This window comes from Catenulispora yoronensis (assembly GCF_039531695.1).
Lineage (GTDB): Bacteria > Actinomycetota > Actinomycetes > Streptomycetales > Catenulisporaceae > Catenulispora > Catenulispora yoronensis.
On the sequence record NZ_BAAAQN010000059.1, the window covers coordinates 1 to 57,671 of the forward strand.

Annotated in this window: 49 protein-coding genes; 16 read left to right on the top strand and 33 right to left on the bottom strand. The window is 71.5% G+C overall.

Annotated elements, in window-relative coordinates; all coding sequences use genetic code 11:
- Window positions 1–53 precede the first annotated feature (53 nt).
- The 3 genes from ABD481_RS35860 to dtd form a co-directional block, all read right to left on the bottom strand.
- On the bottom strand, window positions 54–1,751 hold the full coding sequence (locus tag ABD481_RS35860; RefSeq protein ID WP_344670298.1) for a DUF885 domain-containing protein: 1,698 nt from the start codon (window positions 1,749–1,751) through the stop codon (window positions 54–56).
- A gap of 199 nt (window positions 1,752–1,950) precedes the next feature.
- Complete coding sequence (locus tag ABD481_RS35865; RefSeq protein WP_344670299.1) at window positions 1,951–3,309, bottom strand: S8 family serine peptidase; 1,359 nt, start codon at window positions 3,307–3,309, stop codon at window positions 1,951–1,953.
- Between the two features lie 255 nt (window positions 3,310–3,564).
- The gene (gene dtd, locus ABD481_RS35870) at window positions 3,565–4,008 is read right to left on the bottom strand and encodes a D-aminoacyl-tRNA deacylase (RefSeq protein ID WP_344670300.1); all 444 of its coding nucleotides are present in this window, start codon (window positions 4,006–4,008) and stop codon (window positions 3,565–3,567) included.
- Window positions 4,009–4,052: 44 nt separating this feature from the next.
- Here dtd and ABD481_RS35875 point away from each other — a divergent pair, with 44 nt between their 5' ends.
- Window positions 4,053–4,919 (top strand): alanyl-tRNA editing protein, encoded by an 867-nt coding sequence (locus ABD481_RS35875; protein WP_344670301.1) that lies wholly within the window; start codon window positions 4,053–4,055, stop codon window positions 4,917–4,919.
- A 16-nt stretch (window positions 4,920–4,935) separates the two neighbouring features.
- Here ABD481_RS35875 and ABD481_RS35880 read toward each other — a convergent pair whose 3' ends face one another.
- Window positions 4,936–6,372: an MFS transporter gene (locus ABD481_RS35880; RefSeq protein WP_344670302.1), complete on the bottom strand. Its 1,437-nt coding sequence runs from the start codon at window positions 6,370–6,372 to the stop codon at window positions 4,936–4,938.
- An 84-nt stretch (window positions 6,373–6,456) separates the two neighbouring features.
- On the opposite strand from ABD481_RS35880, the gene ABD481_RS35885 reads away from it, so the two are divergent.
- The gene (locus ABD481_RS35885) at window positions 6,457–7,350 is read left to right on the top strand and encodes an ADP-ribosylglycohydrolase family protein (protein ID WP_344670303.1); all 894 of its coding nucleotides are present in this window, start codon (window positions 6,457–6,459) and stop codon (window positions 7,348–7,350) included.
- A 9-nt stretch (window positions 7,351–7,359) separates the two neighbouring features.
- Window positions 7,360–8,619, top strand: coding sequence for a serpin family protein (locus tag ABD481_RS35890; protein ID WP_344670304.1), 1,260 nt, complete (start codon window positions 7,360–7,362; stop codon window positions 8,617–8,619).
- Here ABD481_RS35890 and ABD481_RS35895 read toward each other — a convergent pair.
- A complete protein-coding gene (locus ABD481_RS35895) occupies window positions 8,592–9,179 on the bottom strand; it encodes a hypothetical protein (RefSeq protein WP_344670305.1) in 588 nt (195 codons plus the stop codon). The two genes, ABD481_RS35890 and ABD481_RS35895, sit on opposite strands and share 28 nt — an antisense overlap.
- Window positions 9,180–9,210: 31 nt before the next feature.
- On the opposite strand from ABD481_RS35895, the gene ABD481_RS35900 reads away from it, so the two are divergent.
- Window positions 9,211–9,624: a hypothetical protein gene (locus ABD481_RS35900; protein WP_344670306.1), complete on the top strand. Its 414-nt coding sequence runs from the start codon at window positions 9,211–9,213 to the stop codon at window positions 9,622–9,624.
- Window positions 9,625–9,634: 10 nt separating this feature from the next.
- Here the strand turns inward: ABD481_RS35900 and ABD481_RS35905 are convergent, their stop codons facing one another.
- Window positions 9,635–12,334 (bottom strand): DUF6493 family protein, encoded by a 2,700-nt coding sequence (locus tag ABD481_RS35905; RefSeq protein WP_344670307.1) that lies wholly within the window; start codon window positions 12,332–12,334, stop codon window positions 9,635–9,637.
- Window positions 12,331–13,719 (bottom strand): DprA-like winged helix domain-containing protein, encoded by a 1,389-nt coding sequence (locus ABD481_RS35910; RefSeq protein ID WP_344670308.1) that lies wholly within the window; start codon window positions 13,717–13,719, stop codon window positions 12,331–12,333. Before ABD481_RS35910 ends, ABD481_RS35905 begins: the two co-directional genes overlap by 4 nt.
- A gap of 242 nt (window positions 13,720–13,961) precedes the next feature.
- Between ABD481_RS35910 and ABD481_RS35915 the strand changes: the two genes are divergently transcribed.
- Together ABD481_RS35915 and ABD481_RS35920 are read left to right on the top strand one after the other, a co-directional pair.
- Window positions 13,962–15,257: an ROK family transcriptional regulator gene (locus tag ABD481_RS35915; RefSeq protein ID WP_344670309.1), complete on the top strand. Its 1,296-nt coding sequence runs from the start codon at window positions 13,962–13,964 to the stop codon at window positions 15,255–15,257.
- A 68-nt stretch (window positions 15,258–15,325) separates the two neighbouring features.
- Window positions 15,326–15,601: a hypothetical protein gene (locus ABD481_RS35920; protein WP_344670310.1), complete on the top strand. Its 276-nt coding sequence runs from the start codon at window positions 15,326–15,328 to the stop codon at window positions 15,599–15,601.
- Window positions 15,602–15,727: 126 nt separating this feature from the next.
- Here the strand turns inward: ABD481_RS35920 and ABD481_RS35925 are convergent, their stop codons facing one another.
- The 6 genes from ABD481_RS35925 to ABD481_RS35950 form a co-directional block, all read right to left on the bottom strand.
- Complete coding sequence (locus ABD481_RS35925; protein WP_344670311.1) at window positions 15,728–16,735, bottom strand: ABC transporter ATP-binding protein; 1,008 nt, start codon at window positions 16,733–16,735, stop codon at window positions 15,728–15,730.
- Window positions 16,732–17,736: an ABC transporter ATP-binding protein gene (locus tag ABD481_RS35930; RefSeq protein ID WP_344670312.1), complete on the bottom strand. Its 1,005-nt coding sequence runs from the start codon at window positions 17,734–17,736 to the stop codon at window positions 16,732–16,734. Before ABD481_RS35930 ends, ABD481_RS35925 begins: the two co-directional genes overlap by 4 nt.
- Window positions 17,737–17,740: 4 nt before the next feature.
- The gene (locus ABD481_RS35935; RefSeq protein WP_344670313.1) at window positions 17,741–18,736 is read right to left on the bottom strand and encodes an ABC transporter permease; all 996 of its coding nucleotides are present in this window, start codon (window positions 18,734–18,736) and stop codon (window positions 17,741–17,743) included.
- 7 nt (window positions 18,737–18,743) lie between these two features.
- Window positions 18,744–19,733: an ABC transporter permease gene (locus ABD481_RS35940; RefSeq protein ID WP_344670314.1), complete on the bottom strand. Its 990-nt coding sequence runs from the start codon at window positions 19,731–19,733 to the stop codon at window positions 18,744–18,746.
- Between the two features lie 195 nt (window positions 19,734–19,928).
- Entirely contained in the window at window positions 19,929–21,668 is a 1,740-nt protein-coding gene (locus tag ABD481_RS35945; RefSeq protein ID WP_344670315.1) for an ABC transporter substrate-binding protein, read from the bottom strand.
- 131 nt (window positions 21,669–21,799) lie between these two features.
- Window positions 21,800–22,726: an ROK family protein gene (locus ABD481_RS35950; protein WP_344670316.1), complete on the bottom strand. Its 927-nt coding sequence runs from the start codon at window positions 22,724–22,726 to the stop codon at window positions 21,800–21,802.
- Between the two features lie 418 nt (window positions 22,727–23,144).
- On the opposite strand from ABD481_RS35950, the gene ABD481_RS35955 reads away from it, so the two are divergent.
- Together ABD481_RS35955 and ABD481_RS35960 are read left to right on the top strand one after the other, a co-directional pair.
- The gene (locus ABD481_RS35955; protein WP_344670317.1) at window positions 23,145–23,489 is read left to right on the top strand and encodes a hypothetical protein; all 345 of its coding nucleotides are present in this window, start codon (window positions 23,145–23,147) and stop codon (window positions 23,487–23,489) included.
- A complete protein-coding gene (locus tag ABD481_RS35960) occupies window positions 23,489–24,688 on the top strand; it encodes a DUF6745 domain-containing protein (RefSeq protein WP_344670318.1) in 1,200 nt (399 codons plus the stop codon). The genes ABD481_RS35955 and ABD481_RS35960 overlap by 1 nt, the downstream gene beginning before the upstream one ends.
- Here ABD481_RS35960 and ABD481_RS35965 read toward each other — a convergent pair.
- From ABD481_RS35965 to ABD481_RS36025, 13 genes are all read right to left on the bottom strand, one after another.
- A complete protein-coding gene (locus tag ABD481_RS35965) occupies window positions 24,651–25,580 on the bottom strand; it encodes an STM4011 family radical SAM protein (protein WP_344670319.1) in 930 nt (309 codons plus the stop codon). The two genes, ABD481_RS35960 and ABD481_RS35965, sit on opposite strands and share 38 nt — an antisense overlap.
- A 7-nt stretch (window positions 25,581–25,587) precedes the next feature.
- Window positions 25,588–26,907: an STM4012 family radical SAM protein gene (locus ABD481_RS35970; RefSeq protein WP_344670320.1), complete on the bottom strand. Its 1,320-nt coding sequence runs from the start codon at window positions 26,905–26,907 to the stop codon at window positions 25,588–25,590.
- Window positions 26,907–27,716 carry an STM4013/SEN3800 family hydrolase gene (locus tag ABD481_RS35975; protein WP_344670363.1) on the bottom strand — a complete coding sequence of 270 codons (810 nt, stop codon included), beginning with the start codon at window positions 27,714–27,716 and terminating at the stop codon, window positions 26,907–26,909. Before ABD481_RS35975 ends, ABD481_RS35970 begins: the two co-directional genes overlap by 1 nt.
- Window positions 27,717–27,766: 50 nt before the next feature.
- Complete coding sequence (locus ABD481_RS35980) at window positions 27,767–28,840, bottom strand: STM4014 family protein (RefSeq protein ID WP_344670321.1); 1,074 nt, start codon at window positions 28,838–28,840, stop codon at window positions 27,767–27,769.
- A gap of 16 nt (window positions 28,841–28,856) precedes the next feature.
- Window positions 28,857–29,852 (bottom strand): STM4015 family protein, encoded by a 996-nt coding sequence (locus tag ABD481_RS35985; RefSeq protein WP_344670322.1) that lies wholly within the window; start codon window positions 29,850–29,852, stop codon window positions 28,857–28,859.
- An 11-nt stretch (window positions 29,853–29,863) separates the two neighbouring features.
- Entirely contained in the window at window positions 29,864–30,850 is a 987-nt protein-coding gene (locus ABD481_RS35990) for an STM4015 family protein (RefSeq protein WP_344670323.1), read from the bottom strand.
- 7 nt (window positions 30,851–30,857) lie between these two features.
- The gene (locus ABD481_RS35995; RefSeq protein WP_344670324.1) at window positions 30,858–31,838 is read right to left on the bottom strand and encodes an STM4015 family protein; all 981 of its coding nucleotides are present in this window, start codon (window positions 31,836–31,838) and stop codon (window positions 30,858–30,860) included.
- Between the two features lie 117 nt (window positions 31,839–31,955).
- Window positions 31,956–34,994, bottom strand: a complete 3,039-nt coding sequence (locus ABD481_RS36000) for a hypothetical protein (RefSeq protein ID WP_344670325.1) — start codon at window positions 34,992–34,994, stop codon at window positions 31,956–31,958.
- Window positions 34,991–38,518: an FtsX-like permease family protein gene (locus tag ABD481_RS36005; protein WP_344670326.1), complete on the bottom strand. Its 3,528-nt coding sequence runs from the start codon at window positions 38,516–38,518 to the stop codon at window positions 34,991–34,993. Before ABD481_RS36005 ends, ABD481_RS36000 begins: the two co-directional genes overlap by 4 nt.
- A gap of 223 nt (window positions 38,519–38,741) precedes the next feature.
- The gene (locus ABD481_RS36010) at window positions 38,742–40,730 is read right to left on the bottom strand and encodes a serine/threonine-protein kinase (RefSeq protein WP_344670327.1); all 1,989 of its coding nucleotides are present in this window, start codon (window positions 40,728–40,730) and stop codon (window positions 38,742–38,744) included.
- A gap of 490 nt (window positions 40,731–41,220) precedes the next feature.
- Entirely contained in the window at window positions 41,221–41,811 is a 591-nt protein-coding gene (gene pth, locus ABD481_RS36015; RefSeq protein WP_344670328.1) for an aminoacyl-tRNA hydrolase, read from the bottom strand.
- 21 nt (window positions 41,812–41,832) lie between these two features.
- Entirely contained in the window at window positions 41,833–42,462 is a 630-nt protein-coding gene (locus ABD481_RS36020; protein WP_344670329.1) for a response regulator, read from the bottom strand.
- Window positions 42,459–43,712: a sensor histidine kinase gene (locus ABD481_RS36025; protein ID WP_344670330.1), complete on the bottom strand. Its 1,254-nt coding sequence runs from the start codon at window positions 43,710–43,712 to the stop codon at window positions 42,459–42,461. The genes ABD481_RS36020 and ABD481_RS36025 overlap by 4 nt, the downstream gene beginning before the upstream one ends.
- 218 nt (window positions 43,713–43,930) lie before the next feature.
- Here ABD481_RS36025 and ABD481_RS36030 point away from each other — a divergent pair, with 218 nt between their 5' ends.
- Window positions 43,931–44,476, top strand: a complete 546-nt coding sequence (locus tag ABD481_RS36030; RefSeq protein ID WP_344670331.1) for a GlcG/HbpS family heme-binding protein — start codon at window positions 43,931–43,933, stop codon at window positions 44,474–44,476.
- A gap of 47 nt (window positions 44,477–44,523) precedes the next feature.
- Window positions 44,524–45,744, top strand: a complete 1,221-nt coding sequence (locus tag ABD481_RS36035; RefSeq protein WP_344670332.1) for an amidohydrolase — start codon at window positions 44,524–44,526, stop codon at window positions 45,742–45,744.
- On the opposite strand, the gene ABD481_RS36040 is transcribed toward ABD481_RS36035, so the two are convergent.
- The 6 genes from ABD481_RS36040 to ABD481_RS36065 all read right to left on the bottom strand — a co-directional run bounded on the left by ABD481_RS36040 (window position 45,722) and on the right by ABD481_RS36065 (window position 50,766).
- Complete coding sequence (locus ABD481_RS36040; RefSeq protein WP_344670333.1) at window positions 45,722–46,276, bottom strand: potassium channel family protein; 555 nt, start codon at window positions 46,274–46,276, stop codon at window positions 45,722–45,724. The two genes, ABD481_RS36035 and ABD481_RS36040, sit on opposite strands and share 23 nt — an antisense overlap.
- 54 nt (window positions 46,277–46,330) lie before the next feature.
- Window positions 46,331–47,236 carry a Gfo/Idh/MocA family protein gene (locus tag ABD481_RS36045; RefSeq protein WP_344670334.1) on the bottom strand — a complete coding sequence of 302 codons (906 nt, stop codon included), beginning with the start codon at window positions 47,234–47,236 and terminating at the stop codon, window positions 46,331–46,333.
- A gap of 106 nt (window positions 47,237–47,342) precedes the next feature.
- On the bottom strand, window positions 47,343–48,173 hold the full coding sequence (locus ABD481_RS36050) for an aldo/keto reductase (RefSeq protein WP_344670335.1): 831 nt from the start codon (window positions 48,171–48,173) through the stop codon (window positions 47,343–47,345).
- Between the two features lie 3 nt (window positions 48,174–48,176).
- Window positions 48,177–48,836: an SDR family oxidoreductase gene (locus ABD481_RS36055; RefSeq protein ID WP_344670336.1), complete on the bottom strand. Its 660-nt coding sequence runs from the start codon at window positions 48,834–48,836 to the stop codon at window positions 48,177–48,179.
- Window positions 48,837–48,901: 65 nt separating this feature from the next.
- Window positions 48,902–49,918, bottom strand: coding sequence for an NADP-dependent oxidoreductase (locus ABD481_RS36060; protein ID WP_344670337.1), 1,017 nt, complete (start codon window positions 49,916–49,918; stop codon window positions 48,902–48,904).
- A gap of 134 nt (window positions 49,919–50,052) precedes the next feature.
- Window positions 50,053–50,766, bottom strand: a complete 714-nt coding sequence (locus tag ABD481_RS36065) for a type 1 glutamine amidotransferase domain-containing protein (protein WP_344670338.1) — start codon at window positions 50,764–50,766, stop codon at window positions 50,053–50,055.
- Between the two features lie 92 nt (window positions 50,767–50,858).
- Here ABD481_RS36065 and ABD481_RS36070 point away from each other — a divergent pair, with 92 nt between their 5' ends.
- From ABD481_RS36070 to ABD481_RS36085, 4 genes are all read left to right on the top strand, one after another.
- Complete coding sequence (locus ABD481_RS36070) at window positions 50,859–51,767, top strand: LysR family transcriptional regulator (RefSeq protein WP_344670339.1); 909 nt, start codon at window positions 50,859–50,861, stop codon at window positions 51,765–51,767.
- Between the two features lie 17 nt (window positions 51,768–51,784).
- A complete protein-coding gene (locus tag ABD481_RS36075; protein WP_344670340.1) occupies window positions 51,785–52,402 on the top strand; it encodes a YbhB/YbcL family Raf kinase inhibitor-like protein in 618 nt (205 codons plus the stop codon).
- Window positions 52,403–52,502: 100 nt separating this feature from the next.
- A complete protein-coding gene (locus ABD481_RS36080) occupies window positions 52,503–53,693 on the top strand; it encodes an acyl-CoA dehydrogenase family protein (protein ID WP_425559376.1) in 1,191 nt (396 codons plus the stop codon).
- Window positions 53,690–54,787, top strand: coding sequence for an acyl-CoA dehydrogenase family protein (locus ABD481_RS36085; RefSeq protein WP_344670342.1), 1,098 nt, complete (start codon window positions 53,690–53,692; stop codon window positions 54,785–54,787). Before ABD481_RS36080 ends, ABD481_RS36085 begins: the two co-directional genes overlap by 4 nt.
- A 68-nt stretch (window positions 54,788–54,855) precedes the next feature.
- Here the strand turns inward: ABD481_RS36085 and ABD481_RS36090 are convergent, their stop codons facing one another.
- A complete protein-coding gene (locus ABD481_RS36090; protein ID WP_344670343.1) occupies window positions 54,856–55,467 on the bottom strand; it encodes a TetR/AcrR family transcriptional regulator in 612 nt (203 codons plus the stop codon).
- A gap of 56 nt (window positions 55,468–55,523) precedes the next feature.
- Between ABD481_RS36090 and ABD481_RS36095 the strand changes: the two genes are divergently transcribed.
- Window positions 55,524–56,729, top strand: coding sequence for an acyl-CoA dehydrogenase family protein (locus ABD481_RS36095; protein ID WP_344670344.1), 1,206 nt, complete (start codon window positions 55,524–55,526; stop codon window positions 56,727–56,729).
- Window positions 56,730–56,860: 131 nt separating this feature from the next.
- Window positions 56,861–57,631, top strand: coding sequence for an SDR family oxidoreductase (locus ABD481_RS36100; RefSeq protein ID WP_344670345.1), 771 nt, complete (start codon window positions 56,861–56,863; stop codon window positions 57,629–57,631).
- Window positions 57,632–57,671: the final 40 nt, after the last annotated feature.

A 57,671-nucleotide genomic window follows, 5' to 3' on the forward strand; every position in this document is an offset into this window, starting at 1 on the left:
GCGCATTGTCTTCCTAAGACCGCTTGGCCTCCGACTTCCACCACCCACCAGCCCTACAACCGCCCAAGCGCCTCCCGCAGCGGCTTCAACCCAATCGACCCAAGGTCCAGCGCCTGCCTGTGGAACGTCTTCAAATCAAACTCAGCCCCCTTACGGGCCTTCGCGTCATCCCGTGCCTGGAGCCAGATCCGCTCGCCGACCTTGTACGCCGGGGCCTGGCCCGGCCAGCCCAGGTAGCGGTCCAGCTCGAAAGCGAGCTGTGCTTCCTCGGTGTTCACGTTCGCGGTCATGAACTGCCAGCCCAGCTCCGGCGTCCAGCGCTCGCCCGCATGGTCGACACCGCCACCGCCCCCGCCCCCGCCCCCGAAGTCGAAGCCGGCGGGGATCTCCAACTCCAGGTGCATGCCCAGGTCGACGACCACGCGGACGGCACGCATCATCTGGCCGTCGAGCATGCCGAGTTTGTCGCCGGGGTCGGAGAGGTAGCCCAGGTCGTCCATCAGGCGCTCGGCGTAGAGGGCCCAGCCCTCTCCGTGGCCGGAGACCCAGCACATTGAGCGCTGCCAGCGGTTCAGCAGGTCCTTGCGGTAGGCGGTCTGTGCGCATTGGAGGTGGTGGCCGGGCACACCCTCGTGGTAGACCGTCGTGGTCTCGCGCCAGGTGGCGAACTCGGTCTGGCCCTCGGGCACTGACCACCACATGCGGCCCGGGCGGGTGAAGTCCTCGGAGGGCGGGGTGTAGTACATGACGCCGTCGTGGGTCGGGGCGATCATGCACTCCAGGCGGCGTACCGGGTCGGGGATGTCGAAGTGGACGTCGGCCAGCTCGGCGACGGCGGCGTCGGACTTGTCCTGCATCCAGGCGCGGAAGTTGTCGGCGCCGGAGATCTTGCGCGCCGGGTCGGAGTCCAGCTCGGCCAGGGCGTCCTTCAGGCCGCCGCCGGGCACGATGCGGGACGCGGTCAGGGCCATCTCGGCGCGGAGGCGAGCCACCTCCTCCAGGCCCCAGGCGTAGGTCTCCTCCAGGTCGACGGTGTCGCCGAGGAACTCCCGCGACGCCCGCTGGTAGCGCTCACGCCCCACGGCGTCCTTCTCCGGCGCGGAGGGCAGTAGCTCCTCGGTGAGGAAGCGGCCGAAGTCGGCGGTGGCGGCGCCGGCGGCCGCGGCGCCGCGGTCCAGGTCCTCGCGCACCGCGCCGGTGGCGCCGGTCCGGGTCACCAGGCCGGCCCAGAAGCTCTCGCCGCCGCGCTCGCCGTTCCAGTCCTGCGTCTGCTTCGCGCACGCCAGCACCTGCCGCCGCGCGGAGGTCCGGCCCTGGGCCGCCGAGTCCAGCAGCGTCGCCTTGAGCTGCTCCAGCGCGGCCGGGACCGCCGCCAGGCGCGCGGCGATGTTGGCGTGGTTCTCCTCGCCCTCGGTGCTCATCTGGTCGAAGACCGCGCGCACGCTCTGGAGCGGACTGGCGATGACGTTCAGGGACGACGTGTCGTCCCCGGCCTCGTAGCACTCCACGGCCAGCGCCAGCCGCTCCTCCATGGCCTCCTTGGCCACCCGCTCGTGCTCGTCCGCCGGCTCCAGGGCCCGGATCGCCGCCAGGGTGGACGCGGTCAGCGTGTTGCGCGCCGCGAAGCCCTCCAGGGAGATGTCGGTCAACTCGTGGTCGTGACCGGGGACGCCCAGATCGGTGGCGAACTGCGGGTCCAGTTCGACGTAGCGGGCGACATAGTCTTCAGCGATCTCATTGATGGACGTCACGCGCTCGACCCTATGCCGGTGATCCTCGGACGTCCAACGATCCGACTTTGGAAAACTGTTCTAAGACGCTGCTCGCGAGGTTGGCGTAACCAGCGCGCACAGCGCCCGGCGGTCACCAGGACGGACGCGTCTACACCAGTGCGACGAAGCACAGCGCACAGCGGCGCACCGCGCGCCGGTGCGCGCCCCATTCACATCCTCACGCGCCCGCGCGCGGACCCCGAATCCGCCCACGCCGAAGCGCCGCCGCGAGCACCGGCACGCCCAGCACCAGCACCACGCCGAGCGTCATCTGCCCGGCCGTCCGACCGTGCCCCGGCATCGCTTCACCGGCCGGCACCACGTTGCCGGGCGCGGAGGACGGATCCGGCCGGCTCTCGTCCGCCAGCACCGTCGACACCGCGCGGTACGGGTTGACCACGCCCCACCCCACAGCTCCGTTCAGGCCCCCGGCGGCCGGATGGTCGGCCGTCACCTCCAGGCGCTGCGCCACCTGCCAGTTGTGCAACGTCGGACGGTGGGACAGCACCAGAGCGGCGGTGCCAGCAACGAACGCCGACGCGAACCCGACCCCGTGCTCGGCGGTCAGCCGCCCGGGGTACCCGGCCGCCGGGACCGCCATAAGGCCGCCGGGGGCCGAGATGTTCACGCCGCTCGTCTGCTGCTCGAATCCGGACGGGTCCCCGTTCCGGTCGACCGCGCCGACGGCCAGCACCCCGGGGAGCGAGGCCGGGTAGTACTTGAGGTCTTTGCGCGCCCCGGAACCGTTGGCCCGGGCACCGCCGGCAGCCACTCCGTTAGCGGCTGCTCCCGTAATAGCCGTTCCTGAAATGGCGGCTCCTGGAATGGCCACTCCGGTACCGGCCGCCGCGACGATCACGACGTCACTGGCCAATGCCTCCTGAACCGCGGACTTCAGCTCCGGCGGGTCTTCGGTCACCGCGATAGAGATGTTGATGACGCGCGCGCCAGCGGCAGTAGCCGTACGAATGGCATCAGCGAGCCGAACCGCGCTGCCCGGCTGTGCGGGATCGGACGTCTGCCGGATCGGAAGGATGGTGGCGTCCGGGGCGACCCCCATAAAACCCGGTATCCCGTTCTCACGCCCGGCAATAAGAGCGGCGACAGCCGTGCCGTGACCGTCACAGTCATAGTCGCCACTGCCGCCCATGTCCTCGACGCTGGCCCCGGGCAGCACGGTGTCGGAGCCGAGAACCTGGCCGGCCTTGACCATCCCGGTGTCGATCCCGGTGTCTATGACCGCCACAGTGACGCCGCTACCCCGGCTGAGATAGAAAACTCCGGCCGAGCCGAGCTCCATCTTGGACACCGGCCACAGCAAGTCCTTGGGCTCCTCGCCAGAAGCGAGGTTCGGCTCGGGCAGCGGATGGGTGCAGGCGGGACCGCCGACGATCGGAGCGAACGCGACCGCCGGGGCGCGGACAGCGGCCGAAAGACGAACCGCCGCCGCGGCCGATGCAACAGCCGAGAAAGAGGACAGGAAGCAGCCCGCGGCGAGGGTCGCCACTGCCAGGTTCCGCAATGTACGTCGAGCCATGACCTCTGCCTCGGAGGACGCCAGGTGCACCAACAGGGTCGGCCGGGTTCGCACCGGTCCGGGTCCCCCGCGCGGTGCGGCCGCCAGGCGTCCGCAGGCTTGGGTTGGCGGTGATGATATAGACGCGGCGGGCGGTCCACCAGGGGTGATGAGGGTTAGCCCGCGCCCGGGTCGGCGCTTGCGCCAGCCCCGTCATGGCCTCCACATGTCCGAACGTTCATGCACCAAGGCATTCACGCACCCGGGCAGCGCGCCTCACACCTCCAACGTCACCGTGAACGGGCCGTCGTTGACCAGCGCCACCTTCATGTCCGCGCCGAAGCGACCGGTCTCCACCTTCGCGCCGAGCGCGCGCAGCTCCGCGACCACCGCGTCCACCAACGGCTCGGCCACCGGCCCGGGCGCGGCGGCGATCCACGTGGGGCGGCGGCCCTTGCGGGCGTCGCCGTAGAGCGTGAACTGGCTGATCACCAGCAGCGGACCGCCGAAGTCGGAGCAGGAGCGCTCGGTGCCGGGGGTGCCGTCGCCCTCGAACAGGCGGAGCGTCCACAGTTTGCGGGCCAGTTGCGCGGCCTGCGCGAGGGTGTCGTCGTGCGTGACGCCCACCAGCACGCAAAGCCCCGGCCCCTCGATCGCGCCGACCACCTCGCCGGCCACCGTCACCGACGCCTCGCTGACCCTCTGCACCACCGCTCGCATGCGCCCATTCTCCACGCCGCCGGGCCCGATGAGACGATGGCGCCATGGCAGATCCGCACACGACCCACGTCACTTTCCCGGCCGGAGGGACCTCCGGCACCGCCACCGTGCTGGCCGTCCGCCCGCTGGCCGACGGCACCGGCGTGGTCGTGGACACCACCCCGTTCCACCCGCTCGACCACAGCTGGCCGGACCAGCCCGGCGACACCGGCACGCTGCGCGCCGACGGCGCCGAGCACCCGGTGACGGACTGCGTGACCGGCGGCGTCGGCCCCGACGGCGCGTTCGCGGTCGGCACCGACATCCCGGTCCGGCGCGGCGACGAGACCTGGCAGTGGCTGGCGGTCCACGTCCTGGACGGCGCCCCCGCCCTCGAACCCGGCCAACAGGTCGAACTGCGCGTCGACGAAGCCCGCCGCGCGGCCCTGTCCGCGGCGCACACCGGCTGCCACCTGATGGCCCTCGCCCTCAACGAGGCGCTCGCCGACCGCTGGCGCAAGGAGGCCCGCGCCGACGGCCTCGGCCACCCCGACTTCGACAGCCTCGCGATGGACACCTCCCGCATCGGCCTCGACGCCAGCACCGACCGCTACCGCCTGGGCAAGTCGCTGCGGAAGAAGGGCTTCGACCCCGAGGGCCTGCGCGAGGCGCTGCCCGAACTGACCGAGAAGATCAACGCCCGCCTGGCCGACTGGCTCGCGCAGGATGCCCCGGTCCGCATCGACACCCCCGGTCCGGAGCTGACCGCCCGCCGCCAGTGGGTGTGCGAGCTGCCGGAGAAGACCGTCGAGATCGCCTGCGGCGGCACGCACCTCACCCACCTCGGCGAACTCGCCTCGCTGACGGCCGAACTGACGCTGTCGGAGGACGGCGCCGAGCTGGTCGTGGTGACCACGCCGAAGCGCGGCTGACGGCGACCGCGCCGAGTCAGCCGACGGCCGGCTCGGCGCACGCCACGGCGGGCTCCGGCAACGACGGCGCTCCCACCGTCACCGGATGGCCCGCCGCTGACGTCACCGGCTGGCTCGCCGCCAGCGCTGTCATGCCCGCCAACGCCGCCTCCGGCTCCCACTCCGGCACCGCGCTCTCCGGCACTGCGCCCTTCGGCATCGCGCCCTCCGGTACCGAAATCTCCGGTACCGCGCTCTCCGGCGCCGCCGTCTCCAGAACTCCGGCCCCCGCGAACCGCTGATACGCCAGCATCGCGGCGGCGAGCAGCACGCCGATCCCGCCGGTCGCCGCGAAGGCCCACGGCGGGGACGAGCGGTCGACCACCGCGCCGGCCAGCGGCGCGCCGATCGCGGCGCCGAGGGTCATCGCGGAGCCCTGGAGCCCCATGGCCTGGCCCCGGGCCGAGGCCGGGACCGCCGACGCGATCGCCTCGGCGGTGGAGGACAGCGTCGGCGCGCACATGAAGCCGGCCGGGAGCAGCGCCAGGGCCAGCCACCACCAGCCGAAGTGGCCGATGAAGCCGACCGGGATGGTGCCGGCACCGAGCAGCAGCATCAGCAGCGGGAGCCGCCAGGGCCGGGCCGTCGAGCCGTGCCAGAAGCCGCCGATCAGCGAGAGCAGGCACCAGGCGATGATGCAGACCCCGGCCCACTTCACCGCGTTCTGCTGGCGCAGCAGCGCGGTGATGGAGATGTCGGTGCCGGACAGCACCAGGTTCGCCGCCGCGCCGGTGGCCAGCACCAGCAGGAAGCTGGGCCGCAGCCAGGTGGACAGCGGCAGCTTCGGCGGCGGGAGGGCGTCCGGACCGGCGGTCGCCGCGTTGTGGCCGATCGGCGGGTTCAGCACCCACAGCGTCACCACCGCGCCGACGGTCAGCACGCCGATCGCGGCCAGCGTCGCCTTCGCCGACTGCATCGAGGTGATGGCCGCGATCGCCAGCGCCGGGCCGACCATGAAGACCAGCTCGACGATCATCGAGTCGAGCGCGAACGCCTGCCGGCGCATGCTCTCCGGCACCCGCGCCGCCACCGCCTGCCGGATCACCGAGAACACCGGCACTCCGAGCAGCCCACCGAGCACGAAGGTGGTGACCAGCAACACCGAATACGACAGGAAGGGCGTCGTGATCCAGTACACACTCTCGGCCACCCCGGTCACCAGCAGCACCGGCTTGAGCCCGCGCCGGTCGACCATCCGGCCCAGCAGCGGCGCCCCCACGCCCATCCCGGCGGTCATCACCATGCTCGCCACGCCGGCGGCCGCGTAACTTCCGCCCTCGTCCAGCACGACGTGCAGGGTCAGCGCCATCGACTTGGCGGTCAGCGGCAGCCGGGCCAGGAAGGCCACGACGAACAGCGCCCGGGTCCCGGGCATGGCCAGAATCGGCTTGTAAGGGGCGATTAGCTTGATCACGTGTTTCCTTCCCAGGGGATCATCCCAGACGCCGCCGAGGAAGACGAGTGAGTTCCGGGGGAAGCCTGTAGTAAGAGTGGAGACATGACCGACGACCAATCGCACCTTCGTGCCGTCGCGTCGCTCTGTGGCCTGGCCGTGGGGGACGCGGTGGGCGCCTGCTACTTCATCCCGCTGAACCAGCCCTTGCTCACCGACCGCCGGCTGCCGCCGGACCCCTGGTACTGGACCGACGACACCGAGATGGCCTGCTCCGTCTTCGCGGTGCTGCGCGCCAAGGGCCACATCGACCAGGACGCACTCGCCCGCTCCTTCGCCGACCACCACGACTTCGACCGCGGCTACGGCGCCGGCGTCAACCGCATGCTCCGCCTGATCCGCCAGGAAGGCGCCGACTGGCGCGAACAGGCCGCCGGCATGTTCGAGGGCCGCGGCTCCTGGGGCAACGGCGCCGCGATGCGCGTCGCGCCGCTCGGCGCCTGGTTCGGCGCCGACGACCTGGACCGGGTCGCCGCCGAGGCGGCGGCGTCGGCCGCGGTGACGCACACGCACCCGGAGGGCGTCGCGGGCGCGGTGGCGGTGGCCGTCGCGGCGGCGCTGGCGGCCGGCACCGACCTGGCCGGGTACGAGTTCCTGGACGAGATCGCCGAACGCACTCCCCCGGGCCTGGTGCGCGACGGCATCGGCACGGCGATGACCCTGCTGCCGCTCACCGATCCCCGCAGCGCCGCGGCGTCGCTGGGCAACGGACGCTACATCTCCGCCCCCGACACCGTCCCGTTCTGCCTGTGGGTCGCGGCGAAACGGATCAACGACTACGAGGCGGCGTTCTGGGACACCGCACTCGTCGGCGGCGACATCGACACCACCTGCGCGATCGTCGGTGGCGTGGTGGCCGCGCGGGTCGGGACCCCGGGCATCCCCGAAGAATGGCGCAAGCGCTGCGAGCCGTTGCCGGATTGGGCCGGCGTCGGGTAGGCCTGAGCCATGACGGCTACGGCGGTGGAGAAAGTCAATGCTCTGACCAAGCGATGGTTGGAGACCTGGGCCCAACCGGGCCCAGGCTCGGGCCCGGACGCGAGAGCCAGCTCGGAAACCGGCTCAGGCGCGACAGTGCTCTCCGGCGCCGGAGTCTGGCCCCTGCTGGCCTTCCTCGCCGACGGCGCCGACGACACCGGACGCGCCGAACTCGCGTCCGCGCTCGGCGTCCCGGCCGACGAGGCGGCGCGCGCCGCCCGCGACATCCTGGCCACGATCGAAAGCTCCGCCGCCGCCCGGATCGCACTGGGCCTGTGGACGCGCCGCGAAGTGCGCGTCCACACCGCGTGGCTCGCCAACATCGCACCCGGCGTCCACGGCGAGCTGACCGGCGACGCCGCGACGGACCAGAAGCGGCTGGACGCCTGGACCTCGGAACACACCGGCGGCCTGGTCCCGCGCCTGCCGGTCACGCTCACCGCCGACATCATGCTCGTGCTCGCGAGCGCCCTCACCGTCGAGGTGACCTGGCAAGAGCCGTTCCGCCCGAGCATCACGGAGACCACCGGCGAGTGGGCCGACGAGAACGGCCAGTTGTCGGTCCTGCGGCGGCACACCACCGAACTGCGCGCGCTGCGCGTCGCGGACACCCCAGCGGGCCGTATGAGTGCTCTGACAGTCGACGGTGACGGCGACGTCGACGTGGTGCTGGTCCTCGGCCCCGAGGACTGCGCGCCCGCGAAAGTGATCGCGGCCGGCACGGACTTGGCAGCCTCAACCGGCCACGACCGCTCCGATCCGTCCATCACCCACGGCCCGAACCTCCCGGTCGGAACGCCCGCACCCGGCGTCACCGTCTCCACGGTCGAGTCGATGACGCCGATGGACAGCCTCTCCGTCACCACCGTCCCGTTCCGCGTCTCCGCCCACCACGATCTGCTGGAGCACGCGGCCCTGTTCGGGCTCCGGCACGTCTCCGGCCCGGGCCGCGGCCACTTCCCCGGGCTCAGCGACTTCCCGCTCACCGTCGATCAGGCCGCACAGGACGCCGTGGCGGTCTTCACCGCGAAGGGCTTCACGGCAGCGGCGGTGATGGCGTTCGCCATGATGGCCGGCAGCGCGATGCGGCCAAGCAGCATGGTGCGCCAGATATCAGTGACCTTCGACCGACCGTTCGCCTACTACGCGGTGCACCGAGCCAGTGGCCTGATTCTCGTCGCCGGCTGGGTCGGTGCACCGGATCACGAGGTCTCGTCCGGCAACGCGTAGCGCCACGTGCAGGTGCGCACGCCCTTGGCCGACTGGTACGGCACCGGGGTCTTCATCGCGTCGCCGGACTGCGGCATGAAGGGCACGCACGCCGTGCGCACCGCCGTGGCCGCCGCGCCGCCGGCCACGTGGAACTCGACGCAGCTCGCACCCGCGCTGTTGGCCGGCTGTGGCAGCCCGACCGGCCACGGCTGCGCGCCGGTGGCGGTCGCCGGGCACTGGAGCTGGTAGCGCACGTTCGCTCCGATGTAGGCAGTGCTCGGCGTGGTAGTAAGGGCATTGAGTTTAGTGAAGGCGTCGTAGAGCGGCGCGGGATAGCCGCCCTCCTGGCCGAGCTGTTGCAGCCCGCTGGCCCGCACGATCTGGTACGTGCCATCGGCCTGGAGAATCCCGAGCACGGTGATGGGGATGTCGGGGATCGTCCGGCCGTCGGAGGGCTTCACCGTCGCGGGCATGCCGCCGAGGTCCTTGCGGACGGTGGACACCAGGCCGTTGAGCACCGGCAGGTTCAGCGTGGAGCGCTTGCCGGCGTCCACCACCACGGTGCCGTCGGAGTACACGACGACCTTGGGCGGCGTCAGCTGGAGCTGGTTGCCCGCGAAACCGCCTTCGAAGCGGATCTCGGCGACGCGCTGGAGCGATCCGGACGGCGCCGGCGGCGACGAGGAACCGCCCGACGGGGCGGACCGCGACCCGGCCGATGTGCCGCCGGCCGACGCGGACGCCCCGGACGACCCGGCCGACCCCGCCGACCCGTCCGACGGCGCGGCCGAGGACGACGCCGACGAACCGCCCGCCGAGCTCGTGGCACTGCTGTCGGAAGAAGTGCCACTGCTCGCCGCCGATGACGACGCCCCGGCAGCGGACGGCTTCGAGGAGGTTCCCGAACACGCCGCGGCCCCGAAGATCAGGGTCAAGACGCAGATCCATCTCGTCAGCTTCATGAGGGTTGGACGCGCTCCGCGACGGTCCGGTTCCCTTCCGCGAGCCAAGGGTTTGTACTGAATCGCTCAGCTCATCCCGCCCCCAGCGCCCCCACCAGCCGCCGCGCCGCGTTCGCCACCGCGCTCCCGCCCTTCTTCTCGGCGGCCGCCGTGACCGCGTCGATCGACGTCCGCACCTTGAGCGCGCCGGCCAGCTCCGTGCCGAGCACCAACAGTTCGGCGGTTCCGCTCAGCGCTTTCGTCCGAACGGGCGGCAGTGCTTGTGGCAGCAGCGCGGCGACGGTGTCCCATGCCTGTCCGGCCGCTCCCCCGTTCGCCAGGTCGCGCAGGCACGGCACCACACGGCGCAGACCGGCCGGTTCCGCGGTGAGGCGGACGGTCAGGGCCTCGGCGACGCGAACGCCGTCGAACAACCCCCGCGCGGCCAGCACCAGCGCCGCGTCGACGCCGGAGGCACGCAACCCAGCCTCGGCATGGATCATGCGGGAGGCGATCACATAGTGCGTCCCGGCGTGGACCGGGTCGTCCTGCTCGGCCAGCGCCAAGGCGGACTCCGGCGACGGCTCCACGCTGCTCCAGTCCGCAGCACCGGCCAGGGCGATGGCGGGCAGGTCCGGGTGGGACGGGAGGATCGCGGGCCAGCAGATGTCCCAGTCCGACTCGTCCCACTGCTGCTCCGCCTCGAACCAGACGCCGGGAAGCAGATCCAGCAGCGTCGCGGGATGTGAGGCGTGCTTGCGCTCCATCCGCTTCAGGTAGGCATCGGCCTCGGCGTCGCTGCGGATCCGCACGCCGTCGCGCATCCGCGGATCCGGCATCGTCGCGTCCGGAAACGCGACGCGCTCGCCCGCGACCCAGGCCGCGAAGCGCTTGCCCGCCTCCGAGGCGAAGCCGGAGGTGTCGACGTCGCCGCAGTCGACCGGCAGCCGCAGCAGCGCCTGGTGCAGGTCCGCCTCCAGGGGGACCAAGGCCTCTGATTCGGCGGCGCGCAGTCGTTCCGCCAGCACCTCCGGGTCCAGGCTGCCGTTCGCGGCGGTCGGTATGGCGAGCGGCGCCGGCAGGTCCGGCAGGCCCAGCGCGGCCGTGTACTCGGCGGCACGCAGGACCAGGAAGTCGGCCGGGGACGTGCGGTCCCGCCGCCGGGAGTAGCTCGGCTTCTGCTTGCGCACCACCGGCCACAGCTCGTGCACCGAGGCCCGGTGCGGCTTGCGCTTCTTCGCGTCGAACCGGACCGCGGCCTCGGCGAGTCGGTACACCGCCGTGGAGGGCGTGTCCGGGTAGTTCTCCAGCGACCACTCCCAGCGGTCGTGGGCCCGCTCGACCACCGGAGCGAGCGCTTCGCTCAGGCCCGGGGCGTCGGCGCGGGAGAACGTGACCACGGCTTCCAGCACCCGCTCGAACAGCATCGCCTCGGACGGCGCGGTGTGCATCAGCGAGGAGACCTGCTCGGCCAGTTCGGCCGGCGATCCGATCGGGGGCAGCAGCGGACGCGGTTCGTACGGCGCGACGTCGAGGTAACCGGCCTCGGGCATCGCAGCGTCCTGCTCCAGGCCCAGCAGCCCGGCGAGGGTGGCGGCCAGGTCCGAGGGAAGGTACACCTCCCCCTCGGCCGCGAGGCGCACGCGGTCCGCCTCCGCCAGGGCCTTGGCCCGCTTGCCGATCAGCTTCACGGCGCGTTCCTGGATGTCAGCACCCTGAGCGCCAAAGGCGACGGCCGTGTACCCGGCGATCTCCGCGACCCGGTCGGGATGCGCGGTGGCCAACGCGTCGAGCCAGCCGAGCGCCGTCTTCACGATGTTCTTCTCCGAGCGCGTCACCGCGATCGACGCCGCCTCCAGGGCGAGTTCGAGGTCGACGTGCCCGGCGTCGGAGGCCTTCTTGACCGAGGCCAGGAACACCTTCGCGACCGTGCCGTTCTGCGAGGACAGAAGGCTGATACAGCTGGAGATCCGCGCGGCGATCTCCTCGTCGGTCGCCGCCATCGCGGTCCAGAACGCCAGATGGCCCTGCATCGCGCTGAGGCGCCCGCCGCGCAGCAGGCGCCGGAGGCTGCCGTCGAGCATGTCCGCGCGCGGCACCAGGCCCTGGGAGACGGCCAGGTGCGCGAACTTCCCGAAGTTCGCCCACTCGGTGTAGAGGTCGTCGTTGTCGTCGTCGTCGAAGGTCAGCGGCAGCAGCGCGGCCAGCGCCGGATCGGCGAGGAAGGCGGCCTTGCCGCGGTCGCGGTGGTCGTGCCACCGGAAGCGCACCGCCCAGGCGCGGACGAGCCCCGGGGTCAGCGTCGGCGGCACGCCGGCCGCGGCGGCGACCGCCTGGACCACCGGGAGCGCGCCCTCGGGACTGAGCGTCGCCGACAGCTCGTCGGCGAGCTCGGACAGCCAGTCCGGATTCCGGTCGGCGAGGACTTGGCGGATGGCGTCCGGAACGATCTCCAGGGTGCTCTGGCGCTGAACCGTACGCAGGTACTTCGCGACGGCCGAGGCGGTGGACAGCACCGCCATCGAGGCCGGGATCTGCGCGCGGGACGTGCGGCGCTGAACGGCTTTGAAGTCGTTCCAGTCCCAGGACGACGACTGCTCGCTGTAGACGCGCCAGCTGACCGACTTCAGCTGCGCGCGCAGCGGCTTCACGAAAGTGCGCCGCTCCTTCTCGGACATGCCATGGAAGAAGGCTGCTATCGCCGTCGCGTTCCCGGCCGCCAGCAGGGAGGTCAGGTGTTCGGCCGATCCGGGCTGGACGGATATGGAGCCTGCCGCGCTGTCCGTGCTCATCGGGTCCCCGCCAGTTCCTCGTCGTCCGCCGACTCCGCCAAGCCGCGCTCGCCACGACGATAGGCGTCCGCCGCGAGTATGTGTTTGCACGGCCCGCGTCCTCCCTGGTACTTCGCATACCACTGACATGTGCAGGACAGCGCCCCGTCGGCCGCCGCCCGGACCCGCTGCACGTGGTCCTCAACAACGATGGTGGCGATCGCGCTGTCCCAGCTGACGGCGTTCGCGTCCAGCAGGTCGCGGGCGGCGCGCAGCCGCGGGTTCTGCTTGGCGGCACGCTCGGCGTCGTAGGGCAGCTCGCGGTGGAAGTACGCGGCGTCGGCGTGGTCGTAGCCGACGCGGCCGGCGGTGCCGAGCTGGGTCAGCGCGGCGCGCACGCGGGCCACCGGCAGGCCGGACTCCTCGGCCAGCCGGTCCGGCTCCACCCGCGCGTCGAAGGCGAGCAGGGCGGCGACGGTCTCGGCGTCGTCGATCACCTCGTCCCCGGCCAGCGCGGACAACACCGCACCCTCGCCGGAGAAGCCGCGGGTGATCTCCGGGGACAGGGTCAGCACCAGGCGCATGCCCGGCAGGTCCAGCTGCCAGACCGAGGCGACCGGGCCCGAGCCGCGAGTGAGGTTCGGACCGTAGACACGGAGCGCGCCGCCGAAGCGCAGCAGCGGCAGCAGCTCCTTGAGGCGCTGCGGGCCGGCAAGGCAGACCGCGCCGGGGCCGGCGGTGGCCGCCAGGCGCAGGGTGCGGCCGGCCGGGACCAGCCACTGCACGCCGCGCGGCGCGTTGGGCAGGGAGCGCAGGAACCGCGCGGCGTCCGCGGCCCGCAGCTCGGCGCGCAGGTCATAGCCGGAGGTGACGGCCTGCACCTCGGCGAAGCCGCGCAGCCAGCGGGGCGGCAGCGGCACCTTACGCTCCACCACGGTGCCGTCGAAAGTGGTGGCCTCCAGTCCCTCAGGTCCCACCTCAAGTCGCAGCGGGTCCCCGCCCCGCACCCTGGTCAGGGCCAGGCGCAGGTCGTTGTTGACGTCGACGTTGGTGGTGCCGCGGTCCAGGGCGGTGCCGTCCAGGCCGGACTCCAGGACGTCGAGGCGGGCGTAGACGCCGCAGCACCCGGAGAAGGACTCGAAGCGCAGGCGGTCGCCGTTGCAGGTCACGACCGGATCGCGCAGCGCCGCCAGGTTCGGCCGCCAGTACCGGGCCTGGGCCACGTTCGCGACGCCGAGCAGCGCCGCCGCGGCCGGCTCGGCCTCCCCGAGGAAGCCGGAGAAGAAGCGCGGATGCGCGGCCGGGCCGGCGACGGTGGTGCCGCCGGAGGTCTGGAGATCCAGCAGACCGTCCGGGCCGAGGCTGGACGCCCGGACATACCCGTACATTTGGGCGGTGGAAGTCATGTTCCGAAGGTAGCGTCGGACACCGACAAGGGCGGGAAGGGGCTAATCTCGACCTTCGAGACCTGTGCGTCCACGCTCGGGTGCGGGCTGATCAGCGCGGTGGTCGAGCATTCTCGAACAGCGGGCCGGCCGCGGACGGCGATCGAGGACCGAAGACGGCTGAACGACGAGTGAAGCAGACTGAAGACGGCTGAAGACCGGAACAGACCGAAGACGCGACTGACGAAGGAGCCCGCGAGACCGTGGAGTCCGCCTGGAACCGCAGTGTCCTGCGTACCAACAACGAGCGGCTCCTGCTCGACCGGCTGCGCGCCGACGGCGCCACGTCCCGTGCGGAGCTGGCCCGCCTCACCGGCCTGTCCAAGCCGACGGTGTCCACCGCGCTGGGCCGGCTGGAGCACGGCGGCCTGGTCCGCGAGATCGGCAAGCAGGCGGTGGCCGGGCGCGGGCGCTCGCCGGTCCTGTACGAGGCCGACCCGACGGCGGGCTACGCCTTCGGCGTCGACGTGGGGCGCAGCTGGATCCGCGTGGGCCTGGCGGATCTGGACGGCACCGTGGTGGGCCGCGCCGACGAGCCGAACACTGCCGGGGACGCCGACGGCATCGTCGACGCGATCGTGGCGCAGGCCCGGCGGGCGTGCGCCGAGGCCGGGGTGGAGTGGTCGCGGGTGCTGCACGCGGTGGTCGGCAGCCCCGGGGTGATCGACGCCGCGACCAACGAGCTCCGGTACGCGGTGAACCTGCCGGGGTGGGGCCGGCGCGAGGTCACCGACCGGCTGGCGGCGTCGCTGGACACCCGGTTGGAGCTGCTGAACGACGCGAACCTGGCGGCGCTCGGGGAGCACGCGGCGGGAGCCGGACGCGGACGGCGGCTGTTCGTGTACTTGCTGGTGGGGACGGGGCTGGGCGCCGGGATCGTGGTCGACGGGCGGCTGTTTCCGGGCTCGCGCGGCGCGGCCGGGGAGATCGGGTACTTGCCCTACGGACCGTATGGCGCGGGCGGTGTGGGTGGCGCGAGCGGCCCCGGCGGTCTGGACGGCGCGAGCGGCACGGACGGCGCGAGCAGCACAGGCGGCGCGGAAACGCAGCACCTGAACCTGGCGGTGAGCAGCCGAGGACTGCTGGAGGACGCGGCGGCGGCCGACTCCGTGGTGGCGGCGGCGCGAGAGCTCGGGCTGGCGGACACCGACTCGGCGAAGCAGGTGTTCCTGTCGGCGCGGGCCGGCAGTGAGACGGCGTTGGAGGTCGTGCGGCGGGAGGCGGAACGACTGGCGCTCGCCGTCGCGGCCATCTCGGCGGTCATCGACCCGGAGCTCGTGGTGCTGGGCGGCGGGATCGGGGACAGTGCCGACCTGTTGTTGGAGCCGCTGCGGACGGCACTGCACCGGATGACACCGTTGGTGCCGGAGTTGGCAGCCTCGGAGCTGGGCGCGAACGCGGTGCTGCAAGGGGCGTTGGCTTCGGGGGTGGGGACGGTGCGGCGGCTGGTTTTCGAGGCCTGGCAGGGGGCTCAGGAGCCCACGGGGGTGGAGGGGTAGGGCCGCAAAAGCAGTGCCCTGCTCGGCTCAGCAGCGGCAGCGCACGCCTCGATGCCTATGATCAGGACATGGCTGGCGATACACGACCGGATCTCGGGGAGATCGAGGCTTGCTTCGTCGCGGTGATCGAAGGCCGACTGAGCCGGGACGACGCCGACCGCTGGGCCACACGCTGGCTCCTTGACGACTCCCTCGACTGGGACGATTCGGAGCTCTGGGCCCTGGACAAGCTGTCCGGCATCGATCTGCCGAACGGCCCGGCCGGCGGCTACCTGCACGACGACAGCCAGGTGCGGTCGTGGCTCCTGGAACTGCGGCAACGCAGCGAGCACCGACACGGCTGACTCCGCCGCCCCGACGCCGCCCCGACGCCGCCCCGACCACGCCCCGACACCGCAGCGGGGCCCGGGCCGAAGACCCGGACCCCGCCTCACAAGACCCGTACCGCAGTGGACGACAGCGTGCCGGCGTCAGCCGGCAACCCCCGCTGCCGCCCGCTGCGCCACATGGCACGCGGTCTCGTGTCCGGGTGCCAGTTCGGTGAGCTTGGGGGTCACCTCGTGGCAGATCGGTTCGGCGAGGGGGCAGCGGTCGCGGAAGCGGCAGCCGGCCGGGGGGTTGACGACCTTCGGAGGTTCGGCCTTCACCGTGTCGACGTCGACGGTCAGCGGCGCGCGCGGGTCCGGGACGGCCGACAGCAGCAGCTGGGTGTACGGGTGCTTCGGCTCCTGGAGCACGTCCTCGGTCGGGCCGGCCTCGACGATGTGGCCGCCGTACATCACCATCACGCGGTCGCAGACGTAGCGGGCGCTGGCGATGTCGTGGGTGATGTAGAGGAACGACACCCCCTCGCTCTCCCGCAGGTCGGCCATCACGTTCAGCAGGCCGATGCGGATCGACACGTCGAGCATCGACACCGGCTCGTCGGCCAGGATCAGCTTCGGCCGGTAGGCCAGGGCCTGGGCGAAGCCGATGCGCTGGCGCTGGCCGCCGGACAGCTCGTACGGGTAGCGCTGGAGGATCTCCGCCGCCGGGTTCAGGCCGACGGCCTCCACCACGCGCGCCGCCTCGGCCCGGCGCTCGGCCGGCGACAGCTCGGTGCGGTGCAGCTTCAGGCCGCGCATGATGCCGTGGTCGACGCGGTAGGCCGGGTTCAGCGAGGCGAACGGGTCCTGGAAGACCATCGGCACCTCGCCGCGGTAGGCCAGCTGCTGCTTGCGGCCGCGCAGCGCGCCCAGGCTCTTGCCCTCGAACCGGATCTCCCCGGAGGTGGGCTTGTAGACCTGGGCCAGCAGGCGGGCGATCGTCGACTTGCCGCTGCCGGACTCCCCGACCAGCGCCACGATCTCGCGCCGGTTGATGGTCAGGTTCACCTCGTCGACGGCGTGCAGGTTGTGGCGCGAGAAGCCGCCGCCGATCTTGAAGTGCCGAGTCAGGTCCACGGTGCGCAGCAGTTCGCTGCCGGTCGGCTCGTTCACGACTCGATCTCCACTTTCTGCGCCGCCGGCTCGTGCAGCAGGCACCGGGCCTGCACCGCGCCGACCTGGTACAGCTCCGGCTCGTCGACGATGCAGCGGTCCATCGCGACCGGGCACCGGGGGTGGAAGCGGCAGCCGGTCGGCGGCCGGCCCAGGTTCGGCGGCGCGCCGGGGATGCCGGTCAGCCGCTTCTTCTCGCCGCGGATGGACGGGAACGCGTCCAGCAGCCCCTTGCTGTAGGGGTGCGCGGGCGCGTCGAACACCGCCCGCGTGGTGCCCAGCTCGACCACCTGGCCGGCGTACATCACCATCAGCCGGTCGGAGAAGTGGCTGACCAGCGACATGTCGTGGGTCACGAAGATCACCGCGAAGCCCAGCTGCTTCTGCAGCTCCTTGATCTGCGCCATCAGCGAGCGCTGCGCCACCACGTCCAGGGCCGAGGTGGGCTCGTCCATCACGATCAGGTCCGGCGTGAACAGCAGCGCCATCGCGATCATCGCGCGCTGGCGCATGCCGCCGGAGAGCTGGTGCGGGTAGGACTTCAGGTGCACCGGGTCGATACCGACCAGTTCCAGCACCTCGGCCGAACGCACCCGGATCTCGGTCTCGGACCACTTGGCGTGCGCCTTGATCGCGTCCTTGAACTGGTGCCCGATGGTGTGCACCGGGTTCAGGGCGTTCATCGCGCTCTGCATCACCACCGAGAAGTCCCGCCAGCGCAGGTGGTTCAGGCTCTTGGCGCTCAGCGCGACCAGGTTCTGGCCCTTGAACCACACCTCCCCGGCGGTCACCGAGGCCGGTGGGTTCAGCAGCTGCGCGATGCCGAACAGCATCGTGGACTTGCCGCAGCCGGACTCCCCGACCACGCCCAGGAACTCGCCCTTGGCCAGCGTCAGGTCCACGCCGGCGACCGCCGGCACCGACCCGGTCGGGGTGTTGTACTCCACCCAGAGGTTGCGGACCTCCAGCAGCGCGTTCGGATCCGTCGTCGTCTCCAGCATCGGCTCACTCACCTCCCAGGGCGTCGGCGGGACCGGCCTGGGCCGGGACGGACGGCCGGAGCCGTGCCGCGAGCTGCTTGCCACGCTGCCTCCTCACCGGCCGCAGAGCCGGGTTGCTGATCTCGTCGAAGGCGTAGTTCATCAGGGCGAAGGCGACCCCCAGGGCCGCGATGCCCAGGGCCGGGGCGATGGCCCACCACTCGGCGCCGTTCTCCAGCGCCGACTGCGAGTCGGCCCAGTACAGCATCGTGCCCCAGCTGTCCGAGTTCGGGTCGCCCAGGCCGAGGAACTGCAGGCCGGCGGCGTTCAGCACCGAGAACAGCGCGGCGCCCAGGAAGTTGGCGATGATCAGCGAGATCATCGTCGGCAGCATCTCGAAGACGATGATGTAGGACCGGCGCTCGCCGCGGACCCGGGCGGACTCCAGGAAGTCGCGGTTGCGCAGCGACAGGGCCTGGGCCCGCAGCTGGTTGGCGCCGTAGGACCAGCCGGTGACCACCAGCACGGAGACCATGACGGTCAGCGTGGGCTTGCCGGAGTAGGCGGAGAGCACGATCACCAGCGGGAAGGTCGGGATGACCAGCACCACGTTGGTGATGAAGGAGATCACGTCGTCGGCCACGCCGCCGAGGTAGGCCGCGGAGACGCCGACGAACACCGAGATGATGGTCGCCAGTCCGCCGGCCACCACCGCGATGATCAAGGGCTCGCGGGCGCCGTAGACGAACAGCGCCCACACGTCCTGGCCCAGCGAGGTGGTGCCCAGCCAGTGGTCGCCGGACGGCGGCAGCCGGGGCATGAAGCGGGCCGGGGCCGTGGGGTCGTCCACATCGGTGAACAGCGACGGGAACAGCGCCATCACCAGCAGGACGAAGAACAGCACAAAGCCGAAGTTCGCCTTGCGGTTGGACAGGAACGAGCGCCACACGCCGCCGCCGCGCTTCTTGCCGCGGATCGGCGCGGCCGGCGCCTCGGCCGGCTGCGAGAGCAGGGTCGTCATCAGTGCCTCACCCCTTAGCCCGGGTACGCGGGTCGAGCCAGACGGTGAGCAGGTCGCACACCAGGATGGCGCCCAGCACCGCGATCGTGAACAGCAGGAACAGCGCCTGCATCATCGGGTAGTCGATGCTGTTGACCGCGTTGTACAGCTGGTAGCCCAGCCCCGGGTAGTTGAAGATCCGCTCCACCAGGATCGCGCCGGTCAGCACGAACCCGATCGACATCGCGAAGCCGGACAGGTTCGGCAGGAACGCGTTGCGCGCGGCGTAGTTGACCATCACCTTGCGGTCCGACAGGCCCTTGGCCCGGCCCATCCGGATGTAGTCCTCGGCCAGCGTGGTGATCATGTTGTTGCGCATGGTCAGCACCCAGCCGCCGATCGAGGTGATGAGCAGCGTGGCGGCCGGCAGCAGCGCGTGCTGGAGCACGCTGCCGATGAACCCGGGCGACAAGCCCGGCACGATCGTGTTGTCGTAGTTGAACGACCCGGGCAGCCAGGTGTTGTCGATCGTGAAGAACAGGATCAGGAACAGGCCGACCACGAAGTACGGCAGCGCCGAGGTGACGACGAACACCGAGGGCAGCACCGAGTCGACGACGCCGCCGCGGCGCCAGGCCGCGATGGTGCCGACCAGCGAGCCCAGGATGAAGGCCAGCACCGTGGTGATGCCGACCAGGCCCAGGGTCCACGGCAGCGACTGGCCGATCATCTTGGACACCGGGGTGCCCAGCGAGCTGCCGCCGGTGGAGACGCCGAAGTTGCCCGAGAGCATGTTGCCCAGGTAGTCCCAGTACTGGCTGAACACGTTGGCGTCCGGCTTGAAGCCGTAGGAGGCCAGGATCTGCTTGAGCTGGGCGTCCGGCACCTTGCCGCGGGTGGCGGCCCGCAGCGAGTTGATCGGGCTGCCGGGCATGAAGTGCGGGAGGAAGAAGTTCAGCGTGAGGGCGGCCCAGAGGGTGAGAAGGAAGAACCCTAGTCGGCGCAGAAGATATCTCAACCCTCTGTCCTTTCATTGGCTGGCGAACACGGCGCCGCGGCGGGGCCCGCGGACGCGGGCGGCGGGGGCGGCGGGTGGGCGCGGAAGCGCGGTGGCGAGGCGGCGCCCCCGGTACGGTCGGGGCGCCGTCCGGGTCCGCCAGGGGACCAAACCCCTGGCGGACCATGGTCGATCGGGGACCTCAGGTCCGGCGGACTACTGGGCCGGCTTGTAGAACAGGTTGAGCAGCACCTGCTCGTTGTCCGGGTAGTTGTAGGCCGCGGGCTGGGCGTACGGGTTGTCCGAGGTCGGCCAGCCGCCGAAGTCCTTGGTGTTGTACTGGAACCAGTCCACGGACTCGGTGACCGGGATGATCGGGACGTCCTTGATCATGTAGCCCTCGATCTTCTTGATGATGGCCACCTGGTCGTCGGCGGAGGCGGTGGCGTAGCTGTCGAGCAGCGTGTCCACTTCCTTGTTCTGGTAGCGCTCGAAGTTGCCGGCCGAGGCGGACTGGCCGATCGGCGCGGTGTTCGCCGAGTGCAGCCACTCGCGCAGCTCGTAGTACGGCGTCGGGCCGCCGGCCGGCTGGCCGACGTAGGCCAGGTCGTAGTCGCCCTTGTAGAGCTTGTCGTCGTAGGTCTGCATGGTCAGGGAGCTCTCGGTCAGGTTGATGCCGATGCCCTTGAGCTCGTCCTTGATGACCGCGAGCGAGGCGTCCCAGTCGGTGTAGCCCTGGACCGAGATGACCGTCAGGTTCAACGGGTTCGAGGTCGAGTAGCCGGCGGTCTGCAGCGCCGCCTTGGCCTTGTCCAGGTCCGGCTTGTCGAACCCGGCCGCGCTGATCGCCGCGGCGTCGTTGTACTTGTCGAAGGTCGGCGTGACGATGCCGGACTGGTTGGCCGGCGGCTGCTGGCCGTCCTCACCGATCGCGGAGACCTTCGCCTTGTCGATCGCGTAGGCCAGGGCCTGGCGCACGCCGAGCTGGCTGGTCGCCTTGTGCGAGGGGTCCAGGTTCGGGACCAGCGCGACGTTCAGGACCGGCGGGGACCAGGTGTGGTTGTCCTGCGACTTGTTCAGGTAGAAGGACTTGATGCCGGTGATGAACTGCGAGCCCCACTGCGCCTTGCCGCTGGCCAGGTCCTGGTTGGCCGGCTGGTTGTCCAGGTAGGCCGGGTACTCCACGGTCGTGACGTAGGGCTTGCCGGGCTGCCAGTAGCTCGGGTTGGCCTTGTACTCCATGTTGTTCGGCGTGCACTTGACCGTGTACGGGCCCGAACCGACCGGGTTGGCGTTGGCCCAGGTGTCCGGGTGCGCCGCGGCGTCGCCGGTGGACCAGATGTGCTGCGGCACGATCGTGACCAGGTTGGCGAACTGGTAGAAGTACACCTGCGCGTTCTGCTTGAACGTCAGCGTGACCTGGTTGCCGCTGGCCTTGGCCTCGGTCAGGCCGGCGCCGCTCCACAGCGTGTACAGGTCGGTGGCCGGAGCCTGCTTCATCAGGTTGAAGGTGAAGGCGACGTCGTCGGCCGTCAGCGGCTGGCCGTCGCTCCACTTCACCCCGTCCCGGATGGTGAAGGTGACCGCCGTCTTGTCGGTGTTCCACTGGTAGCTGGACGCCAACATCGGGGTTTCCTTGGCGTTCTGCAGCGTGTTGATGTAGATCAGCGGCTCGTAGATGAACCCGTTGGCCTCGACGTTGTTGGAGGCGTTGAACGGGTTGAACGCGCACGGCCAGGTCTGGCCCTGCTCGTTGGAGATCGTCAGGGTGCCGCCCTGCTTGTACGTCTTGGGGGCGGTGGAGGACGACGACGACGAGCTGCCGGAGGCCGAGCTGGCCGACGTGCCGCCGGTGCTCCCGGAGGTGTCGTTCGTGTGCTTGGTGCTGGAACACGCGCTGGCGGCCAGGCCTATGGAGACGGCCACCGCGAGCAGCGAGGACTTGCCGTGCCTCATGCTGGGTTTCCTTTCCGATTCACGGGATGTGGCACCCGAGGGAAGTGGAGCCGGGATGCGATGCGACTAGCTGGATACTGCGGTGGTGCGAAGTCCCCCGGCCGGCGCCGCCGGCGCGGGGACGGTGGCGTCTACAGGGCTGTCGAGGGTTGCGGACGCACCGCGGCGCGGGCCAGCGTGAGGGCGCCGGCCAGCGGGGCGTCGAACGGGAACGCGGCCTGCACCAGCTCCGGGGGGAACGGCACAGCGGCGTCCAGCGCCCGGCGCAGCGGACCGTGCAGGGCGGCCCAGGAGCGGACCATCCCTCCACCGACCGCGATCCGCGCCGGGTCCAGGGCGATGGCGAGGTTGACCAGATGGAAGGCCAGCTCGTCAGTGAATTCCTTCAGTACCGCGGCCGCGCGCTCGTCGGTGCTCACGGCGGCGAACAGGTCCTTGGCCCCGGTCGCGCCCGGGACCAGCTCCCGAGCCCGGGCCAGCAGCCCGATGCCGCTGACGCCGTCCTCCAGGATCGACCGCTGCCCGGCGGCGGCGCCGACATCGGCGACCGACCGCAGGTTGTACCCGATCTCGCCGGAGGCGCCGTTGCGCCCGGCGACGACTTCGCCGCCGGCCACCAGGGCCACCGCCAGACCGGTCCCGAGGTTGAGGTACAGCCCGGGATCGGCGTCCCTCAGAGCCCCTTCCACGGCCTCCACGCGCGCGGCGGCCTTCACGTCCGTCTCGACCCGGATCTCGGAGTCGGGGAACGCGTCCTGCACTTCCTGGGCCAGGGCCAGCTCGGCCCAGCCGGGGATGTTCGGGGCCAGATCGACCCCGTTCTCGCGGGGGATCCCGATCGTCGAGACCCCGACGGCCAGGGGCTCCCGCCCGGGGGCGACCCGCTCCAGCAAGCCGCGGGCGGCCCGCAACCCCCGTGCCAGGGAGGCCTTGCCCCCCTCAGCAGCGTGCGTGGGGACGGTGGCGGTACCGAGCCGCACAGCCGCGCCGGCCTCGGCGACAGCCATCGCGGTCTTCGTCCCGCCGAAGTCGATCCCCAGCACTACAGGCGTGTCCAAGCGCCCTCCCTAAGCCGGCCTCATTGCTCATTGCTCTGTTGCTCTGTGCTTGGTGCGGTGGTGCGGTGGTGCGTCGTGCGGTGGTGCGTGGTGCGGGAACCGGCGAAGCCGCCATCCGGGAGTGATCCCCGGTTCGGCGGCAGTACGTCGCGAGTTCGTCAGTAAAGTAAACTAAATAATGCTGCCGGGGAAGGGGTTGGTAGCCGCGATCCGATAACGGGTCGGCAACGGCCGCGGCCGGGTCCGGGAACGGTGGGAGACCGACACAAGAAATGGCGCCGCCGGAAACGGGGGCGCCACATTCATCCGTACCGCGCCGTCAAGGGCGCGGGCCTTGTCGGTGCCCCGGACTACGGTGAGGCACCGAGACAGCCACCGGAACAGTCGGCAGCCAGCGCCGCGGACGACAGGAGGGGCCGTGTACCGCCAAGGAGATGTGTTGATCGTGCCGGTCACGGAGACCGCCGTGCCGGAAGGGGTCCGCGCCGAAGGGCCGCGGCGCCGCGCCCCGCGCGAGCCGATGATCCTGGCGCTGGGGGAGAGCACCGGCCACGCCCACGCGGTCCTGGCCGCGCAGGACGACGGCCACTTCTACCCGGCGCCGACCGACAGCGACCCGGCGTTCCTGTTCCTCCCGCGCGGCGGCAAGGTCGTGCACGAGGAGCACGGCACCATCCCGCTCCCCGAGGGCTGGTTCCGGGTGGTCCGCCAGCGCGAGTACGAACCGCGCGCGCTGCGCTCGTTCCGGATGGTGGCCGACTGATGGAGACTCCTGACGTGCCTCGGACGCCCGAGACCCCTGAGATGCCCGAGACCCCTGATACACCTGGCACGCCCGGAACCGCCGGAGCCTCCGAGCCGGCGGCCACCGACGCCCGCTACGAGAAGTGCCTGGAGTTGTCCGCAGCCCACCCCGACCAGCCCGACCTCACCGCGGACGGCGTCGCGGCCATCGCCGCTGCCACCGCCGAGACCTGGCGCGGCATCGCGCTGTCCACCGACTCCGCCGACCGCGAAGCCGCCGAGGCGGCCGTCCGCGCCCTGTACGCCGAGGCCCTGCCGGCGGTCGGCGACGACCTCGAAATCATCTGGTGCGACTCGCCGCTGGCCGCCGCCCGCCTGATCCTCGCCGCCGACGGCCGCTTCGGCGCCCCGGCCCGCGACCGGATCCGGGACCGGGCCTGGTCGCTGGGCCGCGCCGAGCTCTCCGAGCGCTTCGGCCCGCGCGAGTTCGGCCGGGTCTGGCAGGCCGCCTGCGGCGCGCTGGCCCCGCTGCTGTCCGGCCTGATCACCCGGATCTCGGCCGGCGTCGAGGCGCGGGCCGCCGACGACGCCGAGCGCACCGCCCTGCGCATCGTGCTGACGCACGCGGTCCACGGCCAGTTCGACGCCGCCTGGCTGCCGCTCTACGAGGCCGCCGGGATGGCCTGCGATCTGGGCCGGATGGCCCGCTCCGGGGGCTGGTGGTGGCCCTTCGAGAAGGCCGTGGTCCTCACCGAGCGCCCGCTCGCGCTGCGCCTGGACGACCAGGACCGCCTGCACCACGGCGACGGCCCGGCGCTGGCCTACCCGGACGGCTTCGCCCTGCACTACTGGCGCGGCACGGTCCTGGACCCCGAGTTCGGCGCCCGGCTGGCGGCCACCACCCCGGAGCTGATCCGCGCCGAGGAGAACGCCGAGCAGCGCCGGATGATGGTCGAGCACTACACGCCCGAGCGCTTCCTCCAGGAGTCCGGCGCCGAGCCGGTGCAGCAGGACGAGGCCGGGAAGCTGTGGCGGATCGAGATGCCGGGCGACGAGTCGATCGTCCTGGTCGAGGTGGTGAACTCCTCCCCCGAGCCGGACGGCACCTTCAACGTCTACTTCCTGCGCGTCCCGCCGCACACCCGCACCGCCAAGGAAGGCGTGGCCTGGACCTTCGGCCTCACCGAGGACGAGTACCGGCCGCTGGCGCAGACCTGATCGTCAGCAGGACGGGGCCCTCGGCGGCCCGAGGGACGTCGGCGGGGATCCGGGACAGCACCCCGCCGGCGAAGGTCTCGTAGAGTCCCAGCTCCGGCATGTGCACGTAGCCGATGTGGCAGTCGCACTCTGTCAGGGGGCAGAGTCGCGGCCGCAGCGCCGCGCGGTAGGAGCCGTCGTAGAGATTGCCGAGGCGCTCGCTCGGATCCGTACGCGAAACGAAATGGCAGCGGTACACCTCGCCGTCGCCGTTGACCGAGACCACCGTCTCCCCCGCGCGGCAGGCGTGGCCGCGGGACGGATGCGCGAACCGCGAGACCGGGAACAGCGGGTCGATCTCGGTCCAGGGAGCGGCTTCACGATCGCTGTAGGTGTGCCCCTCGGCCGCGTTGACCCAGAGGTAGACGTCCGCCGGTAGCTCGGCCCGCAGGCGTCGCGCCGCGTCCAGATGCTCGGCGAGCCCGACGATCCCCACGCTGAACCGGACGCCGCGTTCCCTCAGCTCGGTGCACCGCTCCACGAACCGCTCGTACGGGACCTGATCCGGATGGTAGGTGCACCACAACGCCAACGAGCCGAGGTCGGCCTCGGCCGTCCACGCCGTCCGCGAGCTCAGGTTCGTCTGAATCGCCACTTCGCCGACGTGGTCCAGTCGGCTGAGCTCGACCATCGCCGTGCGGTACCAGGATCGCGTCAGCCCTTCGCCCCAAGGAGTGAACAGAACATTGATCCGGTCTTCGGCCTGCGCACCCACCCACCCGACAAAGCGCTCCAGCGCCTCGCGGTCGGCGCGCAGGGTCTCCGGGGAGTCGCGACGCTTGGCGAAAGGGCAATAGCCGCAGTCGTAGTCACAGCTCGCCAGCGGGCCGCGATAGAGGATCGACAGTTCCATTCGGCGCCTACTTCAGGTCGTAGGCACGCATCGCTGCGCGCACCGGCTCGGAGAAGAACATCGGTCCTATCGAGTCGGACCAGGCCAAGCCTTCGTCCGAGAGCCGAAGCGGGAGCGAGATCTGTTCGTGGGTAAGAGAATCGCCGTCCAAGAAACCGCGCTTCCGCAGCAGCTCCAGTTCCACGTGAAACCGGTCGGCGACCTCCCCGTGCTCCAAACCCTCGGCCTGGAGCAACGACTGAATCAGGAACCTTCGAGCCTGCTCATCGGCATCGAGCCGGTAGCCGACCTCGGCGCGGCCGAAGTCCTCGGTGGCGACGTAGTCGTCGATGATCCCCCGCACCTCCGACGCCGACACCGCGTAGTCGAAGGAGTAGTGCAGTGACGACGTATAGGAGCGCGCGCCGCAGCCCAAGCCGATCATGCCGTCCGTCTGGCACGCGTAGTCCTCGCCGCCCTCGATGACCGGCGCGTCCCGGCGGCGGAACATGCGCATGGAGACCTGCTCGTAGCCGTTCTCCAGCAGGTAGTCGCGGCCGGCGCGATACAGATCCAGCCGCTGCGCGTCCCAGGCCGCGTCGCGGTCCAGGTTCAGCCGCCCCAGTCCCGTCAACGGCCGCACATACAACGGATACAGATAGATCTCCTCCGGGGACCACCGCAACGCGGTCGCCAGCGACGACCGCCAGGAGTCCCTCGTCTGACCGTCGATCCCGTAGATCAGGTCGATGTTCAGAATCGGGATCCCGGCCGCGCGGATCGCGTCCAGCGCCGCGAACACCTCGGACGCCTTCTGGGGACGTACTGCCGACCGGGCCTCGACGTCGTCAAAGCTCTGCACACCCAGGCTCAGCCTGGTCGTGCCCCGTTCTGCAAGGAGGGCCAGCCGATCGGGAGTAGCCGTGGCGGGCGACGCCTCCACCGACAGCGGAACCGATCCAAAGCCGACGCCCATCACCTTCGCCGCGATGTCGAACAGCCGCGCCAGCTCATCAGCACTCAGATAAGTAGGAGTTCCGCCGCCGAACGCCGCGTTCGCGAACCGGGGTTCCGGTCCGGACTCGTCCAACGCCGTGCGCACCGCGACCGCCTGCCGCTCCAGCGCGTCGAGATACGCAGCGGTCAGTGTCTCCGGAGCCCCAGTACGCGTGAACAGGTTGCAGAACCCGCACCGCACCTCGCAGAACGGGATGTGCGCATAGAAGGACAAGGCGTCGCGCGACTCGCCCCGCCACACATCGGCCAGCAGCGGCTTCGGATCGAGCGGCCGGTACGCGGTTTTGTGCGGATACGCGTACACGTACGACTCATAGGGACGCTCCAGCATCAGGCCTCGTATCCCTTCGACAGCACGAAATCCGCGTACGGCACGGTCCACACGACTTCGTGACCGATGCGATGCCCGACGTGGCCGTCGTCGCCATAGGCGGTGCCGTGGTCGGAGCAGACGATGACGAAGCAAGGTCGGCGTGCCGCTGCCAGCTCGAACAGCCGCCCGATGTGGCTGTCGACGTAGCGCAGCGCCGCCGCGTGCGACTCCCGCGAGTCACCGGCTTCCCTGGTAGCACCGTCGAGATAGAACCAGTTCGGCTGATGCAGGGCCGGAACGTTCACGAACAGGAACAGCCGCTGGTCCTCGGGCAGGTTCGCCACCACGCTCTCGGCCACCTGGACCTGATGCTCGAACGAGTCCGGGTCGGTCACCCCGGTCGCCGCCGACCAGTGCGCCTCGTCGAACATCCCCGGCAGCACCTGCCCGAGACGGCTCTCCGGGTTGAAGAACCCCACTCCCCCGACGCACACCGTCCGATACCCGGCGGACCGCAGCCCGGCGATCAGGTCGGGCTCGTCGAAGACCCACGTGTCCGACGCCGTGGTCTCACTGCCGCCGAACCGGGCGGCGAACAGCCGGGTGTGCCGGCCCGGCGCGACCGGCGTCGGTAGGAAGCCCGCGAAGAACGCCGAATGCGCCGCGAACGTGAACGACCCCGGCGTGTGCCGCCGTTCCCAACCGTCCGGCAGCACCCGCGCCAGGTTCGGCAGCCGGCCGGCGGCCAACTCCTCGACCGCGACGTCATGACGCAGCGTGTCGAGGGTGACGAACAGGAGGTCGTGCGTGCCGACGACGTCGTTCATATTGGTGGTGCTCATAGCGGCCGCGCTCGCAGCCACGTTCACAGTCCCGGTCATGCGAAGCGGCCTATCAGTGCTCGTACCTGTGCGCCGTAGGTGTCGACGCCCTCCCCGACGGTGCCCGGAAGTCCCATCAGATTCGGCAGCAGGTCGCCGTAGGCGTTGACCTCGCCGATGTAGTCATGGCCGTCGGCGCCGGGCAGGACATCGATCCCCAGGCTGTGCACGGTCGGGAAACAGGCCGCGGTGGTCTGGGCGTAGTCCAGGATCTTGTGCCAGCGCGGTTCACCGACCAGCGCGCGGAACCGGGCCAGATCGCCGCGCTGACCGCCGAGGTGCAGATTGGTCATCGGATGCGCGCTGGTCCGCAGGACCGCGTGGGTGGCGCGACCGCCGACGGTGACGATGCGCAGATCGCAGTCCCGGCCGTCCTGCTGCACCTTGGCGATCCATTGCTCGGCGTGCAGGCCGTCCGGCGCCAGCGCGGCCAGCAGATCGTCGATGTCGGAGTCGCGCAGATAGGTGCGGACGCGCAGCGAGTTGTAGAGCTCGATCCCACGCTCGGTCCGCACCAGTTCGGCCGAGGTGACGGCGCGCCGACGCGAGCCACGCACCGTCAGCGCGACGACGCCGGACGCCGAGGAGCCGTGGCGGATCTTGATGAAGGCGCTCTCCGAACCGTCGCTTTCCGCCTCGTCGGGGACCGGAAGGCCGACGTCCAGCAGCAAGGCGTGGCAGGCCTGTTTGTCGAAGGCCACGGCCACTTCGCGCTGTCGGAACAGAGCGAACGCACCGGCTCCCTCGATGGCCGCCTGAAGCTTCTCCAGCGCCGTAGTGAAGCCGACGTACCAATCGCGCGAGCCCTCGACCCGATACATGTCGACCGGCTCCGCGGAGCCGCGCAGCAATCGCGCCACCTCGGCGTCCTCGCCCGGTGAGTCCACCCGGACCACCTCGCCGGGTTCGAAGGCATGGTCACCGCGCAGCACATCGAGCCAGGGCACCGTTCGCGGCTCGGGCAGACCGGCGGCGCGGACGGCGTCGGCGAACAGCGTCACGCGCCGGTTCTCGGGGTTGCCGACGATCGCGAAGCGCAAGGGAACAGCGGGTTTCACTCGTGATGTCATCGGTGCGGCCGTCGCCTCATTCGCCGACCGCGATGTAGCGGCCCCATTCCGGATCCTGGTGGTCGGACAGGTCGACCTCCACGGTCGGCCAGGCCTGCCGCAGCCGTTCCCGCATCCCTTCGGACAGGTAGTGGTGGCTGAGGTCCAGCCTCCGCAGGTGGTCGAGCGGCTGGCCGGCCAGCAGCGCCGCCGCGCCCTCGTCACCGAGGGTGCCGAGCGAGAGGTCCAGGGTCTCCAGCCGGGCCACGACCGGCGCCTGCGCGACCGCGGCGGCGATCTCGTCCTGGAACTCGGCGTCTTTGAGGCCGAGGTGCCGGAGCTTCGGGAAGCGGCTGCCGTCCAGGAACGACGCGAGATCCTCCAGGGTCCCGTCCCCGCCGTACTCGGGGGAGCCGAGGTAGATCTCCAGATGCGTCAGCTCCGGGAAGTCGCACGTCGCGATCGCGCGGATGACGCCCGCGGGCAGGCCGCCCGACTGCATCACCAGCTTGCGCAGCGCGGCGTGCTTCGTCTCCGGCTCGACCAGCGAATCGTCGTATCCGGCCATCCGCTCGGACTCGCTGATGGCCGCGCCGTCCGCCGTGCCGCGCAGCCAGAGCTCCTCCAGCTGAGGAAAGGCCGCCAGCACCGGCGTCACAGGTTTCTGAAACAGCCACGACAGCTGCATCTGGTCTTCCACCAGCTCGCTGATGAACAGCGACCGCAGCGCCGGCAGCCGGTCCGCGACGGCGGCCAGGTCGCGCGCCACCCGGTCGTTCTCGATGTCGACCGCGTACGTCCACAGGCCGGTGACGAGCGCCCGCACCCGCGCACCGTCGACGTGGTCCAGGAACGCGTCGAGGAGTTCGGCGAAGTCGCGGTCGTGGTACTCGTCGTCCTCGCCCCGGCAGTCCAGACGCCAGGCCACCGCGCCCGCCCCGCCCTCCGGCACGGGCACCGCGGCCTCGGGGTCGGCCGGGAAGGTGAGCACCGGCAGGCCCGCGAACTCGGTGATGTGGTCTTGGAAACTCATGCGCTGTTCACTCACTCCGCGACCGCGACATAGCGGCCCCATTCGTCGCCGTCGGGTTGGGGTTCGGACAGGTCGATCTCGACACCGGGCCAGGCCTGCCGCAGCCGCTCCTGCATCTGCGCGGACAGGAAGTGGTGGTGCAGGTCCAGCTTGACCAGGTGGCCCAGCGGCTGCCCGGCCAGCAGCGCGGCCGCTCCGCCGTCGCCGAGCGCGCCGAGCGACAGGTCCAGGGTCCTGAGTTGCGCGACCACCGGCGCGTGCGCCACCGCCACGGCCAGGTCGTCCTGCACCATCGAGTCGCGAAGGCCGAGGTGCCGCAGGTTCGGCAGGCGGTCTCCGGGCAGCAGCCACTCCACGTCGGCCACGGTTCCGGTTCCGCCGTGGCGGGGTTCGCCGAAATAGAACTCAAGGTGTTCCAGCGCCGGGAACTCGCACGCGCCGACGGCTCGCATCGTCAACGGATCCAGGCCGCCGGACTGGAACACCAGCGTGCACAAGGTCTCGTGCTTGATCGGGGCCAGCAGGGGCTGTTCCTCCCCGGAGAGCCCGGTGCCGGCGGTGCCGCGGACCCACAGCTGTTCCAGCCCCGGAAACGCCTCCAGCACCGGCGTGACGGGTTCCAGCGCGAGATAGGCGACGTCGCACTCGTCGCTGGTCAGCTCCGCGACGAACAGCGCCCGCAAGGCCGGGAGCCGGTCGGCCCGGGCCGCCAGCGTGGCGCCCACCGGCCCGTCGGAGACGTCGATCAGCTCGAAGCCCCAGCGCCCGACGACCAGCGCCGCGACCCGGGCGGTGTCGACCCGGGCTAGGAAGTCGTCGAGCAGCTCACCGAAGGCCAGTACCGGATCGGCGTCCAGCCCGGAGGCGGCGTCGAGCCGCCAGGCCTGCGGCCCGTCCCGGTCGGCGCCGGCGGGCAGCGGGAGGCCGGGGCCGGCGGGGAAGTCCAGGATCTCCAACCCGGCGAACTCGGTGAGGTGCGTGGCGAAGCCGGAACCCATGACCGCGCTACTCGCTCACCGCGACATACCGCCACACCTCGTCGCCGTCCATGTCCTCCTCCTGCGGATCCGACAGGTCCAGCTCCACGCCGGGCAGCGCGTCCCGCAACCGCTCCTGCATCTGCTCGGAGATGAAGTGGTGGTGCAGGTCGAGCTTCTTCAGATGCGTCAGCGGCTGGCCGGCCAGCAGCGCCGCCGCGCCCTCGTCGCCGAGGGTGCCGAGCGAGAGGTCCAGGATCTCCAGGCGGGCCACGATCGGCGCGTGCGCGACGGCCGCGGCCGTCAGGTCGGCGTTCTCGTCGTCGCGCAGGCCCAGATAACGGAGGTTGGGCAGGCCCGCGCCGTCCAGGATCCCGGCCAGGTCTTCGACGTCGGAGCCGCCGAAGTACTCGCTGTCGCCGAGGTAGAGCTCCAGCTCGGCGAGCGCCGGGAAGTCGCAGGCGCCGACCGCGCGCACCACCTCCGGCGGCAGCCCGCCGCTCTGGAACGTCAGCTCCCTGAGCTCCGGGTAGGACCGCGCCTCCCACCTCAGGTTCTCGCTGCCCCGCACGCCGAACTGCGTCAGCTTCGGAAAGGCCCGCAGCAGGGGCGCCAGGTCGCTCTGGTGGATCCACGAGATCTCGTGGTGCTCCTGCGCGATGTCCCCGAGGAACAGCGCGGTCAGGTTCGGGAACCGGTCGGCGACGGCGATCAGCGGCGCGAACATCTCGGCGGCGGTCTTGTCCATGTCCTGGTCGGTGACCCAGTTGCCGAGGATGAGCGCGGTCATCGGCTCGGTGTCGACGGTGCCGATGAAGGCCTCGAACAGCTCCAGGAAGCCCGGGCCCTCCCACCAGGCGCAGTCGATGCGCCAGGCCCAGCCGTCGACGTCGTCCGGGACCTCGACGCGGCCGGGCCAGTCCGCCATGGTCCCGAAGCCCCGCCCCGGGAGCGTGAAGACGGGCAGGCCGCCGAAGAACTCGAGCTCGACGCACTCGCTGTTGATCACGAGTCCCCTCCCAGCGGCCGGTTTCCGATGGGGGTCTTTCTATCAGCCGCCGCCGACGGAATCCGGCGCGCTCCGTGAACGGTCGGCGGAGCGCGCCGGGCGGACCCCTCCGGGCGGCTACTCGAATTCGGCGTCGCGCAGCCGGACCGACAGTTCCGTGCGCCGCCGCAGCACCTGGTCGAGCAGCACGCCGGCGACCGTGAGGCCGAGCACGACGGCGACCACCGGGACCGTCCAGCTCCAGCCGATCGAGCCGGTCGCCAGGACGGAGGAGGCGGTGCCGGCGAGGTCGGAGGCGGCCGAGGCGGCCGAGGCGGCCGAGGCGCCGGACCCGCCGGACGCTCCGGTGGCGGCTCCGCGGTCCAGGGAACCGAGCAGCGGCGACAGGCCGACGCCCATGCCGAGTCCGGCGGCGACGGCGAGCACCGCGACCGGCAGCGGCACCAGCGCCGCCACGATCCGGCCGGCCCCGGCGCGCAGGCCGAACACTTGCAGGAGCAGCGCGCTGTCGCGGCTGACGGTCCGGGTCGCGGTCAGCAGTTGCAGCAGGCAGAGCACGAAGTAGCCGGCGCAGAGGGCTTCGACGAGGTGGAACATGTCGCGGGCGGCCGAGACCCGGCCTTCCTTGAAGGCCGCCGACCGCACGTCCTTCAGTGTGGTCACGGCGTAGTACTTGGTGACGCCGGGCAGCGTCCGCAACGCGTCGGCGGACATCGCTGCGGTGTCGCCGGTGACCCAGGCGACGTTCGGCGGGCCCGGATCCACCCCGGGCACCTGCCCGGCGGCGACCACGATGTAGTCGGTGCCGCCGCGGTCCTCGACCGAGACGGCGAGCGGCACGTCGGCGACCGCGCCGATCACCGCCTGGAACGATCCGGCGGATTCGGACACCGACACCTTGCCCGAATACCGCGCGGCCAGGCTCGGGGAGACCAGCACGGGGACCGTGCCGTCCGAGGCGGCGGGGCCGGGCCAGCCGCCGGCCGGGATCTCGCCGCCGCGCGCGCCGCTGTCGGCGACGGACGCGGCGGCGGCCCGCCGGAACACCTCGGGATCCACGGTGACGACGGCGATCGGCCGCGGCTGCACGCCTTCGGCGGCGAGCGGGGCGACACCGCCGGGCTCCACCCGCGCGGTGAGCACCCCGCGCACGCCCGGCAGGTTCGCGGCCGCGGCGGCGAAGCCATCAGCAAGCTGATAGGCGGTCGGGTCCTTGGCCGGCTGGTCGGCCACCGACACCGTGAGGTCCGGCGCGGCGTCGATCCGCGCGGCCGCGCCGACCTGCCGGAGCGTGTCGTCGCGTACCTTCTGGGCCGCCGCGGCGTCGTATCCGGCGGCGAACATCCCGGCGGCGACCACCACGACCAGCCCGGCCAGCGGCGCGGCCACCACCCGGACGCGGCGTCCGGACAGAGCGGCGGCGACGAAGCCGACGACGCCGCGCCGGCGGCCGAGCAGCCGCACGGCAGGCCCGAACAGCGCGGGGACCAGCCGCACCACGGCGATCCCGGCGGCGAAGGCCAGCAGCGCGGGAGCGGCGACCGCGATCCAGTCGATCGAGCCGTCGGGATTCGCAGAGCCCTGGCTCCGGTAGACGGCCAGGGCGCCGCCGGCCGCGAGCAGCAGACCGGCGTCGCGGACGATCCGCCGGACCCGGGCGGTCTCCCCCACCGCTTCGTGGCGTACCGACACCACGCGGTCGCCCTGGCGCAGGACCGCGAGGCCGATGACGCCGAACGTCAGCAGGGTCACCAGCACCACTCCGGACCAGGCGGCCGGATCGCGGAGCGTCCCGTGCCCGGTACGCACCGCCAGCAGGGCCCCGGCGACGCCGGCGAGCGCGACGACCGTCGAGATCTGCGTCGCGATCCGCAAGGCCAGCCGCACCGGGGAGGCGCCGCGGGCCTTGCACAGGGCGACTTCCCGCGCGCGCCGCAGGACCATCAGCCGCAGCATCAGGAACAGCGCGCAGAGCGCACCGGCCGACAGCGCGCCGAGCACCACGGCCGACAGCAGGTGGCTGTCGGACTGGGTGCCGCGGATCTTCGCGGCCAGGTCCTTCAGCCCGGTGGTGAAGGTGACGTCGCCCTTGAACTGGGTGACGCCGAGCGCCGCCTGGTCCAGGGCCGGGCCGACGGCCGACAGCGCGCTGTCGGTGAGGCGCGCGGGGTCGACGACGTAGTCGTAGACGGTCGTGAAGGCGCCGACCCGGATCAGGCCGGACACGGTCGCGATGACCTCGGGGTGGTTCACGAAGACGTCGGCCTGCCACACGGTCTCCGTGCTGTTGCACTGGTCGTCCACGCACACCGGCACGCGGGCCGGGTCGGGCTTGTCGGCGACGTGCCACATCGGGTCGTCGCCGGTGACCCCGGGCGCGGGCACGTAGATCCCGGCGACCTGCGCCGACAGGGTGAAGTCGACGTTCGACGTGGATCCGGTCCCGCCGCCGGTGGTGAGTTTCACGGTGCTGCCGACGGTCAGCCCGAGCCGCTCCGCGGTCGCCTTCGAGACGGCGATCGGGAGGTTGATGCTGATGGCACGGGTATAGCCCTCGGGGGTTTTCTGGGTGACTTCGCCGGTTTCCACGCCGGGCGCCGCTCCGGCGACGTAACGCACCTTGGCGTCCAGCTTCGGCGCCCAGTCCAGCCGCAGCCACGCCGGGGCGTCGAGCTTGGCCGGCGGGTCCGCGACCGGCAGCAGATGGCTGTACTGCCGGGTGACGGCGGTCTCCGACACCAGCCGCTGCAAGGCGTCCGGCAGCGCGGCCAGGTTCGCGGTCGCGACCTCGCCGATGTCGGAGGCGTCCTTCGGGTAGGTGTTGGGATTGCTGGAGACCGGCCGTCCGGCGACCACGAGGTCCCGCTGGCCGTAAGGGGCCTGCGACAGGACGGAGCCGGCGGTCCAGGCGTCGGACTTCCTGGTGTCGGCCGGGACCGCGACGGCGGTGGCGGCCGTCCCGGCGGCCAGCAGCGCGAGGGCGGCCAGGACCAGGCGGGCGGTACCGAGTTCGGCGAGCCAGCGCGGGGGTCGCAGGAGCTTCCTTGGCGGGTTCTTCGGTTGGTTCGTCGGCTGGTTCGTGGGCGGGTTCGTGGGCGGGTTCGTGGGCTGGTCGTTCGGCTGGTCGTTCGGCTGGTTCGTCAGCGGGGCGCTCACCGGCCGTCCTCCCCCAGGCGCAGGGTGCTGCCGAGGGTCTGCTCGCGCCGGGTCAGCGAGACCACGGCGACCAGTCCGAGCAGCAGCACGGCGGCCGCCGCGCCGACCCCGGCCAGGGCCGGCAGATCGACCACCGTCACCGGTTTGGGGATCGGCACCTGTCCGGAATCGGTGAGGATCAGCAAGGGCAGTTCCGATCTGATCGTGAGCACCGCCAGCGCGCCGCCGCCGACCATGCCGAGCACGACCAGCAGCAGGTTCTCGGCCAGCAGCATCGCGGCGGTGCGACGGCGGGACAGGCCCAGCGCGTTCAGCAGCGCCAGTTCGGTGGTGCGCTCGCGCAGCGCGATGACGGCGTGCAGCGCGAAGCCGATGAGGATGAACAGCAGCGCCGCGCCGGCCGCGATGACCAGCGTCAGCTTCATGCCGCCGCGGATCGGGTCGTCGCGGATGGCGGCGGCCTGGCCGGCGCGGTCGGTCACCGAGCCGGCGCCCAGGCCGGCCACGCGCAGGGCCCGGAACCGGTCCGCGAGCTGCGCCGAGCCGGTGCCGGACGCGGTACGGGCCCACCACTCGGTCTCCTCCCCGACCGAACCGGCGACCAGGTCGGCCCGGGCGATCAGGCCGATCGGCACCATCAGCGCATCGTCCTCGGCCGGGGCGTCGGCGGCGCGCTGGCCGAGGCGACGCGGGGCCGGCATCGCGCGGACCTCACCGACGAAGTGCAGACGCACCGACGGGCCGAACGCCTTGGTGGTGAAGGCGTCGCCGACCTTCAGGCCGAGGGTGGTCAACAGGTGCGAGGACGCCAGGACCGGGACGTCGGTGACGGCGGAGGCGGCGCGGGAGAGGGCGATGGCGTGGGTGACGAGTGGTGCGTTGCCCGGGCTCCAGCCGGAGAACTCGGTGAAGTGCAGCAGGCTGGTGGTGTCGGGGGCGGTGGGGGCGGCGGTGCCGTCGGTGGCGGCGGTGCCGTCGGTGGCGGCCGGGGCGGCGGTGGCGGCGACCTGGTAGCCGGAGCGGCCGCCGTCGCCGGAACCGTCCCCGGGCTCGGCGAACGGATACGGCTTGACCTCGGGCGGCAGCGTCGCGGGCTGCCCGTCGGCGGTCAGGTTGCCGAGATCGACGTTCACCTGCTCACCGTTGCCCCGGCCGCCGCCGTTGGCGTCGCAGCGCGGGTCCTGGCTGCCGTCGGGGAGGTAGTAACGGCATTGCGGGGCGTGATAGCTGACCGACAGAGCTGTGATCGTCAACGGGTAGGCGATGATCCCGCCTTCCGCGTTGAGCTGCGCGGTGAGGGTGTGGGGCCGGCCGTCGGCGGTGGGAAGGCCGCCGAAGTCCACGAGGGTGTCGACGCCGTAGGCGTCGACGACGACGGCGCGGACGTCGAGGGCGCCGAGTTCGCTGGGTGCGGGGGCGGTGGGCGCAGTAGGTGTGGCGGGCGCGGCGGGTGTGGCGGGCGCGGCGGCGTTGGTGCTGTCGCCTTGATACGTCACGTCGAGGCTGAGCGTTGTGGGCTTGCCCGGCAGCGGCACGCCGCCGGACAGGCCGTGCTGGTCCCAGCCCTGCGCGGCCATCGCGGCGGTGAGCGCGGGCCAGCTCTTGGCGGCCAGGTCCGAGCGCAGCTCGACGACGCCGTTCGAACGGGCCGGATCGATGCCCAGGACGTTGACCGGCAGCTGCTGACGTCCGTCGCCGAAGAAGGCGCCCTCGCGGGCGGCGGCGAACCCGGGCCCGCTGCCGGGCAGCGCGGCGAACGCCCCGGCCAGGCCGAGGTGCCCGCCGGGCAGCCCGGCCGCCCGGACATCGGTGCCGACCAGGTGCACGCCCTGGTCCTCGGCCGAGCGGTCGACCGACGCGAGGAAGACAGTGGCCTGAGTCCCGACCGCGACAGCCATGATCAGCAGGGCCATCGGCGCGGCGTAGGTGCGTGCCATCCGGCCGACCCGCCACCCGGCCAGCGCCAGCACCGCGGCCCGGCGGCGCGCGGCCAGGTGCTCCAGCGGGCCGACGATCAGCGGCAGCACGCGCAGCAGCACCAGCGAACCGGCCAGCAGCAACACCGAGGGGGCGACGACCTGCGGCAGGCTCAGCGCGCCGCTGCGTTCCGGGTCGTCGCCGAAGCGGGTCAGCTCCCACAGCGCCCCGGCGCCGAGCAGCACCACGATCACGTCCGCGCCGGTGCGCTGCACGGCGGTGCGGATCTGCGAGCGGCTGCGCTCGCGCTTGACGCCGACGAAGCTGGCGGAGGAGGTGACCGGCACCATCGCCAGCAGCAGCAAGGTGGTCAGCGCGCCGACCGCCACCACGACCCACAGGTCCGAGGAGATCGGGGCGGTGTTGTCGCGGGCGGAGGCCCAATGGCTGGTGTTGAGGCCGCGTTCGAGCTGGCGCGCCAGGAAGGGGGCGACGGCCGCCGTGGGCACGGTCAGCAGGAGACCCTCGGCGAGGCCGATGCGGAGCAGGCCGCGGACCGAGGCGCCGCGGGCGCGCAGCAGACCGTCGGACTCGCGGCGGTGCTCGCTGAGCAGTCGGGTGGTGAGGACCAGCGCGGTGAGGGCGAGCAGCGACAGTTCGACGACCGGGAGCAGGTTCAGGCGGCTGCTGATGCGCAGGTCGGCGTCGATGCCCTGGGTGCGCGGGGCGAGTCGGTCGCCGACGGTGGCGTGGATGTCGGGGTCGACGCCGGCGGCGGCCTGCGGCAGCCAGGCGTCGAGAGGGGCGAGGCGGTCTTGGAGGGTCGCTGCCGCCTTGGTCTGGATGGTGGTGAAGTCCGGGGAGGCGATCATGCTCTCCTGCCGGATCTCCAGCTTCGCGCCGGCGGTGACGGACGGGTCGACGAGGAGCGGGCCGAAGGTCGGCTGGTCTTCCTGGCCCTTGCCGGCACCTTTGTAGGACTCGGCTTGCCAGAACGCGTCGGTTTTATCGGTCGGGCGGTAGATGCCGGTGATTTTTACGCGTTCTTTGACGCCGTCCATGCGTGCCGACAGGGGGATCTCGGTGCCGATGGTCCAGTTGTTGGCTTTTGCGGCGGCTTCGGGGATGGCGGCTTCGAATTCGGTGCCGGGGGTGGTTCGGGTGCCGGGTTGGGCTGTGGAGGGGAGAGCGGTGGGCCAAGCGCCGGCCAGGAGTTGGGCGTGGGTGGGACTGACGACGGAGCCGAGGAAGTAGACCGAGTAGGCGGGCTTGGTGCCGTCGACGCCGTAGGGGGCGCTGGCGGATTCGTGCAGGATCGCGGTGTCGACGCCGTCGAAGGCTTGGCGCATGTGCTGCTCGACGTCGGCGAGGAAGGCGGCGCGCGAGGTCGGGTCGCTGGGGAAGCGGGAGCCGATGTTGTAGACGGCGGTCACTGAGCGGGCGCTGTCGGGCAGGGTGCTCAGCGCTTTGCGGACGCCGTCGCGCTCGGCGGTGGTGCCGTGCAGGCGGATGAGGGCGACCAGGACCAACGCCGGGAGCAGTACTGCCAGGGCGGCGGCCAGGAGCATGCGTTGGGCGACCGCTCTTTTGCGGACCAATCCCAGCACGCGACCTCCTGAGGACATGGGGACACCGCTCATACGGGTAGGGACGGGGTCGCGTGGGTGGTTCGTTGCGTGTGTGTGGCGGGCGTTATGAATCGGTGATGAATTCGGTGGTGGATGGGGTGGTGGACGGGGTGGTGAATGCGGTGATGAATATAAAGGTCGGCCGCTGCTTCTGGGGTGAGCAGCGGCCGACGGTGTTGGGGGTGGGGGGGCGGAGGTCGTGTCACCCGGTGGCCGAGTCGGTGGGGAAGAGGTCGCTGGGGATCGAGATCGACGGCAGGTTGCTGAAGAAATCGCTCGGCATGTTCGTCGGGAACAGGTTGGTGGGAATGCTGCCGCTCGGGAACAGGTCCGTCGGGATGTCGGTCGGCATGTCCGCCGGCATCCCGAGCACCCAGCGGCCGTTCTCCTTGACCCAGGGCGTGTCGCCGACATCGAGCTGGATGGTCTGGTTGCCGACCTTGACCGAGCCGGACTTCATAGTGACGGCCGAGGCGGGGACCACCGCGGTGTTGCCGTGGATGATCACCTTGGAGGGGTCGACCGTCGCCAGGCGCGCCGCGTTGCGTTGGTCCTGGATGGAGCCGCCGATGGAGTTGAGGAAGCCGTTGGCACTGGCCATGAGGGTGGTGCAGCCGGCTTTGCCACCGTAGATCTTGAGCATGGCGGAGCCCATGTCGTTGCAGATGTAGGCGCCGTCACCCTGGCCGAAGTGGTGGAGGGCGGTCTGCATGGCGTTGGCGACCTCGACCTGCGGAGAGGAGGAGTCGCTGGCGGCGACGACCGCGTAGGTGGTGCCGGCGCCGACGACCGTCACGGTGGCGACGGTGGCGACGAGGGCTTTGCCGTGGAGGAGTTTGGTGCCTCGGCGGGACCATTTCGCGGCGCGGCGGGTGTGGTCGAGGGCTTGGTGGGGTTGGGTGAGGCTGTGGGTGAGGCCTTGGTGGGCGGTGTGGGCGGCTTGGGTTGCGTGGGCGGCGCCGTCGGGGATGAATTGGCCGGCGGAGTGGGCGGCGTGGGCGGCGGCTTGGGAGGCTGCGGTGGTGGAGTGGGACGCTGCTTGGGCAGCCGCTTGGGTGGCGGAGTGGGAGGCGGCTTGGGTGGCTGAGTGGGTCGCGGCTTGGGTGGCCGAGTGGGAGGCGGCTTGGCCGAGACCGCTGGTGGCGCCTGTGCTGGCGGCGCCGGTTCCGGCGCTGGATGCGCCTGCGGCGCCGACCCCGGCGCCGACCCCGGCGGCGCCGGTGCCTGCCGTCCCGGCTGCGCCGGCTGCCCCGGCTGCGCCGGCGGCGCCCATGCTGGCGGCGCCCGTGCCGGCTGTCGCCGCCAACGCGAGCAGCGGCATCGCCGCGATCATGCCTGCGGCGACATACCCCAGATCACGCGCTGCGCGCTCCTGCCAGCCGGGGCCGTACCCGGCCACGGCCGAGGCCTCGACGTCGGCAAGGAACGTCCGCACGTCGCCATAGCGCTGCTCCGGATACTTCGCGAGGCCGCGCTCCAACAGCGCGCGCACCGGCGGCGGAACCTGGTCCAGCGGAGGCGCCGCAGTCTCGTGCAGGGTTCGCAGTTCGGCGAGCGTGTCCGAGCGGAATGGCCGGACACCGGTCAGGCACTCGTAGAAAACGACTGCGGCGGAGTACATGTCGGAGGAAGGAGCCGGCGGGTATCCGTTCCACTGCTCCGGCGCCATATAAGGAGGCGTTCCCTCGATCGCGGCACTGCCGTCCCACATGGAGGTGGCGATACCGAAGTCGGTGAGCTTGCTCTGGCCTCGGGTGTCGATGAGGACGTTGTCCGGCTTGTAGTCGCGGTGCACCACGCCCTTGTCATGGGCGGCGGCCAGACCCAGCAGCGAACCTCGCAGCACCGCGAGGGCGGCTTCCGGCGTGCCATGGCCTTGACCGAGCAGAGCACGGAGCGTCGGACCCTCGACCGCCTCCATGACCAGGGCCACGCCCCGGCCCGCGGGGTCGATGGCGAGGTCGTAGACCTCCACCACGTTCGGGTCCCGGACCAACGCCATCAGCCTGGCCTCACGCTGGAAACGCTCGGCGAAGCCGGCACTGCCGACGAGGTTCGGTGCGAGGTACTTCAGAGCGACGAGTCGGCCGCTCGCGTCATGTCGGGCCAGTACCACTCGGCCACTGGCTCCCGCGCCCAGGCGGCGGATTTCTGAGTAACCAGGCGCTGCCCAATCCCCTGATTCGACCACGGTTCCACGCTGTCATGGGTTGGGGGGTTCTACCAGTGCTTTGGGGGAAGCGGGGTGGGTGTAATCCTTTAGTGGGAGTTGAAAAAGAGCAAGATCAAGATCAAAGGCAAGATCAAAGGCAAGATCAAGAGCCGTGAAAGTCATAAAGCAGGCGCCTCCAGCGGGGACCTCTGATCCCTCGGAGAACTGGCGCTAGTCCATAGGGTGGTCTGGTCAGTCCCTGCGCTGGCGGTTGGTGGGGGTGGGGGTTTGTTCCCCTCGCTCACGTCGGCAGCCCTACGGGTACAGCACCGCCGCCCGGGTGTAAAGTCCACGCGCTCACTTTTGAGGTGTTGGCGGCGGTTGCGTACAGCGTGAACTTGACACCCGGTCGGCGGCACTGTAGGCAGAGCCCTGCCGACGTGACCGAGGAGAACAAACCCAAAACCCGGGCAGGGGACTGAAGGTCTCGGGAGGCGCGGTGGGGCTGTGGCGATTTCGGCTGGCGGTGTCAGCTGACTGGTTGTGGTGTGTGGAGGGTGGTTTGGGCGTGGTCCAGGCCGCTGGTGAGGAGGGTCTCCAAGGAGGCTGCGCAGCGGGTCAGTAGGTCAGGGAGTTGTTGTTGCTCGGCTTCGCTGAATCTTCCGAGGACGAAGCTGCCGAGTTTTTGGCCTTTTGGGGGTCGGCCTACGCCGATGCGCATGCGGAGGTAGTCGCGGCTGGCGATGGCCTCGGTTACTGAGCGGATGCCGTTGTGGCCGCCTGGGCCGCCGCCGCGTTTGAGGCGGATGGTTCCGAAGGGGAAGTCGAGGTCGTCCTGGATGACGACCAGGTGGGTGGCGGCGATTCGCTGGGTGCGGAGGAGGGCGGCTATTGGGGGGCCGGACTGGTTGATCGTCCACAGGGGTTTGGCCAGGAGGGTGGGGTGGGCGGCCAGGTCGATCTCGGTGGTGCGGTGGCGGGGGCCGGTGAGGTGGAAGCGGGTGCCGGCGTGGTGGGCGAGGTGTTCGACTACTGCGAAGCCGGCGTTGTGGCGGGTTCCGGCGAACCAGGGTCCTGGGTTGCCCAGGCCGGCGATGAGCCAGCGGTCGGTGGCGGTCACCGGAGCACAGTACTTGGTCGCTCAGGACAGGAGTCGTTGCTCTTTTGCCACGGCTACGGCGCCGGCGCGGGTGTCGACGCCGAGCTTGTCGTAGATGCGGCCGAGGTGGGTCTTCACCGTTGCTTCGCTGATGAAGAGTTCCTTGGCGATCTCTCGGTTTCCGAGGCCTTGGGCCAGCTGGGCCAGGATGTCCTTCTCGCGTTCTGTCAGGGTTGGGCGGGGGGAGCGCATCTGGGCCAGCATGCGGGTGGCTACTGGTGGGGAGAGGGCGGTGCGGCCGGCGGCGGCGGCGCGGATGGCGGCGTAGAGCTCGTCGGCGGGTTCGGCTTTGAGCAGGTAGCCGGTGGCGCCGGCTTCGACGGCGCGGGTGATGTCGGCGTCGGTGTCGTAGGTGGTCAGGACCAGGATGCGGGGGGTGTCGGCGGTGGAGTGGGGGGTGCGGATGCGGCGGGTGGCCTCGACGCCGTCGATGCCGGGGCCGAGTTGGAGGTCCATCAGGACCACGTCGGGGTGCAGGGCGGCGGCGGTGGCGACGGCTTCCTCGCCGCCGGCGGCCTCGCCGACGACGTGCAGGTCGTCGGCGCCGGACAGGAGGGCGCGCAGGCCCGCGCGGACCACGGCGTGGTCGTCGCAGATGAGGACCCTGATCATGGGTGCGGCTCCAGGGGGACGGCTACGGAGATCACGGTGCCCTGGCCGGGGGCCGATTCCACGGTGAGGGTGGCGCCGAGTTGGGCGGCCCGGGCCTGGATCGCGGGCAGGCCGTGGCCGCGGCCGGTGGGGCTGCGGGGTCGGGCGGGGTCGAAGCCGCGGCCGTCGTCGGCGATGTCGAGCACCACTTGGTCGTCGAGGTAGGTCAGGGTGAGGACGGCCCGGTGGGCGGCGGCGTGTTCGGCGGTGTTGGCCAAGGCTCCTTGGGCGATGCGGACCAGGGTGGACTGGACACGGTCGGGCAGGGGGCGCGGGGTGCCGTCGACGGTGAAGGTGGTCGGCGGGGCGGGTTGGCGGTCGGCGACGGCCCGGAGGGCCTGCTCCAGCGTCGCGTCGGCCAGGTCGGAGGGGGCCAGGTCCTGGACCAGGCGCCGGGCCTCGGCGAGGTTGCGGGCGCCGATGCGGGAGGCGGTGCGGAGGTGGTCGCGGGCCGCGTCCGGGTCGGTGTCCCAGCTCCGTTCGGCGGCCTGGAGCAGCATCGTCTGGCTGGACAGTCCCTGCGCGAGGGCGTCGTGGATCTCCATGGAGAGCCGCTGGCGCTCGTCCAGCATCCCGGCCCGCCGTTCGGATTCGCGCAGTCGCACGGCTTGGCGGCGCATATGGGTGATCACGCCGGCGGTCACCGCCGCGACGGCGACCGGGACGATGGTCAGGTTCGGGTCGAAGCCGTCGGCCAGGCGGTTCTGCGACACCACGACCAGCACGGTCACGCCGGTCACCAGGGCCAGTGCGGGGACGGTGGGCAGGGTGCGCAGGCCGGTCACGAACAACGGGATCGCGCACCAGGCGAAGCTCGGCGCCAGCAGGACCAGGACGGCCCAGAGCGCCGTCACGCCGGTCAGCCACACCAGGTGCGCCCGCGTGGGTCGGGCCACGTCCGGCCGGCCGGTGATGCCGAGGACCAGGCCGGCGCCGTAGCAGACGGCGAGCGCCGCGGACAGGGCGATCACCCACGGGGCCCGCGGTTCGCCGCGGTGGTGTTGGAGGAAGCGCGCGGCGGAGGCGACGAGGAGTAGGAAGAACGCCGAGTGCATGACGGCGGCGAGCCAGCGAGCGTCCGGGTCGGGGCCGGTCTCGGGGCGGCCGGTCTCGGGGCCGGTCTCGGGGCCGGTCTCGGGGCCGGTCTCGGGGCCGGTCTGGGTGCCGGTCTGGGTGCCGGTCTGGGTGCCGGTCTCGGGATTCCTGCTCATGCTGTTCCACCTCCGCTCTCGCTGCTCGTGCACTGGTTCTTTCTCCCCATCGTGACCTGCGCCGATGCTCTTGGCATCAACCGATCGGTCGATGGTCCGTCGGCCGTTCGGCGCGTCGGGTCGATCCGTCGCGTCGATCCCGGGCGGCGGGGCCGGCGGCAGGCTGGAAGCCGAACCCGGTGGATCGCGCCGGGCGGTCCTTCGCAAGGAGCGGAAGTATGAGCAAGTTCAGCCCTCGGGCCCGTGTCGTCACCGGTGTCGCCGGTCTGGCCGTGGTCGGTGCCGCCACGTTCGGCGCGTTGTCGGCCAATGCCGCCGCGAAGCCGGGCGGGCCGGCCGCGGTGAGTCCGGCCAAGGGCTTGATCACCACGCAGCATCTGTCGATCGACGCCGCGAGCAAGGCGGCGCAGGCCGCGCTGGACGCGGGTGAGAAAGCCGGTCAGCACATCTCGGTGGCGGTGGTGGACCGGAACGGCACCGTGATCGTGCAGCTGCGCGGGGACGGCGCGGGTCCGCAGTCGTTCGAGTCGGCGGAGCGGAAGGCGTTCACCGCCGTGTCGTGGAACAACAAGACGTCGGTGCTGGTGAACAACCTGCAGCAGAACCCGACGCTGAAGGACATCCCGGGCACGCTGTTCCTGGCCGGCGGGGTGCCGGTGGACAGTGCCGACGCGCCGATCGCCGGTATCGGTGTGGCGGGTGCGCCGAGCGGGGCGATGGACGAGGCGTACGCTCAGGCCGGGGCCGAAGCGATCTTGAAGTAGCGGGCAGCAGGCAGCGAGCACAGCGAGCAAGAGGAGACGAGAAACCCATGGCCACCCCCACCACCACCGTCTTCACCGGGATCCGCCCTTGGGGCGGGGAGCCCGTCGACCTGGTCGTCGCCGACGGCGTCATCACCCAGCACGCGCCGTCGGGCACCGCGGCCGCCGCCGCTCCGGGAGCGGAGGTGGTGGACGGCTCCGGCCGGATCGCGCTGCCGACGATGGTCGACGCGCACATCCACCCGGACAAGACGGCGTGGGGTGAGCCGTGGGTCTCGCGCAAGCGCGCGCTCGGCATCGCCGAGCTGGGGCAGGCCGACGCCGAGTTGTTCCGGACCCTGCCGACGCCGGTCGGGGAGCGGGCGTATCGGCTGATGGCGCACGCGGCCGCGCAGGGGACGCGGGCCATGCGGGCCCATGCGGACGTCGCCCCGGCCTTCGGCCTGGCCGGGTTGCAGGGCGTGGCCGAGGCGCGGGAGCGGCTGGCCGGGATCGTGGACGTGCAGACGGTCGCCTTCCCCCAGCACGGCGTGAACGTCGCGCCAGGGACCGCGGAGCTCATGGAGGAGGCGGTCCGCGGCGGGCTGGCCGACTTCGTCGGCGGGATCGACCCGATCGCCTTCGACCGGGACCTGACCGGCCAGCTCGACCTGCTGTTCGGCCTGGCCGACCGGTTCGGCGTGGGGGTGGACCTGCACCTGCACGACCGCGGTCCGGAGGGCCTGGACGTGTTCGACGCGGTGGTGGAGCGCACGCGGGCGCTGTCCCTCGGCGGCCGGGTCACGGTCAGCCACTCGTTCGCGCTGGTCGGCCTGCCGGACGCGGAACTGGACCGGCGGGCCGCGGAGCTGGCCGAGACCGGGATCAGCCTGACCACGGTGGCGCCGGCCGGGTCGACGCTGCCGGTGCGCCGGCTGCGGGAGCTCGGGGTGCGGGTCGGGCTGGGCTCGGACGGGGTGCGCGACTCGTGGTCGCCGTTCGGCAACGCCGACATGCTGCACCGGGCGCACCTGATGGCGCGGTCGCTGCGGGCGCGCGTCGACGAGGACCTGGAGCTCGGGTTCCACACCGCCGCGGCCCACGGCGCCGAGCTGGTCGGGCTGCCGGTCAGCGATCTGGCGGTCGGCGCGCCGGCGGACTTCTTCCTGGTGTCCGGGGAGTGCCTGGCCCAGGTCGTGGTGGACGTGCCGGCGCGGGAGCTGGTGGTCCGCGGCGGGACCGTGGTGGCGCGGGACGGCCGGCTCGTCAGCGGGTCATCCGCCGGGTGAGGTGGCTGCGCAGCCGGCTGCCGACGGCGGTGACGCCGCCGGCGAGGAAGGCGAAGGTGTAGACGATCTGCACCAGCACGAAGGCCCGGGCGGCCTGGCCGCTGGGGTAGATGTCGCCGTAGCCGACGGTGGCCATGGTGACGCCGGTGAAGTAGAGCGCGTCCAGCCGGGTCTTCAGACTGCCGCCGAACTGGCCGTGGCCGATGGCCAGGGACCAGTAGCTGGCGGCGAAGGTGAGGATCGAGGCCCAGGACAGCAGCAGGATCCACAGGCCGGGGTAGCCGGGCTGGTCGGTGATCGCCCGGATGGTGGTGGCCAGCATGCCCAGGGCGAGCAGGACCAGCAGACCGCCGAGCAGGAGCCAGGCCAGGACGTGGTCACCGGTGCTGAGCAGGCCGAACGGCAGGGTGAAGTAGGCGGTGGTGAGCGCCGCCGGGCCGAGCACGGCCGCGGTGAGGCGCACCGGGCGCGGCAGGCGGAGCAGCCGCCGGCCGCGCCGGTCCGCGCGTTCCGGCCCGCCGCTGTCGTCCATCAAGGACCGTATTCCCCAGGCCGGGGCCGGACGACGCCGTCCGGCCCCGCGGCGTCACCCGTCCAGCCGCTCGACGACCTGCTCGCAGAGCTCGTGGGTGGCCAGGGCGTCCTGGAGCGGCGGGAACTCGGTCTGACCGCGGACCGCAGCGAGGAAGTGCTCGCAGATCTGCTCCACGCCGCGCACCCGGGCCACCGGGGCCCAGCCGGAGGCGCCGACGGCCAGGTCGACGAGGTCGGCGATCTCCAGGGCGTGGCCGTCGCCGAGGACCTGGAGCCGCTCGCCCTTGCGGCCGGCGCGCCGGTTCATGGCGCCGAAGGCGGTGAAGCCGGGGCCGGACAGGGTCAGGGCGACGTGCTCCAGCAGGCCGTCCTCGACGCGCCCGGACACCGCCACGTCCTCGATCGGCCCCGGCGCCAGGAAGCGCAGCGTGTCCGCCACATGGATGAAGTCGTCGAACACGAGATCGCGGACGCCGCCGGGGGCGTCGGCCTCGTTCTTCTGGAGGATCACCGTCTCGCGCGGGGCGCGGGCGGCGGCGACGTAGGAGGGGGCGTGGCGGCGGTTGAAGCCGACCATCAGCGGGGTGCCGGTGCGCTCGGAGTGGGCGGCCAGGGCGCGGGCGTCGGCGAGGTTGTCGACCAGCGGCTTGTCGACGTAGGTGGGGACGCCGGCGTCCAGCAGGGTCGTGACGACGTCGAGGTGGGCGACCGTCGCGACGTGGACGAACGCCGCGGCGGGCGGTCCCTCGCCGGCGTCCCCGTCGAGCACGGCGGCCAGCTCGGTGAACCGCGCCGACTCGGGCACGCGGTAGGCGGCGCCGAGTTCCGCCAGGCGGTCCCGGTTCCGGGTCATCAGCCGGAGCCGGAGATCGGCCCGGGTGCCGAGCACCGGCAGGTAGGCCTTGCGCGCGATGTCGCCGAGCCCGATCACCGCGACCGGGAGCTGTTCGATCTCCATGCCGCCATCCTGGCCTACTCGGGCGAACCCAGCCCGTCCTGCCGGTGGCCGCCGCCGCCCTTCTCGAGCGGCGGGGCCACGGCTGCCGCCGGCAGGACGGACCGGATCAGCCGGTGTAGTTGAACGTCGCCGGGTCCGGCCCGATCCGGCCGCCGTCGCTGCCCAGGGCGGTGATCTGGTCGACCTCCTCCGGCGTCAACTCGAAGTCGAAGACCTCGAAGTTCTCGCGGATCCGGGAAGGGGTGACCGACTTCGGGATCACCACGTTGCCGAGCTGGAGGTGCCAGCGCAGCACGACCTGCGCCGGGGACTTGCCGTAGCGGTCGCCGAGGGTGGTCAGCAGCGGCTCCTTGAGCAGGTCGCCGCCCTGGCCGAGCGGGCTCCAGGCCTCGGTGGCGATGCCGTGCTTGCGGTTGTACTCGCGCATCGCGGCCTGCGGGAAGTAGGGGTGCAGCTCGATCTGGTTGATCGCCGGGGTCCTGGTGCCCTCCTTGAGCAGCCGGTCGAGCGTCTCGGCGGTGAAGTTGGAGACGCCGACGGCGCGGGCCCGGCCGTCCGAGGCGATCTTCTCCAGAGCGCGCCAGCTCTCGATATACAAATCCTGTTCCGGGACCGGCCAGTGAATCAAATACAGGTCCACGTACTCGGTGCCGAGCAGTTCCAGGCTGCGGTCGAAGGCGCGCAGCGTCGCGTCGTAGCCCTGGTTGGCGTTCCACAGCTTGGTGGTGAGGAACACCTCTTCCCGGACCAGACCGGATTCGGCGACCGCGCGGCCGACGCCGGCCTCGTTCTCGTAGGCGGCGGCGGTGTCGATGTGCCGGTAGCCGATCTCCAGGGCGGCCGCGACCGACTCGTGGGCCTGGGCGTCGGGAACCTGCCAGACGCCGTAGCCGAGCTGCGGAATCCGGACTCCGTCATTCAAAGTGATGTATTGCATTACTCAGACCTTCCAGGCTTGGACGGCGGAAAAAATCGGGACCGACCCGGACACCAGTTCGAGCGTCTGCCGACTCGCGGTGCCCTGCTCGATCAGCTCCGCGAGGACGTCGGCCACATCGGCGCGCGGGACGGTGCCGCGGCCGGTGTGCGCGGCGAGATGGACCAGGCCCAGACCGGGAGTGTTCAGCAGGCCGCCGGGACGGACGATGGTCCAGTCCAGGTCGCGGCGCCGCAGATCGTCCTCGGCCTTGGTCTTGGCGTCCAGGTACGCCACCCACACCGGGTCGGAGTCGTCGGCGGCCGGCGCTCCGGCACCCATGGAGGACACCTGCACGAAGCGCGGCACCCCGGCCAGCTCGGCGGCATCGGCCAGCAGCACCGAACCGCCGAGGTCCACGGCGTATTTGCGCTCGGCGCTGCTGCCCGGGCCGGCCCCGGCGGCGAACACCACGGCGTCGGCGCCGCGGATCACCTCGGCCAGCTCCTGCGCGCTCGCCCGCTCCAGGTCGAGCACGACCGGTTCGGCACCGGCCGCCACCAGGTCGTCGGCCCCGTCGGGACGGCGCAGCAGCCCTTGCACGGTGTGTCCGTCCGCGCTCAGCCGGGCGGCCAGCAACAGGGCGATCTGCCCGTGGCCGCCCGCGATCACGATTCGCGTCATAGGTCCTCCCTACCCCGGCCCGCCGGACCTCGACGGGTCAGGGGCGACCGTTCGGACGCCCCTTCTCAGCTCTCCGGCAGCCGCACCAGCATCTTCCCGGTGTTGGCGCCGCTCATCACGCCGAAGAACGCGTCCAGCGCCTGCTCTATGCCGTCCACCACGGTCTCGTCAGCGTGCAGCGACCCGTCGGCCAGCCAGCCCGCGGCCTTGCCGATGTACTCCGGCGCGGTCTTCATGTGGTGCCCGATGGTGAAGCCGCGCAGGTTCAGGCTCTTGCCGATGGCCAGCGGCAGGTTCGAGGGTCCCGGCGGCAGCTCGGTCTCGTTGTAGACGGCGATGGCCCCGCACAGCGCGATCCGGCCGAACGTGTTCATCGTGGCCAGCGCCGCGTCCAGGTGGTCGCCGCCGACGTTGTCGAAGTACACGTCGATGCCTTCCGGCGCCTCCCGCTTCAGCTGCGCGACGAGCTCCCCGGCGCGGTAGTCGATACCGGCGTCGAAGCCGTAGTCGTCCTTGAGCCGCTTCACCTTCTGCGGCCCGCCGGCCGAGCCGATCACCTTGGCGGCGCCCAGCTTCTTCGCGATCTGCCCGGCGACCGACCCCACCGCCCCGGCCGCGCCCGAGATGAAGACGACGTCCCCTTCCTTCACCGGCGCGATCTCGGTCAGCCCGACATAGGCGGTCAGGCCGGTGATGCCGAGCACGCCTAGGTAGGCCTGGGCCGGCACCCGGGAGGTGTCGAGCACCTGGACCCGCGCGCCGTCGAGCAGCGCGTACTCGCGCCAGGCCTCGAAGTGCGACACCGTGGCGCCCACCGGCACCGGCGACCCCGGCCCGGCCGCGACCACCACGCCGACCGCGCCGCCGGTCATCGGCTCGTTGAGCTGAAAGGGTGGGATGTAGGAGGGGACGTCATCCATTCGGCCCCGCATATAGGGGTCGACGGACAGCCAGGTGTTCCGGACCAGGATCTGCCCCGGCCCAGGATCGGCCACCTCGGCCCGCAGCAGACGGAAGTCAGTGGGCTTCGGCTCGCCGACCGGGCGCGCCGTCAGCTGCCATTCACGGCTGGGAACGGACATGGACTGCTCCAGGAGAGTGAAGGAGGGGATGGTCAAACCCTGTCACCGCCGGCGGCCGGGCGCCGCCGACGGTGGTTCCGGTTTCGGCCATCGGAGTGACGGCCGGCCCGGCGGACCCGCAGGTCGGGAGCGGCTCAGCCGAGCCGGTTCACCAGTTCGGCGGACAGCGGCGCGGAGGACATCGGGTTCTGGCCGGTGATCAGGTTCCGGTCCACGACGACGTGCGGCGTCCAGGGCTCGGCGACCTCGACGAGCACGCCGTCGGCCGTCAGCCGGTCCTGGAGCAGCCAGGGCGCCTGGTCCGCGAGCCCGGCCTGCGTCTCCTCGGCGTTGGTGAACGCCGCGACGCGGTAGCCGGCGAACGGCGAGGCGCCGTCCTCGGTGCGCGCCGCGAGCAGCGCGGCCGGGCCGTGGCAGACCACGGCGAGCGGCTTGCCGGAGGCCAGGGCGGCGGTCAGCAGGCGGCCGGAGTCGGCGTCGACCGCCAGGTCCTCCATCGGACCGTGGCCGCCGGGGTAGAGGACGGCGTCGTAGTCGTCGATCGACACCTCCGAAAGGGTCAGGGGGGTGCGGAGCTCGGCGATCGCGTCCACGGCTTCGCGCCAGGTCGCGGGGGCGTGGTCGGTGCCGTCGCCCACAAGCTCCGCGGGGACCTCGCCGGCGAGGCTGCCGGCGTCCGCCGTCGGCACCACGCCGCCGGGCGTCGCGACCGCCACCTCGTGGCCGGCCGCCTTGAGCGCCCGGTAGGGCACCACGGCCTCCTCCGCCCAGAAGCCCGTCGGGTGCTTGGTGCCGTCCTTCAGCGTCCAGACGTCCGTACCGGTCAGAACCATCAGAATCTTCGCCATGCCCTCGAAGCTAAACCTCATGAAGCTATCGGCGCCAATGGGAGCTCCGATGGCAGCCATCGGGATGCCGATGCCTCGGCTACCCTGGCCCGATGGCCGAACCCCTGGACCTGAACCAGCTCCGCACCTTCCTGGCGGTGCACCGCGCGGGCTCCTTCACCGCGGCCGCGCACCTGCTCGGCGTGTCGCAGTCGACCGTCACCGCGCAGATCCGGGCGCTGGAGACGGGGCTGGGCCGCGAGCTGTTCGAACGGCGGGCCCGCGGCGTGGCGCCGCTCCCCTACGCCGACGGCCTGGCCGCGCAGATCGCCGCGCCGCTGGACCGGCTCTCCGACGTCGCCGACGCCGGCCGGACGCCGAGCGCCGAGCCGGTGCACCTGGCCGGGCCCGCGGAGTTCCTCGGCGCGGTCGGCATGCGGATGCTGGCGCCGCTGATCGCCGACGGCGTGCAGCTGCGCGTGGCCACCGGCCTGACCGAGCAGCTGCTGGCGGAGCTGCGGGCCGGACGCCACGACCTGGTGGTGGCGACCCGGCGGCCGACCGACCGGGCCCTGGTCGCCGAGCCGTTCACCGACGAGGAGTTCGTCCTGGTGGCGGCGCCGGTGTGGGCCGACCGGCTGCGGGGCGCGCCGCTGCCGGCCGCCCTGGCCGAGGTCCCGGCCGTCGCCTACGACATCGACCTGCCGATCATCCGCCGCTACTGGCGCTACGTCTTCAACGCCCGGGTCCCGGTCCCGGACCGGCTGACCACGGTCCCGGATCTGCGCGCGGTCCGGGCGGCGGTGGCGGCCGGCGCCGGGTGGACCGTGCTGCCGAAGTATCTTTGCCGGGCCGAGTTGGACAGCAGTACCCTGATGGTGCTGCACCAGCCGGACGAGGCTCCGCTGAACACAGCGTTCCTCGTCCACCGGCCCGGCGGCTCGGCCAATCCGCACGCCGCGCTGGTCCGCCGACAGCTGCTCGCCGCCGCGAAGGCGTGGTGGGCCGACGACGAGTGCTGATCGAGGAGAGACATCCCATGTTGTGGAAGTTCCGGCGCCCCGAACGCCCCAAGCGCCGCGCGGCCCTCGCGCTGTCGGCCGCCGTCGTCCTGTCCGCCGTCGGCACCGCCACCGCGCTGGCCACCACCGCCGCGCACCCCAAGCCCACGCCGATGCTGCTCAGCAGTCCGGACTTCAAGGACGGCGGCAAGCTGCCGTCCTGGACGGTGTGGGGTCAGGACCCCGCGTGTCCGGGCAAGAACCAGGCTCCGGCGCTGAAGTGGGTCAATCCGCCGGCCGGCACCAAGGGCTTCGCCGTCACCGTCACCGACGTCGACACCCCGATGAGCCCGGGCTTCACGCACTGGATCGTCTACAACATCCCCGGCGGTGTCAGCAGCCTGGCAGGCCACGGTCAGAACCCTTACAGCGAGGGCGTCACCGACTACGACGGCGTCACCACCGGCTACGCCGGGCCCTGCCCGCCGGCCACCGGCCAGCCGCACCACTACGTCTTCCGAGTGTGGGCACTGGACACCGACCACGTCGACGGCTCCAACCTGAACTACGCGTCGCTGATCAGCGAGATCACCCCGCACATGCTGTGGTCGGCGAGTCTGATCGGCACCGTCCAGTTCCCGGGCCGCGACGACTGAACCGGCTTGCCCAGGCGTCGCCTTACCGCCGCGCCCCTGTTGACACCACCGGTGCCCGGACAATACTGAGCGGACAATCACCGGCCGGTTGACAGCAAGGGTGCCGCCATTGACCACCCAGCACGACCTCGAGAACCGTATCGACGAATTCCTCGCCGCCCACGATCCCAGCACCACCGACGCCGCCGCGTTCCTGCGGGCCCGCTTCGACGCGGGCCTGGCCTGGCTGCACTATCCCCCGGGCCTCGGCGGCCAGTCCCTGCCCCGCGACCTGCAACCGGTCGTGGACCGGGCGTTCGGCGAGGCCGGCGCCCCGGACAACGATCCGCGCCGGATCGGCATCGGCCTGGGCATGGCCGCGCCGACCATCCTCGCCTTCGGGAGCCAGGAGCAGCAGCAGCGCTGGCTGCGGCCGCTCTGGTGCGGCGAGGAGGTGTGGTGCCAGCTGTTCTCCGAGCCCGGCGCCGGCTCGGACCTGGCCGCCCTGGCCACCCGTGCGGTCCGGGACGGCGAGGACTGGATCGTCAATGGCCAGAAGGTCTGGACCTCGATGGCGCACGAGGCCCGGTGGGCGATCCTGGTCGCCCGCACCGATCCGGACGTCCCCAAGCACCAGGGGCTGACCTACTTCGTGCTGGACATGACCGCCCCCGGCGTCGAGGTCCGGCCGCTGCGGCAGCTGACCGGCGAGGCCGAGTTCAACGAGGTCTTCCTGACCGGCGTCCGGGTCCCCGACGCCCAGCGCCTCGGCGCGGTCGGCGACGGCTGGCGGGTCGCGCAGACCACGCTGATGAACGAGCGGGTGGCCATCGGCGGCGGCGCCGCCCAGCGCGAGTCCGGCATGATCGGCGTGCTCGCCGACACCTGGCGCCGCCGGCCGGAGGTCCGCGAGCCGGGGCTGCACGACCGGCTCATGACGCTGTGGGTGGCCGCCGAGGCCGCCCGCCTGACGGCCGCGCGGCTGTCCGCCCAGCTCGCCGCCGGGCAGCCGGGACCGGAGGGCTCGGCCGCCAAGTACGCCTTCGCCACCCTGAACCAGCAGCTCTCAGGACTCGAACTCGAACTGCTCGGCGAGGAGGCGCTCCGGTACGACGACTGGACGATGCGCCGCCCGGACACCGTCGACTTCATCGGCCGCTCCCCCGGCTACCGCTACCTGCGGGCCAAGGGCAACTCGATCGAGGGCGGCACCTCGGAGATCCTGCTGAACATCATCGCCGAACGCGTCCTCGGCCTCCCCGGCGAGATCCGCGTCGACAAGGACCTCGCCTGGAAGGACCTGCCCCGGTGAGCGCCGAGCTGCTCTACTCAGAGCCCGAAGACGAGCTGCGCGCGGCGGTCGCCGACCTGCTGGCCGCCCGGGCCCCGTGGTCGGCGGTCCTGGAACGCACCGAATCGTCAGAGCCCTACGACGCCGATCTCTGGAAGGCCCTGGGCACCGGCATCGGCGCGGCCGGATTGCTGGTTCCGGAGGAGCTCGGCGGCGCCGGGGCTTCGCTGCGCGAGGCGGCGGTGGTCGCGGAGGAGATCGGCAAGACGGTGGCGCCGGTGCCGTTCCTCGGCAGCCTGGCGGCGACCGCCGTGCTGCTGGCGTTGCCGGGGTGCGACGAGCTCTTGCGGCGTATCGCGTCCGGCGAGCAGACGGCGGTGCTGGCGGTGCCGTTCTCGACGCTGCCGGGCAACGGACGGCGGAACACGGTGTCGGTGACGCCGTGGCCGCCGAAGGAGGGCTCCGACGATGCCCGGCTCACCGGTCGGGTGACCGGGGTGGCGGACGCGTTGTGCGCGGACGTGCTCATCGTGCCGGCGGACGGGTCGCTGTATGCGGTGTCGGCGGCGGACGTCAGCCGGACGGCGGTGACGTCGCTGGACATGACGCGGGTGCTGTGCGACATCGACTTGGCGGACGCCCCGGGCGTGCTGCTCGCGATCGGTTACTCAGCCCTCGATGACGCTCTTACATCGGCGGCGGCGGTGCTGGCCGCGGAACAGCTCGGGTTGGCGGAGCGCTGCCTGGAGCTCACGGTCGAGTATGTGAAGACGCGGCACCAGTTCGGGCGTGCGGTCGGTTCGTATCAGGGGTTGAAGCACCGGCTGGCGCAGCTGTGGGTGCAGATCGCCCAGGCGCGGGCGGTCTCGCGGCACGCGGCCTCGGCGACCGGGGATGAGCGGCTGATCGCCGTTGCAGTGGCGCAGGCGCACTGCTCGACGGTCGCGGTGCTGGCGGCCGAGGAGTGCGTACAGATGCACGGCGGGATCGGGTTCACGTGGGAGCACCCGGCGCACTTGTATTTGAAGCGGGCCAAGAGCACGTCGCTGGCTTTCGGGACGGCTGCGCGGCATCGGGGGCGGCTGGGGGAACTGGTGGGGCTGCCGCCCAACTGAGCTGGCCCGGGCTCACAGATCTGGGATTCGGGATCTGGGCTTAAGGATCGGGGATCTGGGTCGACGCGCTATAGCCCCAGCGCGTTGATCCAGATCCGGTTCAGCGTCAGGACCAGTTGCTCGAACGGCATCGGCGTCTTCTGCACGAACGCCACATACGCCATCCTGGACACCATCCCCGACAGCGCGTGCGCGGTCAGCACCGGGTCCAGTTCCGCATCGGCCAGGCCCTGTTCCTGCAAGCCGCGGATCATCTTCGCGTTGCGCTGCACGAAGGCGTCGGCCCGCTCGATGCGGACCTTCCGGAAGTTCTCGTCGATCTGCGAGACCTGCTCGAACAAGCCCATCAGCTTGGCGTTCTTCTTGTAGGAGCGCAGGTACTCGCGGTTCGCCAGGTCGATCAGCTCGCGGGGGTCGGTCACGCCGGTCCGGGCCCGCAGGTGCGGGTGCACCATCTCCTCGGTGACCTGCTCGGCGACCGCCTGGAAGATCTCCTCTTTGCCCTCGAAGTAGGTGTAGAGCGAGCCGGAGGCCACGCCGGCCTCGGCGGAGATGTCGCTCAACCGGGCGTCCAGATAACCGTCGCGCTCGAAGACCACGCGGGCGGCCGCGACCAGCGCGCTCCGCGTACGGATCCCGCGTGCGCTGCGCGGTGTGACGCGAACCTCAGTCTTTGCCATGGCGAAACGCCGTCCTCCTGCTTGAACTTGACGCCAACCTCAACTATACCGGAAGCATGTTCAGCGTCTCCGACCGCGCCCAGCGCTACCAGGACGACCTGCTCGCCTTCATGGACGAGCACGTCTACCCCGCCGAATCGGTCTACGAGGAGCAGATGCGCGCCTCCGGGGACCCGCACCACCAGCCGCCCGTCATCGAGGAGCTGAAGACCGAGGCGCGCAAGCGCGGCCTGTGGAACCTCTTCCACCCGCACCCCGAATGGGGCCCCGGCCTGACCAACCTCGAATACGCGCCGCTGGCCGAGATCATGGGCCGCAGCCATATCGCCTCCGAGGCCACCAACTGCGCCGCCCCCGACACCGGCAACATGGAGGTGCTGACCCTCTTCGGCACCGACGCGCACAAGAAGAAGTGGCTCAAGCCGCTCCTGGACGGCGAGATCCGCTCCGGCTTCGCGATGACCGAGCCGGCCGTCGCCAGCTCCGACGCGACGAACATCGAGATGCTCATGGTGCGCGACGAGGCGCGCGGCGGCTACGTGCTGAACGGGCGCAAGTGGTTCACGTCCAACGCGATGCACCAGAACTGCCGGGTGCTGATCGTCATGGGCAAGACCGATCCGGACGCCGCACCGCACCGTCAGCAGTCGATGCTGGTCGTGCCGCTGGACGCGCCCGGGGTGACGATCGTGCGCTCGCTCCCGGTCTTCGGGTATCAGGACCGCGAGGGCCACGCCGAGATCACGTTCGAGGACGTCTTCGTGCCCTTCGAAGACCTGCTGAAGGGCGAGGGCGAGGGCTTCGCCATCAGCCAGGCCCGCCTCGGACCGGGCCGGATCCACCACTGCATGCGCACGATCGGCATGGCCGAGCGCGCGCTGGAGCTGATGTGCCGCCGGGCCGTGGACCGGGTGACCTTCGGACGGCCGCTCGCGGACCGGGCCAACATCCAGGACTGGATCGCGGAGGCGCGGATCGACATCGAGCAGACGCGCCTGCTGACGCTGAAGGCCGCGTGGATGATGGACACCGTCGGCAACAAGGCCGCGCGGACCGAGATCGCCGCCATCAAGGTCGCGGCGCCGGAGATGGCGCTGCGCATCATCGACCGGGCCATCCAGGTGCACGGCGGCGCCGGGGTCACAGACGACTTCCCGCTGGCGTCGGCGTGGGCGCACCTGCGCACGCTGCGGCTGGCCGACGGGCCGGACGAGGTCCACAAGCGGTCGATCGCGAAGATCGAGCTCGCGAAGTACCGGTGACTTGCGAGGTCGATCTTGGCTTGCTAAGTGCCGGTGACTTGCGAAGTACCCGTGGCTTGCGAAATGCCGGCGACTTGCGAAGTACCGGTGAAATGACGTCCCCTCGAACGAACCAGGAGCCATCGCCCCTCATGACCGCACCGCTCATCCCCTCGCTGTCCGGCCGCACGGCCATCGTCACCGGCGCCTCCCGCGGCATCGGCCTGGCCATCGCGCAGACGCTGGCCGCCGGCGGCGCGAACGTCGTGCTGACCTCGCGCACGCAGGAGCACGCCGACGAGGCCGCCAAGCAGGTCGAAGGCCCCGGCACGGCGATCGGCCGCCAGGCCCACGCGACCGACGAGGACGCGGCGCGGGCGTGCGTCGCCTTCACGATCGAGCGCTTCGGCAGCCTGGACATCCTGATCAACAACGCCGGCACCAACCCGGCCTACGGACCGCTGATCGACATCGAGAAAAGCCGGTTCGCCAAGACCCTGGACACCAACCTGTGGGGCCCGATCCTGTGGACCTCGCTGGCGGTGAAGGCCTGGATGGGCGAGCACGGCGGCGCCGTGGTCAACACCGCCTCCATCGGCGGCATCCACGTCGCGCCCAACCTCGGCGTCTACAACGCGAGCAAGGCGGCGCTGATCCACGTCACCAAGCAGCTGGCGCTGGAGCTGGCACCGAAGGTGCGGGTCAACGCGGTGGCGCCGGCGGTGGTGCGGACCAAGCTGGCCGAGAGCCTGTTCGCGGACAACGAGGACGCGGTCGCCGGCGCCTACCCGCTGGGGCGGATCGGCGAGCCGGTGGATGTGTCGTCGGCGGTGGCGTTCCTGGCCTCGGACGCGGCGGCGTGGATCACCGGGGAGACGCTGACCATCGACGGTGGCGCGCTGCTGGGGCAGGCCGGTGTCTGACGCCGACGCCACCTCTGGCTCTAGTTCGGGTTCGGGTTCG

Bases quoted from the DNA above. Each gene is read 5' to 3' on its own strand.
- ABD481_RS35905 (WP_344670307.1), bottom strand. From the start codon at position 12,334: ATGAGCACGGACAGCGCGGCAGGCTCCATATCCGTCCAGCCCGGATCG.
- ABD481_RS35935 (WP_344670313.1), bottom strand. From the start codon at position 18,736: ATGACGACCCTGCTCTCGCAGCCGGCCGAGGCGCCGGCCGCGCCGATC.
- ABD481_RS36030 (WP_344670331.1), top strand. From the start codon at position 43,931: ATGAGCAAGTTCAGCCCTCGGGCCCGTGTCGTCACCGGTGTCGCCGGT.
- ABD481_RS35990 (WP_344670323.1), bottom strand. From the start codon at position 30,850: ATGGGTTCCGGCTTCGCCACGCACCTCACCGAGTTCGCCGGGTTGGAG.
- ABD481_RS35980 (WP_344670321.1), bottom strand. From the start codon at position 28,840: ATGACATCACGAGTGAAACCCGCTGTTCCCTTGCGCTTCGCGATCGTC.
- ABD481_RS35970 (WP_344670320.1), bottom strand. From the start codon at position 26,907: ATGCTGGAGCGTCCCTATGAGTCGTACGTGTACGCGTATCCGCACAAA.
- ABD481_RS35890 (WP_344670304.1), top strand. From the start codon at position 7,360: ATGACGGCTACGGCGGTGGAGAAAGTCAATGCTCTGACCAAGCGATGG.
- ABD481_RS36025 (WP_344670330.1), bottom strand. From the start codon at position 43,712: ATGAGCAGGAATCCCGAGACCGGCACCCAGACCGGCACCCAGACCGGC.
- ABD481_RS36060 (WP_344670337.1), bottom strand. From the start codon at position 49,918: ATGTCCGTTCCCAGCCGTGAATGGCAGCTGACGGCGCGCCCGGTCGGC.
- ABD481_RS36045 (WP_344670334.1), bottom strand. From the start codon at position 47,236: ATGGAGATCGAACAGCTCCCGGTCGCGGTGATCGGGCTCGGCGACATC.
- ABD481_RS36090 (WP_344670343.1), bottom strand. From the start codon at position 55,467: ATGGCAAAGACTGAGGTTCGCGTCACACCGCGCAGCGCACGCGGGATC.
- ABD481_RS35930 (WP_344670312.1), bottom strand. From the start codon at position 17,736: ATGCTGGAGACGACGACGGATCCGAACGCGCTGCTGGAGGTCCGCAAC.
- ABD481_RS35985 (WP_344670322.1), bottom strand. From the start codon at position 29,852: ATGAGTTTCCAAGACCACATCACCGAGTTCGCGGGCCTGCCGGTGCTC.
- ABD481_RS35885 (WP_344670303.1), top strand. From the start codon at position 6,457: ATGACCGACGACCAATCGCACCTTCGTGCCGTCGCGTCGCTCTGTGGC.
- ABD481_RS36040 (WP_344670333.1), bottom strand. From the start codon at position 46,276: ATGGACGACAGCGGCGGGCCGGAACGCGCGGACCGGCGCGGCCGGCGG.
- ABD481_RS36020 (WP_344670329.1), bottom strand. From the start codon at position 42,462: ATGATCAGGGTCCTCATCTGCGACGACCACGCCGTGGTCCGCGCGGGC.
- ABD481_RS36100 (WP_344670345.1), top strand. From the start codon at position 56,861: ATGACCGCACCGCTCATCCCCTCGCTGTCCGGCCGCACGGCCATCGTC.
- ABD481_RS36065 (WP_344670338.1), bottom strand. From the start codon at position 50,766: ATGGCGAAGATTCTGATGGTTCTGACCGGTACGGACGTCTGGACGCTG.
- ABD481_RS36070 (WP_344670339.1), top strand. From the start codon at position 50,859: ATGGCCGAACCCCTGGACCTGAACCAGCTCCGCACCTTCCTGGCGGTG.
- ABD481_RS35875 (WP_344670301.1), top strand. From the start codon at position 4,053: ATGGCAGATCCGCACACGACCCACGTCACTTTCCCGGCCGGAGGGACC.
- ABD481_RS35920 (WP_344670310.1), top strand. From the start codon at position 15,326: ATGGCTGGCGATACACGACCGGATCTCGGGGAGATCGAGGCTTGCTTC.
- ABD481_RS35965 (WP_344670319.1), bottom strand. From the start codon at position 25,580: ATGGAACTGTCGATCCTCTATCGCGGCCCGCTGGCGAGCTGTGACTAC.
- ABD481_RS36055 (WP_344670336.1), bottom strand. From the start codon at position 48,836: ATGACGCGAATCGTGATCGCGGGCGGCCACGGGCAGATCGCCCTGTTG.
- dtd (WP_344670300.1), bottom strand. From the start codon at position 4,008: ATGCGAGCGGTGGTGCAGAGGGTCAGCGAGGCGTCGGTGACGGTGGCC.
- ABD481_RS35910 (WP_344670308.1), bottom strand. From the start codon at position 13,719: ATGACTTCCACCGCCCAAATGTACGGGTATGTCCGGGCGTCCAGCCTC.
- ABD481_RS35945 (WP_344670315.1), bottom strand. From the start codon at position 21,668: ATGAGGCACGGCAAGTCCTCGCTGCTCGCGGTGGCCGTCTCCATAGGC.
- ABD481_RS36050 (WP_344670335.1), bottom strand. From the start codon at position 48,173: ATGCAATACATCACTTTGAATGACGGAGTCCGGATTCCGCAGCTCGGC.
- ABD481_RS36035 (WP_344670332.1), top strand. From the start codon at position 44,524: ATGGCCACCCCCACCACCACCGTCTTCACCGGGATCCGCCCTTGGGGC.
- ABD481_RS35975 (WP_344670363.1), bottom strand. From the start codon at position 27,716: ATGAACGACGTCGTCGGCACGCACGACCTCCTGTTCGTCACCCTCGAC.
- ABD481_RS35865 (WP_344670299.1), bottom strand. From the start codon at position 3,309: ATGGCTCGACGTACATTGCGGAACCTGGCAGTGGCGACCCTCGCCGCG.
- ABD481_RS36075 (WP_344670340.1), top strand. From the start codon at position 51,785: ATGTTGTGGAAGTTCCGGCGCCCCGAACGCCCCAAGCGCCGCGCGGCC.
- ABD481_RS36095 (WP_344670344.1), top strand. From the start codon at position 55,524: ATGTTCAGCGTCTCCGACCGCGCCCAGCGCTACCAGGACGACCTGCTC.
- ABD481_RS35960 (WP_344670318.1), top strand. From the start codon at position 23,489: ATGGAGACTCCTGACGTGCCTCGGACGCCCGAGACCCCTGAGATGCCC.